The organism is Mycobacterium sp. NGS67 (assembly GCF_059812185.1).
Window position 1 is genome coordinate 1 of sequence record NZ_JCALCF010000033.1, and the last position, 55881, is coordinate 55881.

General features: G+C 67.0%; 63 protein-coding genes and 1 tRNA gene. 40 read left to right on the forward strand and 24 right to left on the reverse strand.

Annotated elements, in window-relative coordinates; all coding sequences use genetic code 11:
• The 8 genes from AC5Y4D_RS23205 to AC5Y4D_RS23240 all read left to right on the forward strand — a co-directional run.
• Positions 1-201, forward strand: a 201-nt coding sequence (locus AC5Y4D_RS23205) for a GatB/YqeY domain-containing protein (protein ID WP_500038323.1), incomplete at its 5' end; no start/stop codon positions are given.
• Positions 202-235: 34 nt separating this feature from the next.
• Positions 236-1726 carry an HNH endonuclease signature motif containing protein gene (locus tag AC5Y4D_RS23210; protein WP_499993068.1) on the forward strand — a complete coding sequence of 497 codons (1491 nt, stop codon included), beginning with the start codon at positions 236-238 and terminating at the stop codon, positions 1724-1726.
• Between the two features lie 41 nt (positions 1727-1767).
• Positions 1768-2754 carry an LLM class F420-dependent oxidoreductase gene (locus tag AC5Y4D_RS23215; protein ID WP_499943326.1) on the forward strand — a complete coding sequence of 329 codons (987 nt, stop codon included), beginning with the start codon at positions 1768-1770 and terminating at the stop codon, positions 2752-2754.
• Positions 2755-2874: 120 nt separating this feature from the next.
• Entirely contained in the window at positions 2875-3777 is a 903-nt protein-coding gene (locus AC5Y4D_RS23220) for an SRPBCC family protein (protein ID WP_499943327.1), read from the forward strand.
• 3 nt (positions 3778-3780) lie between these two features.
• Positions 3781-4950, forward strand: a complete 1170-nt coding sequence (locus AC5Y4D_RS23225; RefSeq protein WP_499943328.1) for a zinc-dependent alcohol dehydrogenase — start codon at positions 3781-3783, stop codon at positions 4948-4950.
• Positions 4951-4979: 29 nt separating this feature from the next.
• On the forward strand, positions 4980-5540 hold the full coding sequence (locus AC5Y4D_RS23230; protein ID WP_499943329.1) for a type 1 glutamine amidotransferase domain-containing protein: 561 nt from the start codon (positions 4980-4982) through the stop codon (positions 5538-5540).
• A gap of 55 nt (positions 5541-5595) precedes the next feature.
• Positions 5596-6288 (forward strand): HemK2/MTQ2 family protein methyltransferase, encoded by a 693-nt coding sequence (locus tag AC5Y4D_RS23235; protein ID WP_499943330.1) that lies wholly within the window; start codon positions 5596-5598, stop codon positions 6286-6288.
• On the forward strand, positions 6285-6500 hold the full coding sequence (locus AC5Y4D_RS23240) for a CDGSH iron-sulfur domain-containing protein (RefSeq protein WP_499943331.1): 216 nt from the start codon (positions 6285-6287) through the stop codon (positions 6498-6500). The genes AC5Y4D_RS23235 and AC5Y4D_RS23240 overlap by 4 nt, the downstream gene beginning before the upstream one ends.
• On the opposite strand, the gene AC5Y4D_RS23245 is transcribed toward AC5Y4D_RS23240, so the two are convergent.
• The 6 genes from AC5Y4D_RS23245 to AC5Y4D_RS23270 are packed head-to-tail and all read right to left on the reverse strand — an operon-like array spanning position 6480 to position 12048.
• Positions 6480-7490, reverse strand: coding sequence for an iron-containing redox enzyme family protein (locus AC5Y4D_RS23245; protein ID WP_499943332.1), 1011 nt, complete (start codon positions 7488-7490; stop codon positions 6480-6482). The two genes, AC5Y4D_RS23240 and AC5Y4D_RS23245, sit on opposite strands and share 21 nt — an antisense overlap.
• A gap of 26 nt (positions 7491-7516) precedes the next feature.
• Positions 7517-9730 (reverse strand): SpoIIE family protein phosphatase, encoded by a 2214-nt coding sequence (locus AC5Y4D_RS23250; RefSeq protein WP_499943333.1) that lies wholly within the window; start codon positions 9728-9730, stop codon positions 7517-7519.
• Positions 9727-10353: a SpoIIE family protein phosphatase gene (locus tag AC5Y4D_RS23255; protein ID WP_499943334.1), complete on the reverse strand. Its 627-nt coding sequence runs from the start codon at positions 10351-10353 to the stop codon at positions 9727-9729. The genes AC5Y4D_RS23250 and AC5Y4D_RS23255 overlap by 4 nt, the downstream gene beginning before the upstream one ends.
• Positions 10346-10756, reverse strand: a complete 411-nt coding sequence (locus tag AC5Y4D_RS23260) for an anti-sigma regulatory factor (protein ID WP_499943335.1) — start codon at positions 10754-10756, stop codon at positions 10346-10348. The genes AC5Y4D_RS23255 and AC5Y4D_RS23260 overlap by 8 nt, the downstream gene beginning before the upstream one ends.
• The gene (locus tag AC5Y4D_RS23265) at positions 10746-11135 is read right to left on the reverse strand and encodes an STAS domain-containing protein (RefSeq protein WP_499943336.1); all 390 of its coding nucleotides are present in this window, start codon (positions 11133-11135) and stop codon (positions 10746-10748) included. Before AC5Y4D_RS23265 ends, AC5Y4D_RS23260 begins: the two co-directional genes overlap by 11 nt.
• Positions 11136-11166: 31 nt before the next feature.
• Entirely contained in the window at positions 11167-12048 is an 882-nt protein-coding gene (locus AC5Y4D_RS23270) for an STAS domain-containing protein (RefSeq protein WP_499943337.1), read from the reverse strand.
• Between the two features lie 147 nt (positions 12049-12195).
• Between AC5Y4D_RS23270 and AC5Y4D_RS23275 the strand changes: the two genes are divergently transcribed.
• From AC5Y4D_RS23275 to AC5Y4D_RS23290, 4 genes are all read left to right on the forward strand, one after another.
• The gene (locus tag AC5Y4D_RS23275) at positions 12196-12564 is read left to right on the forward strand and encodes an STAS domain-containing protein (RefSeq protein WP_499943338.1); all 369 of its coding nucleotides are present in this window, start codon (positions 12196-12198) and stop codon (positions 12562-12564) included.
• A gap of 294 nt (positions 12565-12858) precedes the next feature.
• Entirely contained in the window at positions 12859-13257 is a 399-nt protein-coding gene (locus tag AC5Y4D_RS23280; RefSeq protein ID WP_499943339.1) for a heme-binding protein, read from the forward strand.
• 141 nt (positions 13258-13398) lie between these two features.
• Positions 13399-14454 (forward strand): DNA topoisomerase IB, encoded by a 1056-nt coding sequence (locus tag AC5Y4D_RS23285; RefSeq protein WP_499943340.1) that lies wholly within the window; start codon positions 13399-13401, stop codon positions 14452-14454.
• A gap of 117 nt (positions 14455-14571) precedes the next feature.
• Positions 14572-15168 carry a PAS and ANTAR domain-containing protein gene (locus AC5Y4D_RS23290; RefSeq protein WP_499943341.1) on the forward strand — a complete coding sequence of 199 codons (597 nt, stop codon included), beginning with the start codon at positions 14572-14574 and terminating at the stop codon, positions 15166-15168.
• A 6-nt stretch (positions 15169-15174) separates the two neighbouring features.
• On the opposite strand, the gene AC5Y4D_RS23295 is transcribed toward AC5Y4D_RS23290, so the two are convergent.
• The 6 genes from AC5Y4D_RS23295 to mbp1 form a co-directional block, all read right to left on the reverse strand.
• Entirely contained in the window at positions 15175-16149 is a 975-nt protein-coding gene (locus AC5Y4D_RS23295; RefSeq protein ID WP_499993084.1) for a helix-turn-helix transcriptional regulator, read from the reverse strand.
• Between the two features lie 11 nt (positions 16150-16160).
• On the reverse strand, positions 16161-17324 hold the full coding sequence (locus tag AC5Y4D_RS23300; protein ID WP_499943343.1) for a glycosyltransferase: 1164 nt from the start codon (positions 17322-17324) through the stop codon (positions 16161-16163).
• Positions 17325-17447: 123 nt separating this feature from the next.
• Positions 17448-19289, reverse strand: a complete 1842-nt coding sequence (locus tag AC5Y4D_RS23305; protein ID WP_499943422.1) for a CheR family methyltransferase — start codon at positions 19287-19289, stop codon at positions 17448-17450.
• Positions 19290-19340: 51 nt separating this feature from the next.
• Positions 19341-20099 carry a sulfate transporter gene (locus AC5Y4D_RS23310; protein ID WP_499943344.1) on the reverse strand — a complete coding sequence of 253 codons (759 nt, stop codon included), beginning with the start codon at positions 20097-20099 and terminating at the stop codon, positions 19341-19343.
• Entirely contained in the window at positions 20092-21111 is a 1020-nt protein-coding gene (locus tag AC5Y4D_RS23315; protein ID WP_500038324.1) for a chemotaxis protein CheB, read from the reverse strand. The genes AC5Y4D_RS23310 and AC5Y4D_RS23315 overlap by 8 nt, the downstream gene beginning before the upstream one ends.
• Before the next feature lie 94 nt (positions 21112-21205).
• Complete coding sequence (gene mbp1, locus AC5Y4D_RS23320; protein WP_499943346.1) at positions 21206-21442, reverse strand: microaggregate-binding protein 1; 237 nt, start codon at positions 21440-21442, stop codon at positions 21206-21208.
• A gap of 170 nt (positions 21443-21612) precedes the next feature.
• Between mbp1 and AC5Y4D_RS23325 the strand changes: the two genes are divergently transcribed.
• The gene (locus AC5Y4D_RS23325; RefSeq protein ID WP_499943423.1) at positions 21613-21870 is read left to right on the forward strand and encodes a DUF7218 family protein; all 258 of its coding nucleotides are present in this window, start codon (positions 21613-21615) and stop codon (positions 21868-21870) included.
• A gap of 4 nt (positions 21871-21874) precedes the next feature.
• On the opposite strand, the gene AC5Y4D_RS23330 is transcribed toward AC5Y4D_RS23325, so the two are convergent.
• Both AC5Y4D_RS23330 and AC5Y4D_RS23335 read right to left on the reverse strand, forming a co-directional pair.
• A complete protein-coding gene (locus AC5Y4D_RS23330) occupies positions 21875-22015 on the reverse strand; it encodes a hypothetical protein (RefSeq protein WP_500038325.1) in 141 nt (46 codons plus the stop codon).
• 44 nt (positions 22016-22059) lie between these two features.
• On the reverse strand, positions 22060-22599 hold the full coding sequence (locus AC5Y4D_RS23335) for a nucleotidyltransferase family protein (protein ID WP_500038326.1): 540 nt from the start codon (positions 22597-22599) through the stop codon (positions 22060-22062).
• Between the two features lie 107 nt (positions 22600-22706).
• On the opposite strand from AC5Y4D_RS23335, the gene AC5Y4D_RS23340 reads away from it, so the two are divergent.
• Positions 22707-23654: an acyl-CoA dehydrogenase family protein gene (locus AC5Y4D_RS23340; protein ID WP_500038327.1), complete on the forward strand. Its 948-nt coding sequence runs from the start codon at positions 22707-22709 to the stop codon at positions 23652-23654.
• 31 nt (positions 23655-23685) lie between these two features.
• Positions 23686-24447 carry an endonuclease/exonuclease/phosphatase family protein gene (locus AC5Y4D_RS23345; protein ID WP_500038328.1) on the forward strand — a complete coding sequence of 254 codons (762 nt, stop codon included), beginning with the start codon at positions 23686-23688 and terminating at the stop codon, positions 24445-24447.
• A gap of 22 nt (positions 24448-24469) precedes the next feature.
• Here the strand turns inward: AC5Y4D_RS23345 and AC5Y4D_RS23350 are convergent, their stop codons facing one another.
• Together AC5Y4D_RS23350 and AC5Y4D_RS23355 are read right to left on the reverse strand one after the other, a co-directional pair.
• Positions 24470-24640 (reverse strand): hypothetical protein, encoded by a 171-nt coding sequence (locus AC5Y4D_RS23350; protein WP_499943351.1) that lies wholly within the window; start codon positions 24638-24640, stop codon positions 24470-24472.
• 23 nt (positions 24641-24663) lie between these two features.
• Entirely contained in the window at positions 24664-25203 is a 540-nt protein-coding gene (locus AC5Y4D_RS23355) for a cysteine hydrolase family protein (RefSeq protein ID WP_500038329.1), read from the reverse strand.
• A 158-nt stretch (positions 25204-25361) separates the two neighbouring features.
• Between AC5Y4D_RS23355 and AC5Y4D_RS23360 the strand changes: the two genes are divergently transcribed.
• The 4 genes from AC5Y4D_RS23360 (at position 25362) to AC5Y4D_RS23375 (ending at position 27736) form a co-directional block, all read left to right on the forward strand.
• Positions 25362-25661, forward strand: a complete 300-nt coding sequence (locus tag AC5Y4D_RS23360; RefSeq protein WP_500038330.1) for a hypothetical protein — start codon at positions 25362-25364, stop codon at positions 25659-25661.
• 140 nt (positions 25662-25801) lie between these two features.
• On the forward strand, positions 25802-26098 hold the full coding sequence (locus tag AC5Y4D_RS23365) for a DUF4193 domain-containing protein (protein WP_499943354.1): 297 nt from the start codon (positions 25802-25804) through the stop codon (positions 26096-26098).
• 60 nt (positions 26099-26158) lie between these two features.
• A complete protein-coding gene (locus AC5Y4D_RS23370) occupies positions 26159-27487 on the forward strand; it encodes a cytochrome P450 (RefSeq protein WP_500038331.1) in 1329 nt (442 codons plus the stop codon).
• A gap of 93 nt (positions 27488-27580) precedes the next feature.
• Positions 27581-27736 (forward strand): hypothetical protein, encoded by a 156-nt coding sequence (locus AC5Y4D_RS23375; RefSeq protein WP_499993095.1) that lies wholly within the window; start codon positions 27581-27583, stop codon positions 27734-27736.
• 104 nt (positions 27737-27840) lie between these two features.
• On the opposite strand, the gene AC5Y4D_RS23380 is transcribed toward AC5Y4D_RS23375, so the two are convergent.
• The 4 genes from AC5Y4D_RS23380 to ponA2 all read right to left on the reverse strand — a co-directional run bounded on the left by AC5Y4D_RS23380 (position 27841) and on the right by ponA2 (position 32517).
• Positions 27841-27914: transfer RNA gene (locus AC5Y4D_RS23380), tRNA-Pro, on the reverse strand.
• 61 nt (positions 27915-27975) lie between these two features.
• On the reverse strand, positions 27976-29076 hold the full coding sequence (cds1, locus tag AC5Y4D_RS23385) for an L-cysteine desulfhydrase Cds1 (RefSeq protein ID WP_500038332.1): 1101 nt from the start codon (positions 29074-29076) through the stop codon (positions 27976-27978).
• The gene (locus AC5Y4D_RS23390) at positions 29073-30032 is read right to left on the reverse strand and encodes a metallophosphoesterase (protein ID WP_500038333.1); all 960 of its coding nucleotides are present in this window, start codon (positions 30030-30032) and stop codon (positions 29073-29075) included. Before AC5Y4D_RS23390 ends, cds1 begins: the two co-directional genes overlap by 4 nt.
• Before the next feature lie 55 nt (positions 30033-30087).
• Positions 30088-32517 (reverse strand): transglycosylase/D,D-transpeptidase PonA2, encoded by a 2430-nt coding sequence (gene ponA2, locus AC5Y4D_RS23395; RefSeq protein WP_499943361.1) that lies wholly within the window; start codon positions 32515-32517, stop codon positions 30088-30090.
• 361 nt (positions 32518-32878) lie between these two features.
• Between ponA2 and AC5Y4D_RS23400 the strand changes: the two genes are divergently transcribed.
• Positions 32879-33229 carry a WhiB family transcriptional regulator gene (locus AC5Y4D_RS23400; RefSeq protein WP_499943362.1) on the forward strand — a complete coding sequence of 117 codons (351 nt, stop codon included), beginning with the start codon at positions 32879-32881 and terminating at the stop codon, positions 33227-33229.
• A gap of 473 nt (positions 33230-33702) precedes the next feature.
• On the opposite strand, the gene bagB is transcribed toward AC5Y4D_RS23400, so the two are convergent.
• Together bagB and bagA are read right to left on the reverse strand one after the other, a co-directional pair.
• Positions 33703-34842: an ATPase BagB gene (gene bagB / locus AC5Y4D_RS23405; protein ID WP_500038334.1), complete on the reverse strand. Its 1140-nt coding sequence runs from the start codon at positions 34840-34842 to the stop codon at positions 33703-33705.
• Positions 34839-35864 (reverse strand): ATPase BagA, encoded by a 1026-nt coding sequence (gene bagA / locus AC5Y4D_RS23410; protein WP_499993105.1) that lies wholly within the window; start codon positions 35862-35864, stop codon positions 34839-34841. Before bagA ends, bagB begins: the two co-directional genes overlap by 4 nt.
• A gap of 52 nt (positions 35865-35916) precedes the next feature.
• Between bagA and sp36 the strand changes: the two genes are divergently transcribed.
• From sp36 to AC5Y4D_RS23465, 11 genes are all read left to right on the forward strand, one after another.
• The gene (sp36, locus tag AC5Y4D_RS23415; RefSeq protein WP_120794267.1) at positions 35917-36078 is read left to right on the forward strand and encodes a Sp36 family protein; all 162 of its coding nucleotides are present in this window, start codon (positions 35917-35919) and stop codon (positions 36076-36078) included.
• Positions 36075-36530 carry a RidA family protein gene (locus AC5Y4D_RS23420; RefSeq protein WP_499993107.1) on the forward strand — a complete coding sequence of 152 codons (456 nt, stop codon included), beginning with the start codon at positions 36075-36077 and terminating at the stop codon, positions 36528-36530. The genes sp36 and AC5Y4D_RS23420 overlap by 4 nt, the downstream gene beginning before the upstream one ends.
• A 5-nt stretch (positions 36531-36535) precedes the next feature.
• Positions 36536-37318, forward strand: a complete 783-nt coding sequence (locus tag AC5Y4D_RS23425) for an MBL fold metallo-hydrolase (protein ID WP_499993109.1) — start codon at positions 36536-36538, stop codon at positions 37316-37318.
• A 213-nt stretch (positions 37319-37531) separates the two neighbouring features.
• Positions 37532-38872, forward strand: a complete 1341-nt coding sequence (locus tag AC5Y4D_RS23430) for a DUF2254 domain-containing protein (protein WP_500038335.1) — start codon at positions 37532-37534, stop codon at positions 38870-38872.
• A 62-nt stretch (positions 38873-38934) separates the two neighbouring features.
• A complete protein-coding gene (gene mbhE, locus AC5Y4D_RS23435) occupies positions 38935-41241 on the forward strand; it encodes a hydrogen gas-evolving membrane-bound hydrogenase subunit E (RefSeq protein ID WP_500038336.1) in 2307 nt (768 codons plus the stop codon).
• On the forward strand, positions 41241-41720 hold the full coding sequence (locus AC5Y4D_RS23440; RefSeq protein WP_500038337.1) for an MnhB domain-containing protein: 480 nt from the start codon (positions 41241-41243) through the stop codon (positions 41718-41720). Before mbhE ends, AC5Y4D_RS23440 begins: the two co-directional genes overlap by 1 nt.
• Positions 41717-42103: a sodium:proton antiporter gene (locus AC5Y4D_RS23445; protein WP_499943370.1), complete on the forward strand. Its 387-nt coding sequence runs from the start codon at positions 41717-41719 to the stop codon at positions 42101-42103. Before AC5Y4D_RS23440 ends, AC5Y4D_RS23445 begins: the two co-directional genes overlap by 4 nt.
• A 10-nt stretch (positions 42104-42113) precedes the next feature.
• Positions 42114-43499: a complex I subunit 5 family protein gene (locus AC5Y4D_RS23450; RefSeq protein WP_500038338.1), complete on the forward strand. Its 1386-nt coding sequence runs from the start codon at positions 42114-42116 to the stop codon at positions 43497-43499.
• On the forward strand, positions 43500-44000 hold the full coding sequence (locus tag AC5Y4D_RS23455) for a Na+/H+ antiporter subunit E (RefSeq protein ID WP_500038339.1): 501 nt from the start codon (positions 43500-43502) through the stop codon (positions 43998-44000).
• 5 nt (positions 44001-44005) lie between these two features.
• Complete coding sequence (locus tag AC5Y4D_RS23460) at positions 44006-44275, forward strand: monovalent cation/H+ antiporter complex subunit F (protein ID WP_499943373.1); 270 nt, start codon at positions 44006-44008, stop codon at positions 44273-44275.
• On the forward strand, positions 44272-44598 hold the full coding sequence (locus tag AC5Y4D_RS23465; protein ID WP_499943374.1) for a cation:proton antiporter: 327 nt from the start codon (positions 44272-44274) through the stop codon (positions 44596-44598). Before AC5Y4D_RS23460 ends, AC5Y4D_RS23465 begins: the two co-directional genes overlap by 4 nt.
• 13 nt (positions 44599-44611) lie before the next feature.
• On the opposite strand, the gene AC5Y4D_RS23470 is transcribed toward AC5Y4D_RS23465, so the two are convergent.
• On the reverse strand, positions 44612-45247 hold the full coding sequence (locus AC5Y4D_RS23470) for a DedA family protein (protein WP_499993121.1): 636 nt from the start codon (positions 45245-45247) through the stop codon (positions 44612-44614).
• A 15-nt stretch (positions 45248-45262) separates the two neighbouring features.
• Positions 45263-46489: a TerC family protein gene (locus AC5Y4D_RS23475; RefSeq protein ID WP_500038340.1), complete on the reverse strand. Its 1227-nt coding sequence runs from the start codon at positions 46487-46489 to the stop codon at positions 45263-45265.
• Positions 46490-46656: 167 nt separating this feature from the next.
• On the opposite strand from AC5Y4D_RS23475, the gene AC5Y4D_RS23480 reads away from it, so the two are divergent.
• The 9 genes from AC5Y4D_RS23480 to ureG all read left to right on the forward strand — a co-directional run bounded on the left by AC5Y4D_RS23480 (position 46657) and on the right by ureG (position 55832).
• Positions 46657-47169 (forward strand): YflT domain-containing protein, encoded by a 513-nt coding sequence (locus tag AC5Y4D_RS23480; RefSeq protein ID WP_499943376.1) that lies wholly within the window; start codon positions 46657-46659, stop codon positions 47167-47169.
• A 29-nt stretch (positions 47170-47198) separates the two neighbouring features.
• A complete protein-coding gene (locus AC5Y4D_RS23485) occupies positions 47199-48542 on the forward strand; it encodes an amidohydrolase (RefSeq protein ID WP_500038341.1) in 1344 nt (447 codons plus the stop codon).
• A 10-nt stretch (positions 48543-48552) separates the two neighbouring features.
• A complete protein-coding gene (locus tag AC5Y4D_RS23490) occupies positions 48553-50904 on the forward strand; it encodes a glycoside hydrolase family 65 protein (protein WP_500038342.1) in 2352 nt (783 codons plus the stop codon).
• A gap of 80 nt (positions 50905-50984) precedes the next feature.
• Positions 50985-51287, forward strand: a complete 303-nt coding sequence (locus tag AC5Y4D_RS23495; protein ID WP_500038343.1) for an urease subunit gamma — start codon at positions 50985-50987, stop codon at positions 51285-51287.
• Positions 51288-51304: 17 nt separating this feature from the next.
• A complete protein-coding gene (gene ureB, locus AC5Y4D_RS23500) occupies positions 51305-51895 on the forward strand; it encodes an urease subunit beta (RefSeq protein ID WP_499943381.1) in 591 nt (196 codons plus the stop codon).
• Positions 51888-53597 (forward strand): urease subunit alpha, encoded by a 1710-nt coding sequence (locus tag AC5Y4D_RS23505; protein ID WP_499993127.1) that lies wholly within the window; start codon positions 51888-51890, stop codon positions 53595-53597. The genes ureB and AC5Y4D_RS23505 overlap by 8 nt, the downstream gene beginning before the upstream one ends.
• Position 53598: 1 nt before the next feature.
• Positions 53599-54273 (forward strand): urease accessory protein UreF, encoded by a 675-nt coding sequence (locus tag AC5Y4D_RS23510; RefSeq protein ID WP_500038344.1) that lies wholly within the window; start codon positions 53599-53601, stop codon positions 54271-54273.
• Positions 54274-54289: 16 nt separating this feature from the next.
• On the forward strand, positions 54290-55138 hold the full coding sequence (locus AC5Y4D_RS23515) for an urease accessory protein UreD (RefSeq protein WP_500038345.1): 849 nt from the start codon (positions 54290-54292) through the stop codon (positions 55136-55138).
• Positions 55131-55832 (forward strand): urease accessory protein UreG, encoded by a 702-nt coding sequence (gene ureG, locus AC5Y4D_RS23520; RefSeq protein WP_500038346.1) that lies wholly within the window; start codon positions 55131-55133, stop codon positions 55830-55832. Before AC5Y4D_RS23515 ends, ureG begins: the two co-directional genes overlap by 8 nt.
• The last annotated feature ends 49 nt before the right edge of the window (positions 55833-55881 follow it).

Consider the following 55881-nt stretch of genomic DNA (forward strand, 5'->3'; position numbering starts at 1 on the left):
ATCGACGAATATCTGCCGACACCGCTCACCGATGCCGAGGTGGCCGATGTTGTCGACACCGCGATCGCGCAGGTGGCTGAGGACATCGGGCAGCGTCCCTCCATGAAGCAGATGGGCTTGGTGATGAAGGTCGCCACCGGCATCGCCGAGGGGAAGGCCGACGGATCCCGCCTGTCAGCGGCGGTCAAAGAGCGGCTCTGACGGGTTGTCACCGCCCCGTGGCATAATCGAAAGTATGTTCGATACAGCCGCGAACGACGAGTACTGGGAGGGCAGGCACCCCTCCACCACCGCGGTGTCGACCGGATTGATCGACGGGATCCGGGCGGACGCGGTGGCCGAGAACCGGGCGGCGGCCGCGCAACTGGTCAAGATCGGGGAGTTGTTCGCGCATCGGTTGTCGCGGTGTTCGGATACCGAGCAGTGGTGTGTCGACACGATGGACGCGGTGGCGGCGGAGGTGGCGGCCGCGTTGCGGATCGGTCATGGCCTGGCGATGAGTCAGTTGCACGTCGCTCGGGCGATGCGCGAGCGGCTGCCCAGGGTTGGCGAGGTGTTCTGCGCTGGCGACATCGACGGCTCGACGTTCCGCACGATCGTGTTCCGCACCGATCTGATCGAAGACCCGGAGGTGTTGGCCCGGGTCGATGAGTTGATCGCAGTCAACGTGACGCGCTGGCCTTCGCTGAGTCGCGGGCGGCTGGCGGGTCAGGTGGATCGGATCGTGGCGCGCGCGGACGCCGACGCGGTGCGCCGACGCAAGGAGCGCCGGCAGGGCCGGGAGGTGACGATCTGGGACGACTCCGAGGGCTTGTCGCACATCGAAGGCACCCTGTCGACTCCTGATGGGCATGCCCTGGACCGGTGTTTGACGGCGCTGGCGGCCACGGTGTGCCCACACGACCCGCGTACCGCGGCTCAGCGCCGTGCCGATGCGCTGGGAGCACTGGCGGCCCGGGCAGAGCGTCTGGGCTGTCGCTGCGAACGCCCGGACTGTACGGCCGGTGCCCGTGCGCCGGTGTCGCCGGTGGTGATTCACGTGATCGCCGAACAGGCCAGCCTGCACGGCAACGGCGGTGCGCCCGGCTCCGAGGTGGCAACCAACGGGTTGATAACTCCCGATCTGATTGCCGAGCTGGCCCGCTCGGCCAAGTTGGTGCCGCTGGCAAACCCCGGCTGGGCCGCACCCGAACCCCACTACACCCCGTCCAAAGCCCTGGCTGACTTCGTCCGCTGCCGGGACCTGACGTGCCGCTGGCCGGGTTGCGATGTGCCCGCGGCGCGCTGCGATTTGGAACACACGGTTCCCTACGCGGCGGGCGGACCCACGCACGCGGCGAATATCAAGTGCTATTGCCGTACGCATCATTTGATGAAGACGTTCTGGGGCTGGACTGAAAAGCAACTGGCCGACGGCACCCTGATCCTGACCTCCCCGGCCGGAGACACCTACGTCACCACCCCTGGCAGCGCGCTGCTGTTTCCGAGTCTGTGTGCCGCGGTCGGCGGCATGCCCGCCCCCGAAACCCCACCACCGGCCGACTACTGCGCCGAGCGCAGCGCGATGATGCCCAAGCGCCGCCGCACCCGCGCTCAGGACCGTGCCCAGCGCGTCAAGGCGGAACGTCGGCACAACCGTGCAGCCCGGATGACGCGGCGAGCCGAGCCCGTCAGCTCCAGCAGCCCCGCACCGCCCAGCCCCGAGGACGAGCCCCCACCGTTCTGACGCCGTCGTTTGCGTTCAGTGGCCAGGGGTATCCGAAAGGTATGGCACGGTTCGGCTATACCTTGATGACAGAGCAATGTGGCCCCAAAGACCTTGTGCGCGACGCGGTTTCGGCCGAGCAGCGAGGCTTCGACTTCGAAGTCTGCAGTGATCACTTCTCCCCGTGGCTGGCCACGCAGGGGCACGCCCCGAATGCGTGGGCGGTGTTGGGCGCGGTCGCGCACGCCACCGAGCGAGTGGACCTCTACTCCTATGTGACGTGCCCGACGATGCGGTATCACCCGGTCATCGTGGCGCAGCAGGCCGCGACCGTGCAGATCCTGGCCGACGGACGTTTCACGCTCGGCCTCGGTAGCGGCGAGAACCTCAACGAACACGTGGTCGGCAAAGGCTGGCCGACCATCGAACGCCGGCAGGACATGCTGCGCGAAGCCATCAAGATCATCCGCGAGTTGTTCGGCGGGCAACTCGTCGACTGGCGTGGCGATTATTTCCAGGTCGACTCCGCGCGCCTGTGGGACGTGCCCGACGTCCTGCCCGGCATCGCGGTCGCGCTCACCGGGGCGCGAGGTGTCGAGAAGCTCGGCAAGCTGGCCGACCACCTGGTAGCGGTGCAACCCGACAACGAGCTGGTCGACGCCTGGCACGTGGCGCGCCAGAGCGGCGGGTGGCCCGGTGCGGGCCGGGTGATCGGCCAGATACCGATCTGCTGGGATCCCGACCGCGACACCGCCGTCGAGCGTGCGCACGATCAGTTCCGCTGGTTCGCCGGCGGCTGGTCGGTCAACGCCGACCTGCCGACACCGGCAGGTTTCGCCGGCGCGACGCAGTTCGTCCGACCCGAAGACGTGGCCGACAGCATTGCGTGTGGTCCCGACCTGGATGCCATTGTCGAAGCCGTCAAGCCCTACTGGGAAGCCGGCTTCAGTGACATCGCGCTCATCCAGATCGGGGGCGAAACTCAGCAGCAATTCCTCGAACAAGCAGCCGAACCGCTCCTCGAGGCGTTGCGCGCGGCTTCCGCCTGAGCCGCGTGCGTGCAGGTTTGGGTGCTAACTGCCGGGGTATGGCTGCGATAGCGGGTCGGATCCGCTACCGGATCTGGACGAGGGGTTGTTGCGATGAGTGAGTCCGAGGCAAACACAACTATGACTCTGGTGAAAGGCCTCGGCGTAGCCAGCCTGGGACTGGGTCTTTCGGAGATTGTGGCGCCCGGCGGGGTCGCCGCGCTGGCCGGTGTCGATGAGACGCAACGCTCCCGCACCGTCATTCGCGCCCTGGGTCTGCGCGAATGCGCCCACGGCGCAGCGCTTTTGCTCGGTTCGGAGAAATTGGTGTGGACCCGGGTGGCCGGTGACGTGCTGGACGTCGCCGCGCTCGCTGTCGGTGTCGCGAAGCGCGGGCCGGGCCGACGCCGGCGTGGGCTCATTTCGGCTGCCGCACTTACGGTTATCGGCGGACTCGACCTCTACGCCGCGCTGCGCACCACCGGCGGCGCAGGACCGCGGCACGCCAGCGCGCAGCGGAACGAAACGTTGCGTGCGGCCGTGACCATTCAGCGGCCGCCGGACGACGTCTACAACTACTGGCGGGATCTGGAGAAGCTACCCAGCTTCATGCATCACCTGCAGTCCGTTGTCGTCGACGGAAACGGCCGGTCGCGCTGGACCGCCAACGCCCCTGTGGGACAACCTATTCGCTGGGACGCGCAGATTGTCGAGGACGAGCCCGGCAGGCGGATCGCGTGGCAGTCGTTGCCGGGCTCGGGAATTGCCAACAGCGGACGCGTCGAGTTCACCCCGGACAACACCGGCAAGGGCACCGAAGTCCGGGTCACCATCGGTTATCAGATCCCGGGCGGGGCCGTGGCGAAAGCGGCGGCGACCCTGCTGGGGGAGTCTCCCGACCAGCAGGTCAACGACGACCTGCGCCGCTTCAAGCAGATCATGGAAACCGGCCAGGTGATGCGTTCGGACGGCTCGCCGGACGGTGTAGTCGCCTTCCGGCAGATGCATCAGCAATCCGCGCAACCGGCAGGCCAAGGAGGCTGAACGATGAAGGCAACTGTCTGGGCCGGCCGCAACAGCGTTGAGGTGCAATCGGTCCCGGATCCGAAGATCCTCAACGACCGTGACGCGATCGTCAAAGTCACCTCGACCGCGATCTGTGGCTCCGACCTGCACCTCTACGACGGATACATTCCCACCGTCAAGCACGGTGACGTGCTGGGCCACGAATTCATGGGCGAGGTCGTCGAAGTCGGCAAAAACGTGCACAACCTGGCCGTGGGTGACCGCGTGGTGGTGCCGTTCCCGATCGCGTGCGGATCCTGCTCGGCCTGTGACCGCGACCTGTACTCGCTGTGCGAGAACTCCAACCCCAACGCCGGCATGGTCGAAAAGCTGATGGGCCATTCTCCCGCCGGGCTGTTCGGCTACTCGCACATGATGGGCGGATTCGCCGGCGGGCAGGCCGAATACGCCCGGGTGCCGTTCGCCGACGTGGGACCGTTGAAGATCGAGGACGACCTGACCGACGACCAGGTGCTGTTCCTTTCCGACATCTTGCCCACGGGCTACATGGGCGCCGAGATGTGCGACATCAAGTCCACCGACGTGGTGGCGGTATGGGGCGCCGGGCCGGTGGGCCTGTTCGCGGTGGTCAGCGCGCTGCTGCTCGGAGCGTCGAAAGTCATTGCCATCGACCAGGTTCCGTACCGGCTCGAGCTGGCCCGGAAGCTGGGCGCCAGCACCCTCAATTTCGCCGAGACATCGGTACTCGACGAGTTGCGCGACATCACGGCCGGCCGCGGACCCGACCACTGCATCGACGCGGTCGGCCTGGAAGCGCGCAACGGCTCCACCCTGGTGGACGCCTACGACCGGGTCAAGCAGGCGGCGCGGCTGGAAACCGAACGGCCGCACGCACTTCGGGAAGCTGCCTTGAGTTGCCGTAACGGCGGAACGATCTCCATCGTCGGGGTGTACGGCGGGTTGATGGACAAGTTCCCGATCGGCGCCATCATGAACCGGTCGCTGACCATCAAGGCCGGGCAATGCCACGTGCACCGGTACATGCGACCGTTGCTGGAGCGGATCCGCAGTGGCGAGATCGACCCGACGATGATCATCAGCCACCACCTTCCGCTCGACCAGTCGTCCCATGGATACGAGATCTTCAAGCACAAGCAGGACGGCTGCACCAAGGTTGTCCTCAATCCGTAGCGGAAAATCCCCGAAGAGGAGTAGTGACGATGTCAAATGAGTTGGACGGCAAGCGGATTGCGTTTCTGGCCGCCGACGGGGTGGAGAAGGTCGAGCTCGAAGAACCCCGCAAGGCTCTGCAGGACGCCGGCGCCCAGACCGACCTGCTGTCGCTGAAGGACGGTGAGATCGAGGCCCGCAATCACGACCTCGAGCCGGCCGGGACTTTCGAAGTGGACCGAAAGGTAGCCGAGGTGTCGGTGGACGAGTATGACGGGCTGATCCTGCCCGGTGGCACGGTCAACCCCGACAAGCTGCGCCTGGACAAGGACGCCGTGGCGTTCGTCCGTGATTTCGTCGATTCCGGGAAACTGGTCGCCGCGATCTGTCACGGTCCCTGGACGCTGGTGGAAGCCGGCGTGGTCGCCGGACGCAAGCTGACGTCGTATCCCAGCATTCGTACCGATCTGCGCAACGCCGGTGCCCGGGTGGTCGACGAAGAAGTGGTGGTGGACGGCAATATCGTCACCAGCCGCTCGCCCAAGGACCTTTCGGCGTTTTGTGAGACGGTCGTCCAGAAGCTGGGTCAAGCAGCGGCGCGCACCTCTTAACCCAGCAGATAGGCCAAGAGGTTTAACATAATCGTCTGCGGGCATTAATCAGGCCATGACAAGCACGTTGCCGGCTTCGGATGCGGATCCGATCGCAGAACGCGTTTACCAGCCACAACACGATTCTCACTTGCTCGTCGACACCATGCGGTGGACAGGTCTGATCCGGCATCGCCGAGTGCTGGACCTGTGCACCGGATCCGGGTTCGTCGCCATATCGGCAGCCGAAATGGGTTGCGCAAGTGTCACAGCATTCGACATCTGCCCGCACGCCGTCAGCTGTTCCCAGGACAACGCCGCCGGCGCCGGGGTCGAGGTGGATGTGCGCCACGGCTCGTGGATCGACGCACTCGAGTGCGGCTCGTTCGACGTCGTGGTCTCCAATCCTCCTTACGTGCCAACGCCGCCCGTCGACGACACCGAACACATCCCGGCCGCGGCCGGCCCGTCCTGGGCGTGGAACGCCGGGATAGACGGTCGGCAGACTCTCGATCCGCTGTGTGAATCGGCGTCAAAGTTGTTGTGCAACGGCGGATCTCTGTTGTTGGTGCACTCGGCGCTGGCTGGAGTGCAGCGGTCGCTGGACCAGCTGCGCGCCAGCGGCATGGACGCCGACGTCGTTGCCAGTCAACTGATCCCGTTCGGGCCGGTGCTCACGGCACGGGCAGAATGGCTCGAGGAGATCGGCCTGATCCCCCCGGGTCGTCGGGAAGAGGAAATCGTCGTGATCCGAGCAGACAAGCCGTGAGTACCACCCGGGTGCAGGTGATTCCCAATGGCCCGGTGCTGGTTTCCGGGCCGGTGCGCATCGAGATGCCCGACGGCGAGGTCGTGGAGTCGGACCGGTTCATGGTGGCGGTCTGCACTTGTCGCCGCAGTCAGGACTATCCGCTGTGCGACACCAGTCACCGCCGGTGCCGGCCGGCCAAAGTCAAGCAGCTAACCGAGCGGCCGGCGTAGCGACGACTCGCCCCGCTGCCACGCCGCCATGATGGCGTCGGCCAGGCGGTCTTCCACAGCGGCGTTGGCGCGCATGCCGAAGACGACGTCGCAGTCCAGATGCGGCTCGCGGGCAACCAGGTCCCCGACGACATCCAAGCGCACCACGTGCTCGTGCACGGCGTCGGCTTCCACATGCTCGCGGTAGAACTCCACGCACGCGGCCGGGGCCTGCATGCGGCGCAGCGCATCGACCATGCGCTTGGAACCCGGCGGTGAGGTGATCTCGGTCGCCGCGAAATGCCCCACCGCCGCGCCCCGCAACCGCCGGTGCAGACCGAACATGGACATCAGGTTCACCACCGCCAGCGATTCGGCGGGTACCGCATCCAGATAGCCCAGATACGTCGAGTCCAGATCGGCGGCATCCAACAGGTCGGCAAACAGTTGCTGGTGCATCGCCGGACCCCGCCCGGCGCCGTACTCGTCGAACTCGACGGCGACGAACGCGGCCTTGGCGGTCCCCGTCAACCGGGGAATCGCGAAGGCGTGCGGGTCGCCCTCCTTGAGGTGGTAGAGCGAGCGGTGCACGAAGTACTCGCGCATCTGCTCCCACGTCCCGCCGTCACGCAGGTGATACGACAACCCGGTGCCGTCCTTGGGTTCGATTGCCAGCGCGTCCATTTCGGCGTCGGCCGTGTCACCGGGCTGGATGGGGCCCACGTCGCGGCGGACTCCGGCCAGAAAGGCCCGCTCCAACTCGGCACGAAATCCCAGCAGGCCCGGATTCCACTCCCAGCCCGGGTCCACCGAAGCGAAACCGCGGTAGTGCAGCTCGTAGCACATGTACAGCGCCAGCTGCAGGTCCAGGCCGAACGGGTCGGAATCGCGCACCGACGCGCTGATCCGCCCGGTTTGCTCGCGCGAGGGCGGCGCCGTCAGCGTACGGTGCACCGCCGTCGACAACGGTCCGTGGGCCGCCGGCAGGGCAGGCTCGACGGATATCGACATGTGAGTCACACCGATGTTTTACCCCGCTATCGATCCGGCAAACGGAAGACGATGTCGATGCTGGTCCCGGCGGGACTCTCGTCGACGTCCATCGACTCGCTCATGGCCCTCATCAGCAGCAGGCCACGCCCGCCGTTGCCCGGGTCGGCGGCCGGCGGCTTCCAGCGTCCGGAGTCGGCGATGTGCGCCCGGATCACCCCCTCGTCGGCCTGCATGTGCAGCCGCATCGTCCCCGCCTGTTGTCCGGCGTAGGCGTGCTCAACGCAGTTGGTGCATCCCTCGCTCACCACCAGCACGATGTCGGTGGCCAGGTCCGCCGGGACCTGCGCGGCCCGCAGCCAGGAAGTCAGCTGCCGCCGCAGCGGGGCCAGTTTGTCCGGGGTGGCTTCGGATTCGACGTGCAGCGGGGCCAACTGGTGGCGGTACACCACCATCGCGACGTCGTCGTCGTAACCCGCTTGCGGGGCAAGCCTTTCCAGCACGGTGTCGGCGACCACGCCGATCGGCAGATGCGCCGATTCGGTCAGCACGTCGGCGACCCGCCCCAGTCCCTCGTCGATCGACTCGTGCCGGCGTTCGACCAAGCCGTCGGTGAACAGCATCAATGTCGAGCCCGGCGGCAGCACCTCGGCGGCCTGCGGGCGAGTAGTGTTGCGGCGCACCGCCAATGGCACCGACCGGGCGTCGGTCAGCATCTTCGGCACCGAATCGGGCTGGGTGTTGACCAGGACGGCGGGCATGTGGCCGGCGTTGCTGTACTCCAGCACACCGGATTCGGTGTCCAGAATCGCCAGGAAAACCGTCGTGCAGTAGGCATCCGGGATCATCGACGCGGCCGCGTCGAGTTGTTCGAGCAGCACGGCCGGTCTGGCGCCGGTGATCAGCAGGGCCCGCGAAGAACTGCGCAGTTGGCCCATGATCGCGGCGGCCGGCAAACCGCGGCCCACGCAGTCGCCCACGACGATCCCGATGCGGCGGTCGTCGATCGGGATGACGTCGTACCAGTCGCCGCTGATCTCCAGCGGTTCGACGGCGGGTTCGTACCGCACCGCGAACCCCGGTGGCGGCTGCATCGGCGGCAACATGGCGCGCTGCAGGGTCAGCGACGTTTCGCGGGCGTTCTCGAACTGGCGGACATGCTGGATGGCCAGGCTGAGATGACCGATCAACACGGTCACCAGCAGCCGATCCTCGGCGCTGACCCAGCGTGGGGTCCGCAGCTCCAGCCACAGCGCGACGTCGCCGGTGCCGGAGAGCATCACCACCAGTCCGCGGGCCTTGCCCGGCGCGTCCGGCCACTCGACCGTCTTCGCGGTCAGCGGCAGCTGGTGACGGGCGTCGGTGAACGTGCGGCGAAGCGTCGGATCCATTGTGCGCCAGCTGTTTTCGGTGGGCTCGCCGGCCACCTGCACGGTTGGCTCGCCATCTCCGGACGGCCACATCACCGCCACCACACGCTGCACGTCGACCGCCGTACGGCACTCGTGAAGGGTGATCGCCAATACCTCGGCCACGCTCTTGGCCACCGCCACCGATGTGGCCAGCCGCAGCACCGCACCTTCCCGCGCCGCGAAGGCCCGCTCGGCGGTGACGTCGCGGACGGTGCCCACATAGACGTCACCTTCGCCGACGGGACCGCGAACGGCATTGATGCTGACCGCGATCCAAGCCAGATGACCGTCGGAATGGCGGACGGGAATCTCGTAGTCGGCGCTGCCTTCCCGGCGGACCCGCTGTTGCTCCTCGTAGGTGCCCTGCTTGTCGACCAGCCAGGGCTGCGGCCACCGATACGGCAGACCCTCGGCGCCGTAGCCGAGGATCTCGGCGAAGGCGTTGTTGACCTCGATCACCGCACCGTCCTGGTCGGCGACGAAGAAGCCCTCCTGCAGCGAGTTGACCAGCGCGGTACGAAACTTGTCGCGGTCGGCCAGGTCCTGCGCGCGGGCCCGCTCCTGCGCGTATTTCCTGGTGCCGTCCAGGAACCCGCGAGTTGCGACATCCAGCGGAGCCAGCGTCTGCAGCAGGAATTCCAGGGCAGGCGCCCGGTCGGCGGTCGCGTCCCCGGGCAGTTCGTCGAGCAGCCAGAACGTGTTCTCGATGATGTCGAGCATGCTGATCTGTTCCTGCAGTGCCCGGCGGCCGAGTTCGTGCCCCACGGCCAGGACGTCCTCGTCTCGCGCGTCGACGTAGCGGCGCAGCGCGGCCAGGTATTGGGATTGGAAGTCGTTCGGCGAGCTCATGACAGCATGCCCCGGTGGCGGGCGGCGAGCACCATCGCGTCGTCGGATTCCTTGGCGTGCTTGGTCAGGATCTGCTCGGCGATGTCCTTGGCCGAGGCGGCGAAGTCGATGTAGTCCAGGTGATCTTTGGCGATACCGTCACTGCTGATCACCAGCAGATCCCCGGTGCGGATCGAAACCACTTGCGCGGGCCGGGTTTCCGGTATCCGGTAGCCGACGATGCCGCCGGTCAGGCGTGCGCTGCAACGGATCTGGATGCCGCTGGCGCTTTTGGCGACCAGGTTGGCGACGACGTTGCCGATCCCCGTCCAGCTCAGTTTGCCGGTCTGGAAGTCGATCCGGGCCAGGGTCATCGCGACGCCGCGGCTTCCGCTCAGCACCCGGTGGCAGAGCTGGACCAGAACCTCGAGGCGTTCGCCCCGCGCGCCCTGCAGCGCGTCGACGGCGGCCAGTGCGGCACTTGCGGCGTCGGGGCCGTGACCCAGGCCGTCCAACACCCCGAACAAGGCATGGTCACCGTCGATGTCGACGGCCAGGGCCTGGTCGCCGCACAGTTGTTCGCCCGGACGTGAGCGACTCGCCGTCGCCCACTCGATCGGCCCGAGCCGGCCGTTCTCACGCACGAGCGGGAACCCATTTCCACATCTCGATGACCGTGCCGCGGCCCAGCGCGGACTCCACAATCAACCGATCCATCAACCGCCGGGCACCCGGCAGGCCCATCCCCAGGCCGCGTCCGGTGGTGTAGCCGTCCTCCATGGCTCGGTCGATGTCGGCGATACCGGGCCCGTCGTCCTCGGCGCGAACCACCAGCGCCCGGCGGCCCTCGCGGTCGTCGACACCGACCCGGACCTCGCCGCGACCGGCGTAGCTGGTGATGTTGCGGGCGATCTCGGAGATCGCGGTGGCGATCATGGTGACGTCGGTCAGCGAGAATCCGAGGTCGATGGCGAGCTGGTGACCGGCTTTGCGGGCGGCGACGATGTCGTCGGATGTGTTAATGGCGACCACGGTCTCACCCGCCACCGTCGCGCCCGATCGTTGATCTGTGCAGACCCAACTGCCTATGCAGCAGCGCAATGCCCTCTTCGAGGTCGAGCGCGGTGCTCATATCGTCGAAGGCCAGCCCAAGCTGCACCATGGCGAAGGCGACCTCGGGCTGCAGGCCCACGATCACGGTGGTGGCTCCACGCAACCGGGTCATGTGGGCGATCGTCCGCAGCGAGCGTGCCGCGAACGAGTCCATCACGTCGATGGCGGTGACGTCGACGACGATCCCCTGGGCGCGGAAGCGGCTGACCCGCTCCATCAGGTCTTCGCGCAGGCGCTCGGTATCGGAGTCGGTCAGGGCGGCCTGAACGGTCGCGATCAGGATCGCGCCCTGTTTCAGAATCGGTACTGGCATGGGTTGGTCTTGGTCCTAGTAGCGCTCGGCCTCAGTCGCCGGTGCGGGTCACTTCGTAGCCGAGCAGCCGCTCGGCTTCCTCGATACCGCCCTGCAGGTCGCCGACCGCGTTCATCTTGGACAGGTCCAAGCCGATCGTCACCAGCGTCAGGGCGATCTCCGACGACAGCCCGGTGATGATGACGCTGGCGCCCATCAGGCCGGACGCGTCGACCGTCTGCACCAGGTGGTTGGCCACGGTCGAGTCGATGGTGGGGACACCGGTGATGTCGATCACGACGACCTTGGCGCGGTTGGCGCGGATGGCCCGCAACAGCTGCTCGGTGACCTGCCGGGCGCGTTGACTGTCCAGCACACCGATGATCGGCAGAATCAGCAGCTGCTCACGCACCTGCAGCACCGGCGTGGACAGCTCCCGGATCGCTTCCTGCTGCTGGCGGATGATGCGCTCGCGCTCTTGGACGAAGCTGACGCCCACCGTGTTGGCAATGCGGTTGGCCGCCGGTTCGTAGGCGTCCAGCACCCGGTTCAGCATGTCGAACTCGGCCTGGTACTTCTCGAACAGCGAGCGCGCCAGCACGTCGCGCAGCAGCAGCACGATGCCGAGCACCTCGTCGGTCTCCACCCCTCGCGGAATGATGCGCTCGGAGAGGTCGCGCGCGTAATCCTGCAGCGCTTCGACGCTACCGGTCTCGAGCACCTCGACGTAGTTGTCGTAAACGGCGGTCGCCTCGGAGAAGATCTCCTCCGGCGTCATCGCGGTCAGCAGCTCGGCCTCGGTGATCCGGCGCGCCCATTCCTCGCGCAGCGCGGTCCGGTTTCGCCGCAGATGCTGTACCAGCTGCGGCAGCAAACCTTCACTCGAGACGCTCCCGGTGGCGTTGCCGGTGGAATCTGTCGACAAATCGGACATCTGTCCCTCCAAGGCCAGCCGAGCGCGGGTGCTATGGGGAGACTAGCTTGGGGGGTCAGGTAGAGCGTGTTGAGGTCTTCATCTTCTCGCGGTAAGCGCAGGGGGTTAGGCTGGCACCACACCGAAGGCCCGGACAAAGGATCGCCATTGTCAGCTCCTGATTCGATCACTGCCACGGTCTCCGACCACGACGGGGTAGTCGTGCTCAGCATCGGCGGCGAAATCGACTTGGTTACTGCGCCGGCCCTGGAGGAAGCAATCGGCGGCGTGGTCGCCGACGGTCCGGCAGCGCTGGTCATCGACCTTTCCTCAGTCGACTTCCTGGGTTCGGTGGGCTTGAAGATCCTGGCCTCGACCTACGAGAAACTCGGCGACGCCGCAGAGTTCGGCGTGGTGGCCCACGGCCCGGCGACCAGACGGCCGATCCACCTGACCGGCCTGGACAAGACGTTCCCGCTGTACCCCACCCTCGACGACGCCTTGACCGGCGCGCGGGACGGCAAGCTCAACCGGTAGCTATCGGATTCGGGCCACCTGAGATAACGGTTGTGTCACGAATTCAGGTCACGATCTCTTAAGAAGACGCGGCCGTTTCTGAGAGTTCTCATCGTTTCTCAGCCGAGTTGTATGTTTGCTTAGCTAAATAGTTGACTCGAGTTGCACGGATCACACCTTTACCGGCGCATCCCCCGATTGCCGCGTTCGTCGTCGGCGAACATGCCCGGGTCACCGATTTCGGTTTCGCTACTTTGGATTTCGGGGCCTCGGGCGCCCCAGCGAAGGTTCGCGAATTCGGAGGAACACAGCAACATGAAATTCAGCAGTATCGTCGCGCCTCGGCGGGTTGCCGGTATCAGCGCCGGTTGTCTGCTCGGGGGAGTTGTCGTCGGCCTCGTCGGCGCGCCGTCGGCGGCGGCCGCACCTGACTGCAGTCCGGAAGGTGTCAATGCCACCGTCTCGTCGGTCACCGGCGCGGCGCAGCAGTACCTTTCCAGCCACCCGGGTGCCAATCAGGTGGTCATGGCCGCCTATGGCCAGGACCGTGGTGTCGCAGCGTCGAACATCCGGGGCTACTTCACCGCGCACCCCAACGAGTACTACGACCTGCGCGGGATCCTGGCGCCGATCGGCGAAACCGAGCGGCAGTGCAACGTGAGCGCGTTGCCGGGGCATCTGGAGTCGGCCTACCACGAGTTCATGGCCGGCTGATCCCTGAGTCGACAAACGAACGACCCGCCACGACGCCGTGGCGGGTCGTTCGGCATTGCACGCAGGTGTAAGGGCTGGCCGCACGGGCAATTCAGGCTGCAGCCGACCGGAGATCGAAGTCGGGGACAGCGGAGGACTGACATGCGGCTGCGCCGCAGTGTGCTGAGCAAGCCCGGTATCACGCGTAAGCGTCGCGGCAAGGGTTTCGCCTATTACGGCGCGGACGGGGACTTGCTGGCCGACGAGACCACGGTGCAGCGGATCAAGGACCTGGTCATCCCGCCGGCCTGGAAGAAGGTGTGGATCGCTCCGTATCCCAACGGGCACATCCAGGCGGTGGGCACCGACGCCGCCGGACGGCGTCAGTATCTCTACCACCAGAACTGGCAGCAGGAACGCGCCGAAGAGAAGTTCGACCGGGTGCTGGAAATGTCGACGAAGCTGCCGGCCTGGCGCGAGCAGATCGCGCGCGACCTCGACACCCGCGGCCTGAACCGGGAGCGGGTACTCGCGCTGGGACTGCACCTGCTCGACCTGGGGTACTTCCGTGCCGGCGGCGAACAATACGCCGAGGAAAACGAGTCCTACGGGCTGGCCACCCTGCTCTGTGAGCACGTGACCGTGCGCCGAGACGCGGTGGCGTTCGACTACCCCGCCAAGAGCGGGGTGCAACGCCAATACGAAATCGAGGACGCCGAAGTCGTCCGGGCGGTGCGCGCCATGCTGCGCAGAACCGACTGCTCGGGGCGATTCTTGATGTGCCGCAACGCTTCCGGCTGGACAGAGGTCAAGGCCGACGACCTCAACGCACGGTTCAAGGAACTGGTCGGAGCCGACTACTCGGTCAAGGACCTGCGGACCTGGCATGGCACGGTGCTGGCCGCGGCGGCGTTCGCCGGTGCCGACCCCGCCGTGTCGGAGCGGCAGGCCAAGAAGATCGAAGCAGCGGTCATGCGGGAGGTTTCCGAAGAGTTGGGCAACACACCGGCGGTGGCGCGGAGCTCCTATGTCGATCCGCGGGTGGTCAGCGGCTACCGCCAGGGTCTGACCATCGTCTCCGCGACGGAGCGCGCGGCCCGGACGCGGCGCCGAAGCGACGCACAACAGATGGTGGAGAAGGCCACCCGCTCACTGATCCGCAAAGTGAGCAGGAGCGAAAGCCGATCCCCGACGGCGGTGCTGGCCAAGACCGCCTGAGCTCCCAGCAAGATTGCGAAGTCATGATGCCGCTTTGGTACAGGCGGACGGGCCAGCCGAAATATAGTTGGGCTGGTGTGCGCAGATTCGCGGCGAAAGAAGGGCCGCAGGTGGCCCATGGTCGGGAGATTCCGTTACCTGACCCGTGAAGATCGCTGGGAATGGTCTGAAGAGGTCGCCCGAATGCACGGCTACGAACCGGGCACCGTCACTCCGACCAACCAATTGCTGCTCAAGCACAGGCATCCCGACGACAAACCCACCGTGCCCGAACTCATCGAGCAGGTGCGCAGGCACGGTGCCGCGTTCAGCAGCCGCCACCGCATCATCGACACCCGGGGTGAGACGCACGTCGTCGTGGTGGTCGGCGACCGGTTCTCCGGACCCGACGGCCGGCTGCTCGGCATCGGCGGCTTCTACATCGACATCACCGATCAGTTCGACGCTGACCTGCAGAAACATCTGAGCGAGGCGTTGCTGGCCGTGGATTCTCGACGCGCGGTGATCAATCAGGCGATGGGAATCCTGATGCTGCGGTACGGCGTCGACTCCGAGTCCGCATTCGATTTGCTGGTGAAGCTGTCGCAGGAATCCAATGTGAAGCTGCGCAACATCGCCGAGCGGGTGGTCTCCGAAATCACCGCCCAGGACGACGAAGACGACGCGGCCTACCGGGTCGATCAGGTGCTGCGAGCCCCGCGCACCATGCTCTGAGAGCGGTCACTGGTGCAGCGTGGTGTGCGGGCTCTGTCCGTAGGTGCCGCGGTAGAGCGCGGCGAACCGACCCGTGTGACAGAAACCCCAGCGTTGTGCGACCTCGGCGACGGTGGTGCTGGCCCGGTCGCTGCTGCTGAGATCCTGATGAGCGCGCTGCAACCGAACGCGGCGCAAATACTCGGTAGGCGTCGTATCCAGGTGGTGCCGGAACAGATATTGCACCGCGCGCGGTGTCATCCGAAGCGCGTCCGCGACGTCGTTGACGCCGATCCCGTCACCGCAGTGGCGGTGGATGAAGGAAACCGCGCCCTTCAGGCTGGGCGGCAGCGACGGGTTGCTCAGCAACTCACGGTCGGCGTGCAGGTTGGACGGAAAGCACTCGAGCAGCGCCGCTCCCAGCAGGCGGGCGGCCGCGGCGACGAGCAACGGCTGATGCGCCGTTTCCGCGCATCCGAAGCTGGCGATCACATAGTCCAGCGCCTGACTCCACGTCTGGGTGACCGCGTCGGTGTGCGGGCGGCAATCCAGGAACTGAAGCCGGTGCGGTAGCGGACCGCCTTTCTCGACGGCGACGTAACTCACCAACTGCAGATCCATGCTCACCACATGGAACCGCGCGGTGTTGGCCTGCAGCACGCATGGCAATCCGTCCGCGGCCAGCACCGCCGTCGCGATGTTCGTCCCAGGGTCGCCGGCGACGGTGAGAGAACCTGCCCGCGGCTGGATCACCACGACCGATTCGGCCGGATTGATCTCGCAGCCCACCCGCCCCTCGATCAGCAACTCGTCGACGGTGATCCAGTCTGTCTCGAAGCGCCGGTGGGTGACGACCGACTCCTTGCCCAGACTGCTGAGCTGCCAGCCCGGCTTGTAGGCGTTGGCAAAGAAGCGGTGCGCCGACCCGGAATCGCCAGTGCGGAACTGTCCGTATCGGATTGCGGCGGTGTCGCTGCCGTTCCCGGTCGCGGCGGGTAACACGCTGCTTTTACCTACGCCGTGGCGTTGACGTGACCGCGGCCGGCAGTAACCCGTTGCTGGGACAGGGTCTGGTGATAGATGCTCACTGCGTCCATCGCGATCCGGTCCCAGCTGAACCGCGACATCACTCGGGACCGGCCTGCCGAACCCATACTCACCCGCTGGAAAGTGTGATGCTGCAGCGTTTTCAGCGCCGAAGCCAACTCATGCGGACTGGTCGGCGACACCAACACCCCGGTGACGCCGTTGATCACGGTGTCGACCAGGGCGCCGACCGGTACGCCCACCACGACCACTCCGCTGGCCATCGCCTGCAACGCCGCCGTGGCCCGTGGTGCGTGCCACGGCGTGCAGGTGAGCACGTCAGCGGATTGCAGCAACGACGAAATCGCCTCTTGGTCGACGGCGTCGACGAAGCGGACCCGGTCGCTGACCCCGAGTTCGGCGGCGAGCTGCTGCAGTGCCGGTTTGCCGTCGTCCGAGGACGTCGTCTGGGCGATCACCAGTTCCGTGCCGGACAGCCTGGGCAGCGCCCGGATAGTCAGCTCGAAACCATTGTGCCGCAACAGATTCGGCGCCAATTGCAGGATACGGAACGAGCCGGAGTTGGTGTCCGGGGGACCGGTGGGCACGTAGCGCGTGACGTCGATTCCGGTCGACAGGACCGACACTTGCGCGCGACGGCGGCGCAACCGGGCCAGCGCGGCGATCTCGTCGGTGCTGCCCCCGGTCACCCAGGTCGCGCCACGGACCAGCAGCGGTAGCAGCCGAGACTTCTCGACGTCGGCGGTCCCGGCTGCTATGCCGTGGAAACTCTGCACGACGGGCAGTCCACCCCGGCGCGCGGCCAATTGGGCCGCCAAGCCGCCCAGCCAGCCGTACGCGTGCACCATGTCGGGCGGGTCCGCCGCCCACTGCCGGCCCAGTTCGGCGGCCCATTCACCCACGAACGGCAATACCTCGGCCGGTGACACCGTAGTGGCAGGGCCGATGCCGGCGGACTCCTGCCGATAACCCGGCTCGACCGGCGAGTCTTCGTCGCGTCGGCGCCGGCAGGCCGTCACGGTCAATCCCTGGCGCGCCAGTGCAGCGCAGAGTTGACCGTCGTCGTCGGCGATCCCGTACCCGCCATGCTCGGAGTACGCGTCGTCGCCGCGGACGATCGCTACTTTCACAGTGACTTCATTTCGGTGCTCCTTTTGACCCCCATGCGAAGTTGGGCTACCCGGGCTTCTACAGGAGTCAAACGGCACTGGCCGAGCAGTTCGCTTTTCGGACAGCGATTCGCCGGCCTCGAGCTAGCCGACCACCCCCATCAGCAGCAGCGCGCCGCCGACGGTTCCTTCACGGGTGCGGAACGAGGTGCACGTCAGGCGCACCTGGGCTGGCCGTCCGCGTCGATTGACCGCATCCACCACGGCCTCACCGGCAGTCTCCGTGTCGGCGAAAGCGTTGCCGATCAGGGGTCGCACGCTGTCCATCGGCAGACCGATGTCCAGCGAAAGCAGTTGCGCGCCGGTGGTCTCGTCGGCGCGCAACCCCCACAGTTCCTCGCAACCGTGGTTCCACACCACCACCCGCATTTCACGGTCCACCACGACCATGCCCAGCTGGACGGAGTTGATCAGTGAATCGAGGAAGTTCTTCGCGTCGTCCAGTTCGACGCCGCGTTCTCGCAGCGTGTCGTTGATGGTGTGCAGTTCGTCGTTGGTCGACTGCAGTTCCTCGTTCATCGTCTCGAGTTCTTCGTTGGTGGACTGCAGTTCTTCGTTGGTGGTTTCCAGTTCCTCGACGGTGGACTGCAGTTCCTCGTTGGTGGTCTCGAGTTCTTCGTTGGTCGACTGCAACTCCTCGTAGGCCGCCTCGAGTTGCCGGTTCGTCTGTACCACCTTGTCGAGCAGCGCTCGCGTGGCGGTGACGTCGAAGAACACGATCGACACGCCCAACAGGCCGTTCTCGGCGTCGATCAACGGATTGACGTGGATCTCGAACCACACCGTGTCCGCGCCGGGCCGTTGCCATTTGACGTCCTGGATGCGCGCCGAGCGCCGCTCCACCTTGGCCTGCTCGAGGTACGCCCGCAACTCGACCGGTCGGTAGGACACTTCGAGGTCACGCAACAACCGGCCGATGTCGCGGGCGGAGAGTCCGAAGATGGTCTCCGCCTGCTGGTTGATCATCGCGACGGTGTCTTCGCCGGTGACGACGATCTGCGCCACCGGACTGACACGAAATGCCAAGTCGCGCACCGTCATCAGGCCCACCGATTCGCCGTGCCGATCGTAGAAAGCTGTCGCCGGGTCGTAACGCTCGACACCGTCGCGGGACCCGCGCAACTTTCGGAAAATCCGGTTCTTCAAGTTCAGCGGGACGAACTTGTCACCGTGGCTCAACAACATCTCGGCATGCCCGAGGAACAGTGTCCCCTGCGGGGCCAACGCGAAATTCAAGCGGCCTAACACGTTTCGCTGGGTTTCGGCGTTCAGATACATCAGGGTGTTACGGCACACCAGCAGGTCCACCCGGGAGATCGGCGCATCCTTGACCAGGTCGTTGCGACCGAAGATGACCGCGCGGCGCAGGTCCTTGTGAAACAGGTAGCGCCCGTTGACTTGTTCGAAGTAGCGCCCCAGCAGCTGTTGCGGCACCGACTCGACCGCCCGGGCGTCGTAGGACGCGGCACGCGCTTCGGCGAGTGCCTCCTCGTCGATGTCGGTGGCGTAGATCTTCACACGTTGCCGGAAGGCGTCTGCTCCCATCGCCTCCGACAACAGCATTGCCAGCGTGTAGGCCTCCTGCCCGGACGCGCTTCCCGCGCTCCACACCCGGATGGGATCGTCGGGACCGCGCTCGGCCAGCAGCCGGGGAATGACGTCGCTGCTGACGAACTCCCATGCTTCGGGGTCACGGAAGAAGGCGGTGACGTTGATCAGGATGGTGTTGAACAACGCCGCGAATTCGTCCGAGCTGGCCTGCAGGACGTCGAGGTATTCCTCATAGGTGGCGTATCCGGCGTGATCCATCCTGTGACGCACCCGGCGCATCAGCGACGTGCGTTTGTAACCGGTGAAATCGAACCCGCGGGAATCCCGCATGTAACGCAACAAGGCTTCGAAAGCCTCGTCGGAGGTGCCGTTCATCGAGTTGCCGTTCGCCGAGATTGCCGGAGTACCTGACATTACTCGCGAACGTCAGAGCTCATTTTCGGAGCCGATCACGGCCCATACCGTCTTGCCCGAGGACGTCGGGGTGCTGCCCCATACCCGTGACAGAGCGGAGACGATCGCCAGCCCGGAAACGATTTCGGTACCCCAGCGGCCGTCTTCGTGTCGGACCGCGGGCTGGTCGCTGCAATCCTGCACGGCGACGGTGACGATGTCCTTGAGTTTCTCCACGATCAACACGGGAGCCGATTCGGTATGCCGGAGGACGTTGTCGACGAACACCGTGGCGACCGTGCTGGCGACGGGAACGAGGGGGCTCTCTGACCAGGTGGTCAACCATTCGCGGACCCTGACCCGGCACAGTCGCAGACTGACCAGGTCAGCGGGAAGTTGCGTGCGCGCACGACGGCGGCCGGTGACGGCCGATTCGTCGGCTGCTGCCAGGGCCGTCTTACGGGTACGGAACAGCGGAACGTACCGCGTTACACCACTGGCAATTATCTCTCGCCTGTTGTGTATATCGCTGCACACCAGGAGAACTGGGACATCCGGCCAGACACTCACGTGCCAACGGGCGCTGGTGAACACCGACCAGGCCGACGGCGACGGGACACTCAGCCGGTTCACGTCCACGATCACCGCGCGAGGCTCCTCGAGCGCGGTCTTGATCACGGTGTCGCGAAGGTCGCGATAAGTGGAGCTGTCCAGCACCCCCGCGGCGACCAATATCGACGCGTCGTGATGGCCTGCGACATCGACGCGGATCGCTGTGCTCGAGTCAGGCACCTTGCTCTCCGGGACGGGGAACCCCTTCGGCCAGTCGCTCGCTGAGCACCGCGAGGGCCCGCTCGGCTTCCTGCGCGACGGCGCTGTACCGACCGAACAGCGGACCTTGCCCGGCCCTGCTGGCCAATTGGCTGGACAGCTTCGCCTTCTCCTGCAGGCTGCGCAACGCGATCCAAAGCGCATTTTCCACTTCGTCGTCGTGGGAGGCGAGCAGCGAGTCGGGCGTCCACGCATGACCGACGTGGCAGCGAAAGTTGCCTTCGCCCACCGCTATCAGCGATCCGTTGCAGTCCGGGCAGGTGAATCCCGAGGGCGGGCCGAGTTCCTGGGTGTCGAAGTCGGTGGCGAAACGGGATGCCATGGCTATGCGGTTTTCCATCTCCATCGCGACGTCGCGCTCCATGTCGCACTCCTCGATCTCGCGCTGAGCCAATTCTTTCAACACGGCTCCGATATTCCCGGCAGCCGCTTGGCGGTCCAGAACGCCGGCGTTGTAAGCATTGAGCGGCATTGCGGGAAACAACGCGTCCTCGGGGTCCTGACCGATCGTGTAGCCGCCCCGGGATCGGATCGCTCCCAGCCCGAGCACGCCGTCCTCCAACACGCCCGAGAGTAGGATCCCGATGGCGCGCGGCCCGAAATCCAGTGCGACGGAACGGAACAGCGCGTTGATAGCCGGCCGGTGCCCGTTCTCGGTCGGCCCCTGCGAAAGCACTACCCGATGGTCTGCGACCAACAGATGGTGATCCGGGACGGCGACGTAGATGAGTCCCGGTTGCAACTCTGCGCCGTGCTGCGCGTTGACGGCGCGCACCGGACCGTGCCGGTCGACGATGCGCGCCAACATGCTGGGTGCGAATGCGGGCAGGTGCAAGGTGACCAGGTAGGCGTAGGGGAGGTCGGGTGAGAGTCCCGCGGCCAGCTGCGAGAGCGCCTCAACACCCCCCGCGGACGCGCCGATCGCCACCACGCCGCGGAGGTCGCCTCGCCCCTTGCCTGCCTGCATCACCACTTCCAATGTCCTGTTCCAGCGTGGGAAACCGTATCGCCGGCGGAAAGCTCAGCAGGTGGCGAGCACACCGGAATTCGGGTGGACTGCTGGTGGACTACTGGTTGGACTTCTGCCGTTCCTCGGCTGCCTCCGCGCCGCCCCGGGCGGATTCGGCTTCGGCCTCTTTCTTGGCGGCATCGCGTTGCGCGTCGGCCTTGTCCTGTTGGGCTTCGCCCTCGTTCTTCAGATCGTCGCTGCCGGTCACCGCACCGACGGCCTCCTTGGCCTTGCCCTTGGCGCCTTCAACGACACCCTTGATGCCTTCTTGGGGACCGCTGTTCTCGTCACTCATCTTTAGTCCTTCGGGTAATGTGCCGAACCCTTGTTGGTCCGTCGCGCCCTGTGTTCCCGGTCAGCACTGCCCCAAACAAGTCGGGGCAGTCTTCGGGCAGGCCGTTTTGAGGTTGCCCAATGCGGGCACTCTGCCAGCGGTTTCGCAGCAACGCACAGGAGGTGGCGACGGTGCCGAACTCGTCGATCAAAAACGAGAAGCTGTACAAGGACCTACGCAAGAAGGGCGATTCCAAGGAGAAGGCGGCCCGGATCTCCAATGCGGCTGCCGGCCAAGGCAAATCCAAGGTCGGACGCAAGGGCGGCAAGTCCGGGTCCTACGACGACTGGACCGTCACGGACCTGAAGAAGCGCGCCAAAGAGCTTGGCCTGTCAGGCTATTCGAGCCTGACCAAAGACAAACTGATCGCCAAGCTGCGTAACCACTGACCTCTCAATCGGGCGGCTCCTGTTCGGTGCCCGCACTGGAAGTCTGTTCCTCCTCGGGTACGCCGTCGGCTTCGTCGGTGACATTCTCCTCGAGGTCGTCGACCACCTTCGCCAGGTCTTCGTCCCGGTCAGGATGAGATTCCATAGTTCGAGAAGATACCCAGCGCGACGAGTTTTACGCGCTTCGCCTCAGTTTCGGAGGCCGAGTCGATCGGCCAGCACCAGGAACGCGACCGCGAAATCGTTGTCGGAAGTCTCGGCCTCGATGCGGTCCCAGTCCAGCTTTTCCCGGATCGCCCGCGCGGCCGGGATCAGCCTGGCGAAATCGCAGTAGTGCTCGGTCAGGGCGCGTAAGCGCTGGATGAACACCACGGTCGGAGGCAGAACCGGCATCGAAACCGCCAACACCACGCGGTCTTCCGCAAGCTCCATGTCCTCGGGCTCCACCCGGACACCGTTGACGCGGTGCAGCACGTCGACCAGCGCGTCGCCCAGGCGCACCTTGAACAACCAGTCCTCGGGCGGACGTTCGATGACGAAGCCGGCCTTTTCGAGCGTGGCGACCGCCCCGGGCACGTCGGTTTCGGCGACCACGAAATCGACGTCGTGGACGGGTTCGGGTGCACCGTAAGCCCACAACGCGTAGCCGCCCGCCAAGGCAAACGGCGGGCCGTATTCTTTCAGCGCCGAAGCGGCGGCGCGCAGAGCTTCACGCAACTGGTTGGTCATAGCGCGGAAAGACATACCCGATGTGCCGCGGTAACAACCTGACCAGGGCCGTTTAAGGGGAATGCAAACGGGAACTAGCAAGCCATGTCAGTCGCCGGGGACCGCTCATGACGGCGGGTCTGGTTGCGCACTGGTTGGAATCGGGGCGACTCGAATTGCCGTTGCCCGCTTCGGGATACACCAGCGAGCGCTGGCAGCGGCTGGCGCAACTGGCCGAGGACGACATCGCCGCGGCACGCATCGCCGAAGCGCACGTCGACGCCGTCGCAATCCTGCACGAATTGGGCGGCAAACCGCCGGAACCGCGCCAGTTGTGGGGGGTTTGGGCCTCCGAATCCGCCGACGCCGTCCTGACCGCGACCAACATCGCGGGGGACGAGTACGTGCTCAACGGCATCAAGGTGTGGTGCTCGGGCGCGGGCTTCTGCACGAAAGCACTCGTGACCGCGGTGCTGGAAGAGGGCGGACGGGGTCTGTTCGCGGTGACCCTCACCGACGCCGGGGTGAAACCGCTGCCCAGCACCTGGTGGAATCCCGGCATGGCCGGCAGCGACACGCGCTCCGTGCAGTTCAGCAATGTGCACGCGATCCTGGTGGGCGGGCCGGACGAGTACTCGACGCGCCCGGGCTTCTGGCACGGCGCAATCGGGGTCGCCGCCTGTTGGCTCGGCGGCGCCCGCCGGGTCGCCGAGCCGCTGTACCGGTGTGCCCGCAGCGAGTCGGCCGACGCCTACGCGCTGGCGCATCTGGGTGCCGTCGACGCCGCGCTCGCCGCGGGGGATGCGATGCTGGCGACGGCGGCCGCTCAGATCGATGCCGACCCGTTCGACCGGGATGGTGCGGCGCAGCTGCTGGCCCGCCGCGTCCGCGCGGTCGCCGAACACGCGGTGGACGAGGCGATCACCCGCACCGGGCGTGCCCTGGGGCCGGGTCCGCTGTGTGAGGACGGACGGCACGCCCAGCGGGTCGCGGACCTGAGCATCTACATCCGGCAGAGCCACGCCGAGCGCGATCTCGCCGAGTTGGGCCGGGTGGCCGGGCGGCCCGCCCGTTGATCGCAGACGTGCCCGGAACGCAGGCTTAGCCGTGCGGGTGGTGACCTTCAACATCCTGCACGGCCGCACTGTGGGCGACGGTGTCGACCCGCAGCGGTTGCGCGACTGCGTGCGGCGGCTGAATCCCGACGTGCTCGCCCTGCAGGAAGTCGACGTCGACCAGCCCCGGTCCGGACGGGCCGACCTGACCGCCGCCGCGGCCGAAGCGATGGGTGCCGTGGAGCAGCGGTTCGTCGCGGCCATCTCGGGCACCCCCGGCGCGACCTGGATCGCCGCCACCGGGCAGGAACAACCCGGGACCGCCGCCTACGGCATCGCGCTGCTGTCCCGGTTTCCGGCGTCGAGTTGGCAGGTGGTGCGAATGTCGCGGATCCCGATGCGCTTCCCGATGTATCTGCCGGGCCCCAACAAGGTGGTGGTGGTCGACGAGGAGCCGCGGGCGGCGGTGATCGCACGACTGGAGACTCCACTGGGACCGCTGACCGTGGCCAATACCCATTTGTCCTTCGTGCCGGGCTGGAACCGGCGGCAGTTGCGCCGGCTGGTTCGTGACCTGCGCGGCCTACCCGGTCCCCGGCTGCTGCTCGGCGATCTCAACCTCGCGCCCGGCGCGGCGCAGCGCTGGACGGGCATGCGGCCCCTGGCGGCGGCGGCGACGTTTCCCGCGCCCGAACCCACCCGCCAGATCGATCACATCCTGACCGACGACCCCAGTCTGCGGGGGCGTGCCGCGGCCGCGGAGCAAATGCCCATCTCCGACCACCGGCCGCTGGTCGTCGAGTTGTACCGCTAAGTCATCGAGTTGTACCGCTAGGTCACCCGTCGTTGCTGCGGGCCTCCGCGCCCGTCTCGCCGGCGTCAAAGTCGTCGTCGGTGCCGGTACGTCCCACGTAGTCGCCGTCGTCGTCGCGACCGGCGCGTGATTCGGCGACGTGGTCGTCGGGTTCGGCCTCAGAGTCGGAGTTCTGCGGCTTGTGTTCGGTCACTCAAGAGCCTTCCCTCAAAGGTGTTACGGCAGGCAACGGGCGGCGGGCAGCAGTTCGGCACTCATGTTGCGTTCCATCATCTTCAGCGCCGCGGAGCCGAGTTCGGAGTCTATGTGGGCGACCGCATCGGAGGGCACCACCACGTCGTAGTGGCGCAAATAGCCGTCCAGCGCGCTGTACAGGATGCACTGCTCGGTCACTTGGCCGGTCAGCACGATGCGTTTGACTTCGAGGCGGTGCAGCAGATAGTCGAGCGCGGTGGAGTAGAAGACGCTGTGGCGGACCTTCGTCACGACCGGCGTTTCGCGGGCCGGAATCAGCGGCTTGACCAGGTCGGGCCGCTTGCCGTCGAGTGCGCTGGCGACGATCGAGCGGCGGTCGGCGGTGAAGTCGCCGTGATTGTCGTTGACATAGATCAGGTCGACGTCGTCGCGCCCGTCGGCGACCGAGATCAGGCCCACCAACGGATCGATGATGTCGGAGACATTCTCGGCCAGTTGCTCGGCGTCGGGATGGCTGTAGTCGTTGAACATGTCGATGACCAGGACGGCGGTATCACTCACGCCCCCTTAGTACCCGCGGATCAGGCGCCGTACCAGGTTTAGCCGCGCCGTTTTCCGGGGTAGCCCTGACCCAGCCGCGCAGCAAATTTAAGTAATTCGGAAACAGTATCCGTGGGTTATAGTAGCCAAGATATTGTTTCGCGTTCTTGGGAGTACGGATGGTCTACATCGGCACCGACACATACGGGCCTGGCTCCGCCACGTCCGGCACCGCCGAGCAGACCGTCAGCGTGCCCGGCTTGGTGGCGGCCGGCAGTTGGGCGCTCGGCCTGGTGGTCGGATTGGTGGCGCTCGCCACCGGGCACCAACTGCTGGCCGTCGTGGCGCTGGCGCTCGCCGTCGCGTCGCCGTGGGTCGGACTGGCCTGGGTATCCCACAGTCAGCGTCGAGAAGCCCACGCGCGCCTGATGAATCGGCACGAGATCGCGCCGTACGCCGGCGGCTGGCCCGCGCTCTGAGACCGGATCCGAACGGTTATTAGCACACGCGCAATTTGTTGGTCACCTTGGGTGTGAGCCGTATCTGAACGGGGTACTGCCTGAGCCAACGGGCGACCACGTAAGGTGCCGAGCCCGGTCACTCAGCAGGAAGGACCGCCATGCCTACCGTCAGCGATTACGACGCACGCCGCGTGACTGATGCCGACACCGCCGACAAAAATGCGTTGCGCGAACTCGGAACCATGCCCAAGCTCGCCACGGCAGTCGTCGACGACGACCCCAACGACTCCTTCTTCGAACTACCGGGCGCGGATCTGTCCGGCGAGGAACTGTCGGTGGTGGTGATTCCGCAGCAATCCGACGAATTCACTTGCTCCTGCTGCTTTTTGGTGCAGCACCGCAACCGCCTCCGGGTCTCCGGCGGTGGGCGCCAGATCTGCGCCGACTGCGCTTGATCTGCTCGCCGGTGCGTTGCGTGCAGTCCGCTAGACGGTAACTGCAGTAGCGTCATCGACGTGGGGCCTCCTCCCCCCGGCCTGCCCGCTCCGCGCCGATTCCGCAGTGCGTTCGCTGCCGCGTATGCAGTGGCCTACCTGGTGGGTGGCGAGCGGCGGATGCTGCGGCTGATCCGCCGCTACGGACCGATCATGACCATGCCCATTCTCAGCTTGGGCGACGTCGCCATCGTGTCCGATCCCGCGCTGGTCAAGGAGGTTTTCACGGCACCCACCGACGAACTGCTCGGAGGTGAGGGGGTTGGGCCCGCGGCCGCCATCTACGGGTCCGGGTCGATGTTCGTGCAGGAGGAACCCGAGCACCTGCGACGACGCAAGCTGCTGACGCCGCCCCTGCACGGTGCCGCGCTCGCCGGTTACGTGCCGGTCATCGAAGCATCCACGCGCGCGGCGATGCGGGACTGGCCGGTCGACCGGCCCTTCGAGATGCTGCACGCCGCGCGGGCGCTGATGCTGGACGTGATCGTCCGGGTGATCTTCGGGGTCGACGACCCCGATCAAGTGCGCCGGCTGGGCCGGCCCTTCGAACGGTTGCTGAACCTCGGTGTCTCCGAACAATTGACGGTCCGCTACGCGCTGCGCCGGCTCGGGACGTTGCGGGTGTGGTCGTCGTGGGCCCGGGCCAACCGCGAGATCGACGACGTCGTCATGCCGCTGATCGCCGCCCGCCGCGCCGACCCCGGACTGGCGCAGCAGCACGACATCCTGGCCTTGCTGATCCGGGCGCGCGGAGACGACGGGGAAGCGCTGTCGGACAGCGAGATTCGCGACGACCTGATCACGCTGATGTTGGCCGGTCACGAGACCACCGCGACAACCCTGGCGTGGGTCTTCGATCTGCTGCTGCATCATCCCGAGGCGCTGCGGCGGGTGCGCAAGGAGGCGGTCAACGGCGGCGAAGCCTTCACGACGGCGGTGATCGACGAAACACTGCGGGTCCGTCCGCCCGCCCCGCTGACCGCGCGGGTGGCCGCCAAACCCGTTGTCATCGGCGGCTATACGGTTCCGGCGGGGACCCGGATCGTGGTGCACATCATCGCGATCAACCGCAACCCGGCCGTCTACGACCAGCCGCACGAGTTCCGGCCCGAGCGCTTCCTCGGAACCCGGCCGCAGACGTATGCCTGGGTCCCGTTCGGCGGCGGCGTCAAACGGTGTCTGGGCGCGGCGTTCTCGATGCGAGAGCTGATCACCGTGCTGCAGCTGCTGCTGCGCGAAGGCGAATTCACCGCGGTGGACAGCCGTCCCGAACGGATTGTGCGGCGCTCCATCATGCTGGCGCCGCGCTACGGCACCAGGGTGCGGTTCCGTCCCCGGGATTCAGGCTAAAACTCTTGCCCGGCATCGCGATTGAACTTCGTCCAGAAGGGTATTCCACAACTTGTCAGTTAATTAGACAGCGTTCAACAGAAGGGGCGCGACGTGATTATTCTGGGGATCGTTCTACTGGTGGTCGGGTACTTCACCGGCCTCAGCATTCTGTACACGATCGGCGGGATCTTGCTGCTCGTCGGCGTGGTCTTGTGGATTCTAGGCGCGGTCGGTCGCCCGGTTGGTGGCCGCAGGGTCTGGTACTAGCGCTCATCGGTGCTTGACCCGATGCGGCCGTGGGCAATAGCCGTCGAAGCCTGCGGTCGCATCGGGTTTCCGCATTTCCGCTGGTCACAGACATGTGACATGGGTCGGGGTGGCGGGATTCGAACCCACGGCCTCTTCGTCCCGAACGAAGCGCGCTACCAAGCTGCGCCACACCCCGCTTCAAGCTTCGACAGCCTATCGCACCCAACCAGCCACTTCCCAAACGGCAGGTAGGCGCCTCAGTTCCACGTGCACGACCGTTCGAACTCGCCCAGCGCCCGCCCGGCGGCGGCGAGATCCAGCCCTTGGGCGACCACCCATCCGTCGTCGAAGTAGGTGTCCGCGTACCGGTCACCGCTGTCGGCGAGCAGGGTGACCACCGAACCGGCACAGCCGGCGGCGACCATCTCGGCGAGCAGCCCGAACGCCCCCCACACATTGGTGCCCGTCGAGGGCCCCACCCGCCGTCCCAGGACCGCGCTGACGTGACGCGAGGCCGCGATCGAGGCGGCGTCGGGCACCGAGACCATCCGGTCGACCACCGACGGCAGAAACGACGGCTCGACCCGCGGTCGGCCGATCCCCTCGATGCGCGACGAGGCGCCCGTCGTGATGTCGTAGCGCTGCTCGGCGAAGGCCGGAAAGAACGCGGAGTTCTCCGGATCGACGACGCACAACCGCGTCGCGTGCCGTCGGTACCGGATGTAGCGCCCAATCGTCGCGCTGGTACCGCCGGTGCCGGCTCCGACCACGATCCACGCCGGAATGGGATGGGTTTCCTCGCGCATCTGCAGGTAGATCGACTCGGCGATGTTGTTGTTGCCCCGCCAGTCGGTGGCCCGCTCGGCGTTGGTGAACTGGTCGAGGTAGTGGCCGCCGGTCTCAGCGGCGACGCGCGCCGCCTCGGCATAGACCTCGCTCGATTTCTGCACGAAATGGCAACGGCCGCCTTGGGATTCGATCAGGGCAATCTTGGCCGCACTGGTCGCCGCCGGCATCACCGCGACGAAGGGCAGACCCAGCAGGGCGGCGAAGTAGGCCTCGGAGACCGCCGTGGAACCCGAGGAGGCCTCGACCACGGTGGTGCCCTCGTCGATCCAGCCGTTGCACAACGCGTAGAGGAACAACGACCGGGCCAGCCGGTGCTTGAGGCTGCCGGTGATGTGGGTCGTCTCGTCTTTGAGGTACAGGGCCACCCCGGTGTCGGCACCCCACGCCGACGGCAGTGGATAACGCAGTAGGTGGGTGTCGGCGCTGCGCCGGGCGTCGGCTTCGATCAACCGGATCGCGTTGTCGGTCCAGGCGCGGGAGTGGTCGCGGAGCGCGACGCGATCCGTCAACGCACGGACGACACAGTTGGCTGTCGGCCCAGATTGCTGGTCGCGTCGCGGCCGCCCATCGGGGTGGCGATCAACGTGAGCAGCGTCGCCTCGGGCCGGCAGCAGAACCGCACCGGCGCGAACGGTGAGGTGCCGATTCCCGCCGAGACGTGCAGGCGCATGTTCGCGCCCCACTGCGACGGTCCCTTGGCCCGGGACCGATCCAACCCGCAGTTGGTCACGATGGCCCCGTAGAACGGCAGGCAGAGCTGTCCGCCGTGGGTGTGGCCGGCCATCACGAGTTGGTAGCCGTCGGCGGCGAAGCGGTCCAGCACCCGCGGTTCGGGCGAGTGCACCAGCCCGAGCTTGAGGTTGGCGGCCGGGCTGGCGGGTCCGGCGATGGTGTCGTAGCGATCGCGGTCGATGTGCGGGTCGTCGACGCCCGCGGCCGCGACGTGCAGGCCGGTCACCTCGAACTCGCGCCGGGTGTGGGTGAGGTCGAGCCAGCCGCGCTCGGTGAACGCCGCCCGCAGATCCTGCCAGGGCAGCGGCTCGCCTTTGACGCGGTGGTCGGGGTTGGTCAGGTAGTTCGCCGGGTTCTTCGGCCGAGGCCCGAAGTAGTCGTTGCTGCCGAAGACGAACACGCCCGGCCGCGACAGCAGGTCACCCAGCGCCTGCACGACCGCCGGCACCGCCTTGGGGTGCGCGAGGTTGTCGCCGGTGTTGACCACCAGGTCGGGTTCCCAGCTGGCCAGCTCGCGCAGCCAGGCCTGCTTACGGCGCTGGTTGGGCGTCATGTGCAGATCGCTGATGTGCAGCACCCGCAGCGGTGTCGAGCCCGGGCTCAGCACCGGGATCGTCACCTCACGCAGCACGAACGCGTTGCGCTCGACGAGCGAGGCGTAACCGACTCCGGCGATCGCCGACGCGAGCGCCGCAGCTCCGGTCCGTAACACGACGGGGAGTACGTCAGCCATGCCAGGCAGTTTACTGCCGGCCGACCGGCGCACGGGTGTCTCTTAGCGCACAGCTTTACGGCGGCGGCGGCGCCGCGGGCGGCGGCGGTGCCATCAGCGGAATGGTGATGGGCGGCAGGCCGGGGATCTCCACGACCTGGGATCCGACCACCTCCGGCGGCAGTCCCTCGGGCGGCGGCGGCGGTGGCGGCGGGATGCCGTTACTGATTTGGATCGTGATTATCGAACCCGGGATCGTCTGCCCGCTCGGCGACGTCCCGACCACCTCGCCGTACTTGGCGCCGCTGTTGACCGAGTTGGGTTGGTCGGCGACCTGGAAACCGGCGTCCTTCAGGCGCTGGCGGGCCTGGTCGACGTCGAGACCGGCCACGCTGGGCACCCGCCCGGCGGGGGATCCGTCCATGTACCGCGGGTCGGTGGGCGGCAGGTGCACCTCACCGAAGTTGTTGGCGATCGGCTGCATCGCGGTGAACCAGGTGCGGGCGGGTTCGTTGCCCCCGTACAGATCGCCGCTGCCGCAATGCCGCAGCGGACCCGAACACAGGTCGGTCGGGGAGGGGGAGTCGTCGTAGATGTAGTTCGCCGCCGCGTAACGGTTGGTGAATCCGACGAATCCCGAGGACCGGTGCGCCTCGGTGGTGCCCGTCTTGCCCGACATCGGCAGATTCCACCCGGCCGCACCGGCCGAGCCCGCCGCCGTGCCGCTACCGGTGGAGTCCTTGCTCATCGCGTTGGCCAGCGTGTTGGCCAGCCCTTCGGGCACCACCTGTTCGCAGGTCTCGGTGGTGACGGAGACCTCGTTGCCGTTGCGGTCGATCAGCTTGTCGATCGGGTTGGGCGGGCACCACATGCCACCGGAAGCCAGCGTCGCCGCCACGTTGGACAACTCCAGCGCATTGACCTCGATGGGGCCCAGCGTGAACGAGCCGATGTTCTGGCGCTTGACGAAGTCGGCCAGGCTCTCGTTGCTGTCGGGGTTGTAGTCGCGGGCCGTCCCCGGATTGGCGTAGGAACGCAGGCCGAGCTTGATCGCCATGTCGACGGCGCGGGACACCCCGATCTGCGAGATCAACTTGGCGAACGCGGTGTTGGGTGAGGTGGCCAGCGCGTCGGTCACGTTCATCGAGCCGCGGTAATTGCCGGCGTTGACCACACACCAGGTGTCCTTGGGACAGCCCTTGGCGCCGCCGCTACCGAGGCCCTTGGCCTGGAACCGGGGCGGGACGTCGAGGTTGGCGTTGATGCCCATGCCCATGTCCAGCGCGGCCGCGGTGGTGAAGAGCTTGAAGATCGACCCGGCGCCGTCACCGACCAGCGAAAACGGCTGCGGACGCATGGTCTCACCCGCCTCGGTGTCCAGCCCGTACTTGTGGTTGCTGGCCATCGCCACCACTTTGTGCGACGTCTTTCCCGGCAGGATCACGCTCATCACGCTGGAGATGCCGCTCAGCGTCGGGGGAGCGAATTTGTCGATGGACGCCTTCACCGGGATCTGCACGTCGGGATCCAGCGTGGTGCGGATCAGGTAGCCACCCCGGGCCACCTGTTCCTTGCTGATGCCGGCGCGCGACAGGTACTCCTGCACGTAGTCGCAGAAGAACCCCCGGTCGCCCGCGGCGATGCAGCCGCGCGGCAACTCGTTGGGTTGCGGCAGGATCCCCAGCGGCTGCGCCTTGGCCGCGCGCAGAGCGTCGGCCTCGTTGGGGATGTTCTCGATCATGGTGTCCAGCACCAGGTTTCGCCGGGCCAGCGCGCCCTCGGGGTTGGTGTAGGGGTTGAGTGCGCTGGTCGACTGCACCATGCCTGCCAGCAGTGCGGCCTGCTGCCAGTTCAGGTCGATGGCGTTGATGCCGAAGTAGGTCTGCGCGGCGTCCTGGATGCCGAACGAGTTGTTGCCGAACGACACCAGGTTCAGGTAGCGGGTCAGGATCTCGGGTTTGGTGAAGGTCTTGTCGAGCGTCAGCGCCATCCGGATCTCGCGCAGCTTGCGCGCCGGGGTGGTTTCCACGGCGGCGCGCTTCTCCGCATCGGTCTGCGCCGTGACCAGCAGTTGGTAGTTCTTGATGTATTGCTGCTCGATGGTCGAACCGCCGCGGGTCTCCACATCACCGGAGGCGTAGCCGGCCAGGCCGGTGAGCGTGCCTTTCCAGTCCACGCCGTTGTGGTCGGCGAACCGCTTGTCCTCGATGGACACGATCGCCAGCTTCATCGGGTTGGAGATCTTGTCCGAGGGCACTTCGAAGCGGCGCTGCGAATACAGCCAGGCGATGACGTTGCCTTTGGCGTCGACCATCGTCGAGACAGCCGGGACCTGACCCTCGAGCAGCTGCGCGGAGCCGTTGGCGACGACCTCGGAAGCCCGGTTGGACATCAACCCAACACCGCCGGCGAACGGGAACATCAGTGCGGTGGCCACCACGCTGGCGAGCACACAGAACCCAGCGAGCTTCAACAGCGTCAGTGGGACCGGGGGACGCTCGGACATGCGTACTACAGTAGCGACCTTCTGTCACGGCTCCGCGCCGCGCGGGCGGAAAAAGATTCTTTAGCAGGTGTTGAACAAGATTGCCACCCCTGGCGGCATCGAATTTGCGGCGACGTCACTGGTCAGAGGGCCATTACGGGACGGAGCCCAATCGTTCGGCCCGGCCCCTGGAAGGAAGACGGCACGGCCGTCCCAGAAAAAGCGTTATCGGACTGTTGCGTAATTGGCACCCGACCACCTAACTTATATACGCATTGAGATTCAGGTAACAGCTGTAGGCGCAGTGTGGTTCAGACCGCATCATCGGCTGGTACCCGAGGAGGGCGGTCGGCAGCGACGGCCGGGAGGAAGGGATCAGCTCGTGTCAGGAACACGTCCGGGCGCTCGGAAGACGGGCCTCACGTCGACAGGGAACCTGCTGCGCAGCGTGGAAGCCGAGGACCGGATCGCCTGGGTCTCGCAGGCGTTGTGCCGGGCGACCGACCCCGACGAACTGTTCGTGCGCGGAGCCGCCCAACGCAAGGCCGCGGTGATCTGCCGGCACTGCCCGGTGATGCAGGAATGCGGCGCGGATGCGCTGGACAACAAGGTCGAGTTCGGCGTGTGGGGCGGAATGACCGAGCGCCAGCGTCGGGCTCTGCTCAAGCAGCACCCCGAGGTGGTGTCCTGGTCGGACTACTTCGACAAGCGCAAGCGCCGCGGGGCCATCTGAGCCGCCCGTCGGCTGGCGCTGTGCGCCTTCCTCATTGCATTACTGTTACAGCTTAGCTGCCCCAACTACCGGGTCGTCGGTGTTTGTCCTGGTCAGGGGCGTTTTGGCGGTTCGGGCCCGGAGTGTGGGGCCCGTCATTCGTTGAACCGGCGTCGAATAAGCCCCGCAGCCCCCGTATCGCCGCAGGTGGCACCGATATCCGATCGCCCTGGCGCCAAGATCTGCCGGGCGGCGGAGTCGGGCGGTTGAGCGCGCTCCCGGTGGGGTGCGAACGCCCGTCAAAGCCGACGTGAAGCACCGGTCGGGCCTCTGATACGTCATTACTTTTTTGTTACAGCTTAGCTGAGCGTACAATGGCGCCGGTTTCGTTTACGCAGGTCAAGCGCGTATTGAGGGTTACGCGTGGGACAGATGATCACTGCCGCCATTGAATCAGCGTCAAATAACGGGCAACGCGGGGGTGAACCAGGTGGTTACGCGACCGACGTGATCTGGTCGGCGAGGGCGCGCAGCGCCTCGAGGTCGGAGACGTCGAAGGGCAGCGACGGCACCCCGATGACCGGCACGTGCGGGTTGGCGCCGGTGAACCGGGACAGCAGCCGGACCTCCCGTTTGGCCGTCTGCGCCCGATCGGCGTGAATCTGCAGCACGGCCGCCGCCAACGACGCTTCCTCGGATTCGTCGCCGTCCAGTTTCTCCACGGCGTCGATCGCCCGTTCCGCCGGCAACGAGCACAGCGTGGGGTGGGTGCGGTTCAGCACCAGACCCGCCAACGGCATCCCCTCCTGGGACAGCCGGTCGACGAAGAAGGACGCTTCGCGCAGCGCGTCGGGTTCGGCGGCCGAGACCACCACGAACTGGGTGCCGCGCCGCTTCAACAATGCGTAGGTACGGTCGGCCTTCTCGCGGAAGCCGCCGAACGTCGCGTCCAGGGACTGCACGAACGCGGCCGCGTCCCCCAACATCTGCGAGCCCAGAATGGTGGACATCGCCTTCATCGCCAGGCCCATAGCCCCGGTCACCAGCCGGCCCAGACCCCGGCCGGGCGCGAGCAGCAACCGCCACAGGCGACTGTCCATGAAACTGCCCAGACGTTTGGGCGCGTCCAGGAAGTCCAGTGCGTTGCGCGACGGTGGGGTGTCCACCACCACCAGATCCCAACGGTCCTGGGCCAACAGCTGCCCCAGTTTCTCCATGGCCATGTACTCTTGCGTGCCGGCCAGCGAGGTGGCGACCGTCTGGTAGAACTGGTTGTCCAAAATCGACTGTGCCCGAGCCGATCCCGAGTACTGGATCACCATTTCGTCGAACGTGCGACGCATGTCGAGCATCATCGCGTGCAACTCGCCGGGCACCTCCGGTGCCAGCGGCACGCGCTGCGGCGTATTGCCAAGATCGTTGACTCCCAACGCCTGCGCGAGCCGCTTCGCCGGGTCGATCGTCAAAACGACTACGGTGCGGCCATATTCGGCCGCACGCAGTGCGATGGCCGCCGCCGTGGTGGTCTTGCCGACGCCGCCGGCGCCGCAACACACCACCACCCGATTGGACGTATCGGCCAGAATCGCCGACATGTCAAGGGTTTCCGGCTTATGCGGGTGTGGCGTGGTCATCGAACCCCTTGCTGTGCAAGCGCTTCCGAGAGCTCGTACAAACTGCCCAGGTCGACGCCGTCGGAAATGGTCGGCAATTCCAGTCTCGGCACCTGCAACGCGTCGAGTTGCTGCGCGGTTTCGCTGCGCGCGGCGATGCGGGTGGCGTGTTCGATCGTCTCGGTCAGTAGCCCCGCGAAGTCGGCGTCCTCGAGCTCGATGCCGGCGGCCGTCAGACCGGAGCGCACCGAGTCCGCGTCCACGACGCCCTCGGCGGCCTTGGCCAGGTCACCCGGATCGAGGTAAGCCGGGATGTTTCGGTTCACGATCACGCTGCCGATCGGCAATTGCATCTCGGCGAGTTCCTCGATGGCTTCCAGGGTTTCCTGCACCGGCAACGCCTCTAGCAGCGTGACCAGGTGGATCGCGGTCTGGTCGGAGTGCAGGATCTTCACCACGCCTTCGGCCTGCGAGTGCACCGGCCCACCCTTGGCCAGATCCGACACCGCCTTGGTGACGTCGAGAAAGCGCGCGATGCGCCCGGTGGGGGGCGCGTCGACGACGATGGCGTCATAGACGAAGTTCTTGGCCCCTTTGTCCGTGCGGATCACCGTCTCCTTGATCTTGCCGGTGAGCAGCACGTCGCGCAGGCCCGGCGCGATCGTCGTCGCGAACTCGATGGCTCCGATCCGGCGCATCGCCCGCCCGGCGATGCCGAGGTTGTAGAACATGTCCAGGTATTCCAGGAATGCGGCCTCGAGCTCGATCGCCAAGGCATTGACCTGCCCGCCGCGCTCGGCGGTGGCGATCTTGACTTCCTGGTAGGGCAGCGGGGGAACGTCGAACAGTTGCGCAATCCCTTGGCGCCCTTCGACTTCCACCAGCAAAACCTTGCGACCGCCCGCGGCCAGCGTCAGCGCCAGCGCCGCCGCGATCGTCGATTTTCCGGTGCCGCCCTTGCCGGTGACGAAATGCAGGCGGGCCTTCGACAGCCGCGACGGCCACCCGACGGAGCTACCGCCGCTCGATGTGTTTGCCACCATCGCATGCTAGCCCGACCGGTTCCACCCCAGTCCGACGGATAAGCTCGCGATCATGACCCAACCCACCACATGGGAATACGCGACGATTCCGCTGCTCACCCACGCCACCAAGCAGATCCTCGACCAGTGGGGCGCCGACGGTTGGGAGTTGGTAGCGGTGCTGCCCGGACCCACCGGCGAGCAGCACGTCGCCTACCTCAAACGCCCGAAGTGAGCGTCCGGGCCCGGTTGGAGGAACTGGGCATAACGCTGCCGCAGGTGGTCGCGCCGCTGGCGGCCTACGTTCCCGCGGTGCGCACCGGCAACCTCGTCTACACCGCGGGCCAGCTGCCGTTGGTGGACGGCAAATTGGCCGTCACCGGCCAGGTCGGCGCCGGCGTCGCCCCGGACGTGGCCAAGTCGCTGGCACGGATCTGCGCGCTCAACGCGCTGGCCGCGGTGGATTCGCTGGTCGGGCTGGATTCGGTGACCCAGGTGGTCAAGGTGGTGGGGTTCGTTGCCTCCGCCCCGGAATTCCGCGGACAGCCGGGAGTGGTCAACGGGGCCTCCGAACTACTCGGAGAAGTGTTCGGCGACAACGGAAAACACGCACGCTCGGCCGTCGGCGTGGCCGAGTTGCCGCTGGGCGCTCCGGTGGAGGTGGAGCTGATCGTGGAGGTCGGTTAGCGGCCGTGCCCGAGGGTCTGACGCATCCCGCCTACGGTGAACTACGACCGGTCACCGAGACCGTGTCGGTCCTGCTGGCCGACAACCCCGGCCTGATGACGCTGGAAGGCACCAACACCTGGGTGTTGCGCGGCCCGCGCAGTGACGAACTGGTGATCGTCGACCCCGGACCCGACGACGACGAACACATCGCGCGGGTGGCCGCACTGGGGCGGATCTGTCTGGTGTTGATCAGTCACCGGCACCCGGACCACACCGACGGCATCGACAAGCTGGTCGAGCTGACCGGGGCGACGGTGCGCTCGGCGGGCAGCGGATTCTTGCGCGGCCTCGGTGGCCACCTGATCGACGGCGAGGTGATCGACGCCGCCGGCCTGAAGATCAAGGTGATGGCCACGCCCGGGCACACCGCCGACTCGCTGTCGTTCGTCCTGGACGATGCGGTGTTGACCGCCGACACGGTGCTGGGTCGCGGCACCACGGTGATGGACCACGAAGACGGCAACCTGACCGACTATCTGGAGTCGCTGCACCGGCTGCGCGGACTCGGGCACCGGGCGGTGCTGCCCGGGCACGGACCGGAACTGCCGGATCTGGACGCGGTCACCGACGAATACCTGGCGCACCGCCACGAGCGGTTGGAACAGGTGCGTTCGGCGCTGCGTGAGCTCGGCGACGACGCTGGCGCCCGTCAGATCGTCGAACACGTCTATACCGACGTCGACGAGAAGCTGTGGGACGCCGCCGAATGGTCGGTGCAGGTGCAGCTCGACTATCTGCGCGGCTAGAGCGAGACCGCTCAGGTTTCGCCGCACCACGGCTTCGGTGTGAATGGTGGGCGTTGGTTGTGAAGCGACGGCTTTCGGCGTGAGCCCACGGTGGGAAAATCGGCGAAATCCCGCCCAGGCGTCACGCGCAAAGCCCAGGATTCACGCGCAAAGCCCAGGATTCACGCAAGAGTCCAGCGGCCGGACTCGCCGACGAGGCCATAGGGTTCTGCCATGAGGCGACGTGTCGAACCCACACCGGCGCTGCGAATCGCCACCGGGCGGTATCACTTCCGGGAGAGTTTGTTCGCGTTGCCCACGCTGGTGGTGCTGGCCGGCGGCGTCGCAGCCGAGACGGTCGCATACGTCGACGGGGCGCTGGGCGTCGGCACGCGACTGCCGTTGACGGTCGAGATGAACACCAACGCCGCGACCTGGCTGCTCAGTACGGTCGCCGGCGCGATGATCACCACCGCCGGGGTGGTGTTCTCGTTGACGGTGGTGAGCCTGCAACTGGCCAGCAGCCAGTTCTCCCCGCGCGTGATGCGGTCGTTCATCCGAAACCGCCTCAGCCAGACGGTGATCGGCATGCTGGTCGCGACGTTCGTGTTCTGCGTGCTGGTGCTGCGTCACGTCAACGGGGACGCCAACGCCAGCGCCCCGCGGATCTCCATGACGATCGCGATCGTGTTGACCGTGACGACGGTGCTGCTGATCATCGCCTATCTGAACCGGCTGGCCCACGGGTTGCAGGTCGGCGAGGTGGTCCGGTCGATCGCCGCCGAAGCCGACGACATCATCGAAGCGATCAAGCGCCAGACCCGCGGCGAGACGATCCTGCAGACGCCGCATCCGCCCGCGCCCGAAGAACGGCTGTACGTGCGGGCGCTGTCGGACGGTTGGGTCACGCAGGCGCCGAGCAAACACATCCTGAGCGCAATCCCGCCGTCGACCGTGGTGCGGCTGGAGACCCGCACCGGCGCCTACATCCACCGCGGCGAGATCCTCATGACGGTGTGGCCGATGCCGGACGTTCCGGAGCGGGTGACGAGCAAGCTGTTGGCGACCGTGGAGATCGCAGACGTGCGGACGATGCAGCAGGACATCGACTTCGGGATCCGGCAGCTGGTCGACATAGCACTGCGGGCGCTCAGTTCGGCGATCAACGACCCGACGACGGCAACCGAGGTGGTCCTGCGGCTGGGCAGCATGATGCGCACGTTGTTGGGTTCGGACCTGCCGTCGGCGGCGGTGTGCGGGTCCGACGAGCGCGTCCTGCTACGCCCCTGGGACCTGTCCCCGGACGAGTACATTGCGCACGCTTTCACCCAGATCCGCCAGACCGGGACGACTCAACCCCATGTCGTGGCCACCTTGTTGCGGGTCTTGCGCATGCTGATCGACCACGCCCAGACGATCGGGCGCGAGCAGCACCTTCCCGCGCTGCGCCGACAGATCGAACTGCTGATGGAGTCGATGGCGGGCGCGCCGGGCCTGCTCCCGGCCGACCTGGACCGCCTGCGCGCCATCGCCGACGAGTCGCGCGCCGACCCTGCCGAACACGGCACCAACTGAAGGTGCGCCGGTGCCGGGGCATACGTTGGTGTGCGGACACAGCACGCCGATGAGGAGTCTTAGTGGCCGAATCCCCCAACGTCGAAGCGCTCGGCGTCGAGTCGTGCCGACCGTTGCGGACGGATTGGCAGGGCTGGGCGTCGGCCGCGTTTGCGCTGGTCGGCTTCGGCGTGTGTCTGGCGGCATGGCTCGCCGGCGGGGGGTCGGTCACCCTGCCCTGGGTGCCCAGCCTGCACATGCAGCTGAGCTTCTCCTACGACGGCCTGGCCGCGCTGTACTCGCTGCTGGCCTGCGGGGTCGGCGCCCTGGTGTTCTGCTACGGCACCGGCTACCTGTCCCTGCACCTGGAACATCATCACCGTCCGGCGCGGGAGCGGTGGCGGTTCTGGCCCTGGATGGTGCTCTTCGCGGTGTCGATGGTGGGGGTCGCGACGGCGCAGGACCTGGTGCTGCTGTTCGTGTTCTTCGACATCACCGCCGTCTGCTCCTACTTCCTGATCGGTTTCGACAAAGACGAGCAGACCGCCCGCCGGGCGGCGCTGATGGCGCTGCTGGTGACCGTGGCCAGCGCGGTGGCCCTGCTGATCGCCGCCGTGCTGCTGTACGCGCGCTACCAGACGTTCTCGCTGCCTGAGTTGCTCGAACGGATCGACTCGGGACCGACGACGACGGCTGCCGCGGCGCTGCTCGCGGTGGCGGCGCTGGCCAAGAGCGCGCAGGTGCCGCTGCATTTCTGGCTGCCCAAGGCGATGGCCGCGCCGACGCCGGTCTCGGCGTACCTGCATTCGGCGGCCATGGTCGCTGCCGGTGTGCTGGTGCTGGGCCGGGTGCACCCGCTGCTGGCCCACAGCCGGCCCGTGCTCGATGCCGTGCTCGTCGTCGGAATCGCGTCCATCGTCATCGGCGGGATCGGCGCACTGGGCCAGGACGTGCTCAAACAGGTGCTGGCCTACTCGACGATCTCCCAGTACGGCTACGTGGTGATGCTGTACGGCATCGGTGGCGGGGCAGCGGCGGGCGCCGCGGCGTTCTACGTGCTGGCGCACGGTGTGGCCAAGAGCGCGCTGTTCATGACCGCGGGCGCGGCGACGATGGTGACCGGGGAGGACAGGTTGTCCCGCCTCGGTGGGCTGGGCCGACGCAGGCCGGTGCTGGCAGTGGCTGCCGCGCTGGCCGCGGCCAACCTGGCCGGACTGCCGCTGACCGCCGGATTCTTCAAAGACGAGCTGTACTTCGAGGCGGCCGCGGGTGCCGGACGGGTGCTGACCGGGTGCGCGGTGCTGGCCGCCGCCCTGACGCTGGCCTATATCGGACGTTTCTGGGTGCTGCTGTTCCTGGGGACGACGCGTGCGCAGACCCGTCCGACTCCACACACCCTGACCTGGCCGATCGTGGTGCTGGCCGGAGTCGGCATCGCCGCGGGCCTGATCCCGGGGCTGTTCAGTGGTCTCGCGGCCGACGCGGCAAGCGTGACCAGCGCGACGAAAGTGAGTCTGGCGCCGGGCTACCACTTCGACGCCCGTCCGGGAAACCTGATGGCGCTGAGCGCCTGGACGCTGGCTGCGGGCCTGCTGGCGCTGCCGCGCCTCCGGGAGGCGCTGGCCCGCACGTGGACGCGGGTGGGCGGGCGCCTCGGGCCGCTGCGGATCTACACCCGCAGCCTGCGCGCCTTGTCCCGGCTTTCCTCGGCGATACACAGCCTGGAAGTTCGTGACCTGCGTACCAGCGTCGCGGCGGTGCTCGTGCCGGCGGGGGTCTTGACTGGGATCGCCTTCGCCGTCACCCCGATCAAGGGTGCCTACGACATCGGCCGGGTCGGCGACGTGGACTGGCTGATCCTGCCGCTGCTGGCTCTGGTCATCATCGCGACGCTGGCTGTCGCACGGGCCTCGGCCCGGGTCGGCATGGTGTTGGCGCTGTCGGTGGTCGGTTTCGGGCTGGCCGCGGTGTACGCGCTGTTCGGCGCGCCCGATATCGCCTTGGTGGCCGTGGTGGTCGAGACGATGATCACCCTCGTCTTCATCGGCGCCCTGGCACGGTTGCCGCGCTCGGGGACTGCCGAGGAACTCGAAGTGCGCGCAGGTGGTCAGCACGCGGGCGAGACCCGGCGACGCCAGCGCAACGTGGCCGCCGGTGGCCTGGCCGGCCTGGCGGCGTTCGTCACCATCTGGGGTTTCCTGTCCGCGCCCAGCGCGGCACCGAGCGTGTCCGAGGAATACCTGCGTCGAACGCCCAGTGCCCACGGCCAGGACGCTGTGACGGTGATCATCACCGACTTCCGCGGCCTGGACACGCTGGCCGAAATCACCGTGCTGCTGGTCGCCGTCGTCGGCGTGGCCGCGCTGCTACGCAGGGGCAAGCTGTGGTGATGCGACGGGACCTGGTGTTGCGGGTCGTGTCGGGCGTGCTGCTGGGGCCGAGCCTGATGGTGGCCGGCGCGTTGATCGTCAAGGGATATCGGGACACCGGCGACGGATTCGGCGCCGGCGTCGTCGTCGCGCTCGAGCTCGCGCTGCGCTACATCAGTCTGGGCGCGCGGGCCGCCGAGCGGACCTTGCCGATTCTGCGGTACTCGCCGTGGCTGGCCGTCGGTGGTCTGTTGTTGTCGCTGGCCGTCGGTTTCTTTCCGTTGCTGTATGGCAAACCGCTGTTCAGCCACCTACCTCCGCCGGGTGAGCCCGTGGTGCACTTCGGCTCGCTCGAATTGTTCACCCCGCTGCTGTTCGACGTGGGGATATTTCTGCTGGTCATCGGCGTGCTGACGATGTTGCTGCATCAACTCGCCGACCCGGAGAACCAGATCGACGACGCCCCCGAGGGGCGCACCGAGAACGGGGAAACCGCGTGAACCTGGCGTTTGCGGTCACCGCCGCAGTGTTGTTCGGCGCGGGCGCCTATCTGCTGCTGCAGCACGACCTGATCCGCATCGCGGTGGGCGTCGCCCTGATCTCGCAGTGCGCCGTCGTCGCGCTGATCGGATCCAGCATGTCGCGGGGACGGGCACCGATCGGGCCGGGATCCGGCGGGCCGGTCAGTGACCCGGTGCCCCAGGCGCTGGTGCTGACCGCACTGGTCATCGGCCTGGCCACGCTGGCGCTGCTGCTGGCGTTGGTGCACCGCGTCGTGGAGGTCTTCGGCACCGCGCAGCGCAGCGAGCTCGCGGCCCAGGAGACCGAACACGAGCAAAGCCTGCGGCGTGACGAGCAGCTGGATCGAAACGAGATGACGTGATGGCCTCGTGATGGCCTTGTCTCTGGCGCTGCTGATCCCGTGGGCGGCCGGCGCGCTGCTGATCGCGCTCGACGGTCGACGTCCCCTCGTTGCCTGGTCGAGCGTGGCGGTGCTGGGCGCGTCGTTGGCGGCGGTCGCCGTCCTCACCGCGCAAGTGGTGTCCCGGGGTCCCCAGCAAGTGGTCACCGGAGGGTGGCCGGCCGGCATCGGCATCGTGCTGCGCGCCGATGCGCTGGGCGTCGTCTTCGCGCTGGCGTCGATCGTGGTGCTGCTCGCGGCGATGACCAACGAAGCCGTCAAGGGAGTGCGGACGCGCATGTTCCCCGGCCTGGTGGTGCTGCTCACCGCCGGGTTGAACGGGCTGTTTCTCACCGCGGACGTGTTCAACTTCTACGTTTTCTTCGAGATCGCGATGACGGCGTCCTACGCGCTGACCACCTACGGTCAACGTCCGCGACAGCTGCGGGCGGCGCTGATCTTCGCCTCCGTCAACCTGCTGGGCTCATTCGTGTTCTTGGTGTCGGTGGCCGGCACCTACCGGATCACCGGCGCGCTGGCCATGGCCGATGTCGCCGCGCGGATCCACGCGGTCGGGGCCAACGCCGCGATGCTGGTCGCAGTCGGGTTCTTCGTCGCGTTCAGCGTCAAACTCGGCCTGTTCCCGTTCCATTTCTGGCTGCCGACGGTCTATGCCGGCACCCGTCCCGTCGTCGCCGCCATCCTCAGTGGCGCGGTGGCCAACATCGGCAGCTATGGCCTGCTGCGATTCGGCGCCGGATTGTTCGCCGACGAGCTACGGTTCGCCGCGACCGCGCTGGTGCTGCTCGGCGTCGCCTCGATCCTGTACGGCGGTGTGCTCGCGGTATCCCGCGGCGACGACGCCGAGACGCTGGCGTACTCGGCCATCGGGCAGGTGGGGTACGTGCTCGTCGCGCTGAGTGTCGGGGGTCCGATCGGACTGTCCGCGGCCGTGGTGTACAGCGTTGTCAACGCGCTGAACAAAGGTCTGCTGTTCCTGGCGGCGGAGCTACGCGGACCCCTGGTGGCAGCCGCCTTCGCGATCGGTGCGTTCAGCGTCGCCGGCGTGCCCCCGGCGGCCGGCTTCATCGGCAAGCTGGAGCTGTTCCGGGCCGCGATCGCGGTGCACAACCCCGCGCTGGTGGTGGTGTTGGTGGTCGGCAGCGTGTTGTCGCTGATCTACATGTTCCAGATCTATCAGCGCAAGTTCTGGTGCGCTCCGGAAACCGTCGACGTCGAGAGCCCCGAAGTCAGCCCGCTGGCGCCGCGGGTAATCGTGACCGTGTTCGCGGCGCTGGTCCTGTCCATCGGGTTGTGGGCTGAGCCTTTACTGGTGCTCAGCCAGGACGCCGCCAACGTGCTCACCGGGAGGTTGTAGATGATTGCGGTCTTGGGCCGGGTGGCGACGTTGACCACCGTCTACCTGCTGGCACTGACCAGCCTCAAACCGGCCGACGTCATCGTCGCGCTGGTGTTCTCGGCACTGATCGTCGGACTCAGTGCCGCCTTCCGGCGCGGCGAAACTCACCCCGAACCGCCACCGGGCACCTCAGCCCTGGGCCGCCTCGCCGGACTGCCCGCACTCATCTTCTTCACACTGATCGACATGTGCCGCGGCAGTTGGCAGGTGGCCGGATGTTGCCTGGGACTGCGGTCGATGGCGCCCGGCGTGGTGTCCATACCGATCGAACCGACCACCGCGAGCTCGGCTGCGGTCTGGGCGATCCGGGTCGGGTTGGCGCCGGACAGCGTCGTCGTCGACGTCGACGCGCGGAAAGGTGAATTGCTGCTGCATGTCCTGGACGCAAGCGACCCGGACGCCGTCCGAGGCACCCAACTCGACTCCTACCGGCGCGCTCAGCGCCGCGTGTTCCCGTAACCGCCATGATGAAATTGCTGTTGATCGTCGCGCTGGCATGGAACACCCTGCTGCTCGTGGCCGGTGGACTGGTGCTGCTGCGGGCCCGCGACGTGGTCCAGCGGGTCCTGGCGCTGGATCTGCTGGCCGCGCTGGTGGTGTCGCTGCTCGCGTTGCTGTGCTACTACCACCACCAGCCCTTTTACCTGGACGCGGCGGTGGCGCTGGCGCTGCTGTCCTTCGTCGCGACCGTCGCGGCGGCCCGCTACCTGGGTTCGGGAGGGCCGTTCGAGTGATCTCTGTGGTGTTGGACGTCCTGGGCGTGGTGTTGCTGATCACCGGGCTGGTGCTGCTCACCATCAGCGTCATCGGCGTGCTGCGCCTGCCCGACACGAACAGTCAGCTGCACGCACAGGGACTGGCCACCGGTCCCGGGGTGATCGCCGTACTGGCGTCTTCCATCGGCACCGAGAACGCCACCATCATCACCTTCGCGGTGCTGGGCATCGCCTTCATGGTGTTGAGCTCGCCGTCATCCGGCCACGCCATCGCCAAGACGGTGCGCCGCAGAAATGACGACGCCCGCGGCGCGCACGACGACCCGGCAGCAGACGAGTGATCGGGACGCGAGGCTAGGAGCCGACACGGCCGTCGGCGCCGGGCACCTGCTGCTCGCGGCGCGAATGGCGTTGGTGCAACCATCTGAGCAGCTCGGCCAGCCCCGCCACGGCCAGCGCCACGGCGAACGACATCGCGAACGCCAACAGCGGTCGGTCGTCGAATGCGTGCCCGCCGGCGAAACCGATCATCGTGTTCACCGTCGCCCACAGCACCGAGCCGATCGCGTCGAACACCAGGAACTGTCGATAAGGGAAACCCAGCACCCCGCAGGCGACGGTGGTCGCGGTGCGGCCGCCGGGGATGAACCGCGCGGCGATCACCAGCGGTCCGCCGTGCCGCTCCAGTTCGCGGTGCGCCCAGTCCAGGCGGCGCCGTCCCCGCTCGCCGCCGGCGAGCCAGCGGCGGGCCCGATCCTCGGCGGAGTGACCGATCCAGTAGGCGATGTTGTCGCCGGCAAAGCCGCCCAGGGCCGCCATCACGATCACCCAGCCCAGCATCATCGACCCGTCCGCGGCCAGGATCCCGCCGGTGAGCAGCACGGTCTCGCTCGGCAGGATCGGCAGTACCGCGTCGAACGTGCAGAAGCCGAAAATCAGGGGATAGGCCCACCAGGAGTGACCGAGCGCCTCGAGCAACGAATCAAGCAAGGTCGGCTGCCTTCATCAGGTCAAGCCTTTGCGGGTGAACTGCTGGGCTTCGCCGCGTTCGACGGCCTCGTCGTGTCGAGCCGCGGCCCGGTCCAGCAGCTCGATCAGCGCCGGCTCGCCGCGGACCTGTTCGCGGTACTTCGGTCCGAGTGCCAGGATCTGATCGCGCTCGCCGAGCAACTTGCCGAAGATCCGTTCGCGTTCGGCGGGATCGTGGGTGTATTCGGAATCGAGATAGGCCGTGGCGTGCCGCCGGGCGTTGGCGATCGCGGTCGTCGCCTTACCGTCGCGGCTGAGCAACGAGGCCACCACGGTGACGATTAGAACACCGATGATCACCGTCAGCGAGGTGGAGGTGCTGAATTCCACGACCGGCACCGGCTCGCCGTCGTTGACGAACGGGACATTGTTTTCGTGCAGGGCGTGCAGGATCAGTTTGACCCCGATGAAGCCGAGGATCGCCGCCAGCCCGTAGGAGAGGTAGACCAGCCGGTCCAGCAGACCGTCGAGCAGGAAGTACAACTGACGCAGGCCGAGCAGCGAAAACGCCGTGGCGGTGAATACGATGTACACGTCCTGGGTGAGGCCGAAGATGGCGGGGATCGAGTCGAGCGCGAAGAGGATGTCGGTGCCGCCGATGGCCACCATGACCAGCAACATCGGGGTCATCGCGCGCTTGCCGTCAACCACGGTGAACAATCTGTCGCCGTCGTAGTGCTCGGTGGTGTGCATCACCTTCTTGGCCAACCGCACCACGAAGTTGTCGGCCCGGCGGGAATCGTCGTCGTCGTCCGACCTCAGCACCCCGCCGGCGGTGAGCAACAGGATCAACCCGAACAGGTAGAAGACCCACGCGAACGCGTTGATCAGCGCGGCACCGACGAAGATGAAGCCGGTACGAGCGATGAGCGCGAAGACGATCCCGAAGAGCAGCACTTTCTGCTGGTCTTCCCGGGGGACGCGGAAGCTGGCGATGATCACCAGGAAGACGAAGAGGTTGTCCACGGACAACGCCTTCTCGGTCAGATAACCTGCGAAGTACTCCGAGCCGGGCCGGCTACCGCCGAACATCAGCACCCCGACCCCGAACAGCAAGGCGATGCCGACGTAGGCGGCCGACCAGATCGCGGCCTCCCGCAGCATCGGGACATGCGCTTTGCGGACGTGGAAGACGAAGTCGAAAGCCAGCAGACCCGCGATAGCGACGACGGTCAGGGCCCACACCCAGTCCGGGACATTCATTTGATATCCATTGCCCTTTTCCGATCGAACTTCCTCGCCTCCTGTACCCGCTCTCGGCCACCAGTGACCCCCGCCGGGCATGCGGGGCAGGAGTTTGGCAGACCCGATTCGGTCAATACGTCCCTGCGACCACATGAATGAATCCAGATTCGACGCGGGAGACAAAGATGGCCAATCCCACCCATGTGAGCGATGAGCAAACGTCGGGCGACCCGTCCGGCGGGCGTCAGGTGATCGCGACATTCGAGAACTACATCGATGCCCAGCTACTGGTGGACCGGATGTCCGACGGCGGATTCCCGGTGCAGTACGTGCGCATCATCGGCGACGGCGTCCGCACCGTCGAACACGTGACCGGGCGGATGACCAAGGGCAAAGCCGCACTCTATGGCGCGGGCAGCGGGGCCTGGTTCGGGGTGCTGATCGGTCTGCTTTTCGCGATCTTCACGGTCGGGCCGCTGTGGCTCTGGGTGTTGCTGACCGCGATGATCATCGGCGCATTCTGGGGTGCGGTGTTCGGATTCGTGGCGCACTGGTCGACGCGGGGCCGACGCGACTTCTCCAGCATTCAGACGTTGGAAGCGCAGCGCTACGACGTGTGCGTGACCGGGAACCACGCCGCCGAGGCGGCGCGCTACGTCCAGAGCGTGCCTGCGGTGCCGGGCAACGCCGGCCGCTGAGACCCAGAGCACGCGACGGGGGAGCCGGCATGTCCGGGTGGTCGCGGCGCCGGGTGCTCGGCGGTGCGGGCCTGCTCACCGCGGCCACGGTGCTGCCCGGCTGCGGAACGCGGCCCGGCGACCCGGGCAGCAGTCCGGGACGGGGCGGTGCGCCGACCGGGCAGCCGTCGCTGTCCCCGGCCAAGCTCGGCGCCGCGACGAACGGGATCACCGAGGTCCAGGGCTGGCAGGAGGAGTTCTACCAGGACCTGCACCGCCATCCCGATCTCTGGGGTCAAGAGGCCAGGACCGCGGCAAAGGTCACCGGCAAACTGCACGAGATCGGCGTCGACGACGTCCTGCAGATCGGCGGGGGTGTCGTCGGCGTCATCCGCAACGGCACAGGCCGACGCGTGTTGTTCCGCGCCGACATGGATGCGCTGCCCGTCACGGAAGCGACGGGGCTGGACTACGCATCGCTGGAGCCGGGAAAAATGCACGCCTGCGGCCACGACGCGCACGTGGCGTCGGCGCTCGGCGCGGCGGCCCTGCTGGTCAGAAACAATCGCGAATGGTCCGGCACCTACCTGGCGCTGTTCCAGCCCGGAGAAGAGGCCGGCAAAGGCGCCCAGGCGATGGTCGACGACGGCCTGGTGGACAAGCTCGACGCGGTCCGGCCCGACGTCTGCCTGGCCCAGCACGTGCTGACCGCGCCCGAAGCGGGACACGTCGCCACCCGCTCCGGCATCGCCCTGTCGGCCGGGGAGAGCCTCAAGGTGACCGTCTTCGGTGAGGGATCGCACGGGTCGATGCCGGAACTGGGGGTCGATCCGGCGGTGCTGGCCTCGGCGATCGTGTTGAGGTTGCAAGGCATCGTGTCGCGGGAGATCGCACCGAGCGAGTTCGGTGTCGTCACCGTCGGCTCGGTCAAGGTCGGCGACTCGCCCAACGTCATCAGCGACCGTGCCGAACTGTTGCTCAATGTCCGCGCCTACGACAACGCGGTGCGAACCAAGATCATGGCGGCCATCGAGCGCATCGTCCGCGGCGAGTGCCAGGCCTCCGGCTCGCCGACCGAACCGGTATTCGAAACGCTGGCCACCTTCCCGCCGACGGTGAACGACCCGAAGGTCACCGAGACGGTGACCAACGCCTTCACCCAGGCGTTCGGGTCCGACCGGGTGCACGAGCTCCAACCCGTCCCCGCCTCAGAGGATTTCAGTCGCATCCCGGATGCGTTCGGCGTGCCCTATACGTTCTGGGGCAACGGTGGATTCCTGCCCGGAATGACGATCGTGGGCAATCACAATCCGCGCTTCGCGCCGGCGCTGCAACCGACGCTGCGCACCGGCACCGAAGCGGCCATCGCGGCCACGCTGGCCTACGTCGCATAAGATCGTTGTGGTGAGCCAGAATTCGGAAGAACACGGATTTCACGTCGCTCCGTGGGAATTGCGTTGGTGCGGACTGGATTTGGAGCGTCTGGCCGACACCGAGTCCATCTTTGCGCTGTCCAACGGCAACATAGGCCTGCGTGCCACCCTGGATGAGGGAGAGCCGGTCGGTACACCGGGAACCTATCTGAACGGGTTCTACGAGAAGCGTGAATTGCCTTATCCCGAAGGCGGATACGGGTATCCCGAGGACGGGCAGACCGTGGTCAACGTGACCGACGGGAAGATCATCAGGTTGTTCGTCCAGGACTCACCGATGGACATGCGGTACAGCCGGGCAGTCGAGCACGAGCATGTCCTGGACTTCCGCACCGGAACCCTGCGGCGCAATACGGTCTGGACGTCTCCGACGGGACGCTCGGTGCGGATCCGCTCCGAGCGTCTGGTGTCGTTCACCCAGCGCGCCGTCGCCGCCATCCGGTACGAGGTGGAGCCGCTGGACGCCGACCTGGACCTGGTCGTGCAGTCCGACCTGCTGGCCAACGAGACGGTGCCCACCGGCGGCCGGGACCCGCGCCTGGCCGCGGCGCTGGACAATCCGCTGGTCGCCGATTTCGCGACGGCACAAGACCTTTCGGCGGTCCTGGTGCACCACACCAGGCGCTCTGGGCTCGGGGTGGCCGCGGGGATGGACCACGAACTCGCCACGAGGTCCGGCGCCGACTGCAGCATCCGCGCGGAGCAAGATCTGGCCCGGCTGACCATCGCCGTCGACGTGGCCAAAGGCGACGTGCTGCGGTTGACGAAATTCGTCGCCTACGGATGGTCGAGCCGTCGTTCCGTGCCCGCGCTCCGGGCGCAGGTGGACGCCGCGCTGGCCCAAGCCCGAGAGACGGGCTGGGACAACCTGGTCGCCCGCCAGCGCGACTACCTCGATGCGTTCTGGTCGCACGCCGACATCGAAATCGACGGGAATCCCGAACTGCAGCAAGCGATCCGGTTCGCACTCTTCCAGGTACTGCAAGCCGGCGCGCGTGGTGAGAGCCGGCCGATTCCGGCGAAGGGTCTGACCGGGCCGGGGTACGACGGGCACTCTTTCTGGGACACGGAGATGTTCGTGCTGCCCATGCTGACCCACACGATGCCCGACGCGGCGGCCGACGCGCTGCGCTGGCGGCACTCCACCCTGGCCAAGGCCAAGCGGCGCGCCCGGGAACTGAGTCAGGACGGGGCGATGTTCCCGTGGCGGACCATCGACGGAGAGGAGTGCTCGGCGTATTGGCCCGCCGGCACGGCGGGTGTGCACGTCAACGCCGACATCGCCTATGCCACAGCGCAATACCTCGCGGCTACGGCCGACACCGAATTCGAGGAAGACTGCGGTGTGGAGCTTCTGGTGGAAACCGCCCGGCTGTGGGCGAGCCTGGGCCACCGCAACGCAGACGGCCAGTTCCGCATCGACGGTGTCACCGGACCGTGCGAATACTCCGCGCTGGCCGACAACAATCTGTTCACCAATCTGATGGCGCAGCAGAATCTTCGCGATGCCGCCGCGGCTTGTCGGCGCCGTCCCGATGTGGCCGCACGGTTCGAGGTTGCCGACGCCGAGACCGCCGACTGGCGGGACTACGCCGACCACATGACACTGCCGTACAACCCTGAGCTGGGCGTGCACGAGCAAGCCGAAAACTTCACCCACCAAGCGGTTTGGGACTTTGCGGGGACACCGCCCGCCGACTATCCGCTGTTACTGCGCTATCCGTACTTCGAGTTGTACCGCAAGCAGGTGGTCAAGCAGGCCGACGTCACGCTGGCCATGTACGTGCGCGGCGACGCGTTCACCGCAGCGGAGAAGTCAAGCAACTTCCACTACTACGAGGCGTTGACCGTCCGGGATTCGTCGCTGTCGGCCTGCGCCCAGGCGATACTGGCCGCCGAAGTCGGTCACTTGGAGCTTGCCTTCGACTATCTGGCCGAGACGGCGTTCATCGACCTGCACAATCTGCATGACAACGTGTCGAGCGGCTTGCACATCGCCGCGCTCGGCGGGGCGTGGCTGGCCTGTGTGGCCGGTTTCGGCGGGATGCGCCGGCACGGGGAAGAATTGGCGTTCGCGCCGCGGCTTCCACCGGCCCTGAGCCGGTTGGCGTTCCGCATCTTGTGGCGTGGCCGCTGCATCGCGGTGGAGGCGACCGCTGGGCACGCCACCTACCGGCTGCGCTCGGGTGAGCCGGCCTCACTCACCCACCACGGGGAGCCGTTCACCCTCGGTGACCACGACGTGACCCTGCCCGTCCCGCCGCCACCGGATGTTGCGCAGGTGCAGTTCCCCGAGGGGCGCGCACCGCACCGACACGGCTAACTCGAGCCGCATTTCTGGGGGTTTGGGCGACGGATCGGCGGGTAAGCCTCGGACACCGCTGCCGACCAAGGGTGGATCCGATGTTCTTGACGGTCAAAGAGAAGGAACGCCTCCTCATTCACACCGCTGCCGAAGTGGCGCACAAGCGTCGCGAGCGCGGCCTGAAATTGAATTTCCCGGAAGCCACCGCGGTGCTCACCCAGTTCGTGCTCGAGGGCGCTCGGGACGGCCGCACCAAAGCGGACCTGCAGGATGCCGCGCGCAGCGTGTTGAAACGCGAAGACGTGATGGACGGAGTCGCCGAGATGCTGCAGGAACTCGACATCGAGGCGACCTTTCCCGACGGCACCAAGTTGATCACGGTCCCCCAACCGATTCACTGACCTCGGAAGGTCGCATCATGAGCCGGCTCACCGACAAGATCAAAGACACCGTCACCAACCGGATGCAGCGGGCCGGTGACTCCACCGGGCTGTTGGGTGCGGCCAGCAAAGCCTTCGCCGTCGGGCAGCGGGTGCTGGCGCGTAACCCCAAGCTGGAGACGGCGGTCGGTTCGGTGCAACGGCACGCGCCACCGTTGAGTCGCAAGCGCGCCGGATCGGGCGAGACGTTCCCGATGGGGACGGGCAAGGGGCCGCTCGGCAGGGTGCAGCTGGGGCCGGATGCGAGCATGACGCCGTCGGCTCCCGGCGCCATCCTGTTCGCCGACGACCCGGTGGCGATCAACGTCGGCTGCGAGGTGACGACGGTGAAGGTGGTCAACACCGGCGACCGGCCGATATCGGTGGGATCGCACTTCCACTTCGCCGAGGCCAACCCCGCGCTGGAGTTCGACCGTCAGGCGGCCTGGGGCAAGCGGCAGAACATCATCTCCGGCGGGTTGACCCGGTTCGACCCGGGCATCACCCAGAAGATCGAGTTGATTCCGTTCGGGGGCCAGCGCATCGCGGCCGGTTTCCGCGGCGAGTGCAAGGGGCCCCTCGATGGCTGACATCCAGCGCCAGCTGTATGTGTCGATGCTCGGTCCCACCACGGGTGACCGGTTACGGCTGGCCGATACTGACCTGTTCATCGAGATCGAAGAGGACCGCTGCGTCGGGGGCGACGAGGTGGTGTTCGGCGGCGGTAAATCCGGGCGCGAGTCCCAGGGCCAATCGCACACCCCGCGGGCACAGGGCACGCCTGACCTGGTGATCACCAACGTGGTCGTGCTGGACCACTGGGGCATCGTCAAGGCCGACGTCGGGATCCGCGACGGGCGGTTCGCCGCCATCGGCAAGTCCGGAAACCCCGACATCATGGACGGCGTCCACCCCGACCTGGTGATCGGCCCGTCCACCGAGATCATGAACGGCACCGGGCTGATCATGACGGCCGGTGCGATCGACACTCACGTGCACTTCGTGTCCCCGGACATGTGCGAGGTGGCGCTGCAGGCCGGTATCACCACACTGGTGGGCGGCGGGACCGGACCGACCGACGGCGGCAAGGCGACCCTGGCCACCCCCGGCGCCTGGTGGCTGGCGCGAATGCTGGAGGGGTTCGACCCGTGGCCGGTCAACGTGTTGTTCCTGGGCCGTGGCACCACGATCTCCGAGGAAGCGCTGTGGGAGCAGCTGCGCGGCGGCGCGGCGGGGTTCAAGGTGCACGAGGACTGGGGCGCCACCCCGGCGGTGATCGACACCGCGCTGCGCGTCGCCGATGCGGCGGGGGTGCAGGTCGCGATTCACAGTGACACGCTCAACGAGGCGGGGTTCGTCGAGGACCTGATGCGCACCGTGGCGGGACGAAGCTTCCACAGCTACCACACCGAGGGCGCCGGCGGGGGTCACGCGCCCGACATCATCCGGATCGCCGGTGAGCCCAATGTGTTGCCGGCATCGACCACCCCGACCCGCCCGTTCACCGTCAACACCGTCGACGAGCAACTCGACATGGTGCTGGTGGCCCACCAACTGAACCCGAAGGTCCCCGCGGAGTTGCAGTTCGCCGAGAGCCGGGTGCGTGCCGGCACCATCGCCGCCGAGGACATCCTGCAAGACCTGGGCGCCATCTCGGCGATGTCCTCGGACGCACAGGCCATGGGCCGCCTCGGCGAGACCGTGATACGCACCTGGCAGACCGCCCACGCCATGAAGAATCTTCGTGGCCCGCTCAGTTCCGGCGAACGCGCGGACAACGACCGGGTCCGGCGCTACGTCGCCAAGTACACCATCTGTCCGGCGCTGATTCACGGCCTCGACGACGAGATCGGGTCCATAGCGCCGGGGAAACTGGCCGATTTCGTGTTGTGGGTACCGGCCATGTTCGGGGTCAAACCCACCGCGGTCTTCAAGGGCGGTATGGCGGCGCTGGCGATGCTGGGCGATCCCAGCGCGTCGGTGCCTACGCCGCAGCCGGAGTTGCCGCGGCTCGGCTACAACGCGTTCACCAAGGCGGCGGCAGCCACCAGCGTCGCGTTCGTCTCAGCCGCGGCCGTGGAGGACGGACTGGCCGACCGGCTCAACGTGGACCGCCCGCTGGTGGCGGTGAAGAACATGCGGGATTTGAGTAAAGCGGACCTACCGCTCAACGACGCGTTGCCGCGCATCGAGGTCAACCCCGACACGTTCGAAGTGCGGATCGACGGTGAACCGGCGGATCATCCGCCGCTGACCGAATTGCCCATGACCCAGCGCTACTTCCTGTACTGACATGCCCGGGATGCCGGTTGCGCTGTTGCTGCTCTCCGACGGGCGGTTGCCGGCCGGCGGTTACGCGCACTCCGGCGGGATCGAAGCCACCGTGCGGGCCGGACGCGTCTTCGACCCGAGTAGCCTGCGGGACTTCCTGCGGGGCCGCGCTGCGACGTCCGGAGCCGTCGCCGCCGCGTTCGCGGCCGCGGCATGCCGGGCCGCCGCGTCGGACGACGAAGAGCTCTTGGCTGCCCTGGATGTCGAACTCGACGCCCGGACACCGTCTCCGGCCTTGCGGACGGTCTCTCGCACCCTCGGGCGTCAATTGCAGCGCGCGATGGGCACGATCCGCCCGCACCCTCGCCTGGACGGTCTGGGTCGACGGCCGCATCAACCGATCGTGTTGGGCGTTGCCGCAACGGTATTCGAGCTCGACGCGCGGCAGGCCGCCATGGCCGCGCTCTACGAGAGCGTCGCCGGGCCTGCCACGGCCGCCGTCCGGCTGGTCAGCCTCGACCCACTCGAAGTCCATGCCGTGCTGGCGAGCCTGATGCCCGAACTCGACGTCCTGGCCGTCGCCGCGGCCGAGCACGCCGAAACCCCCGTCGAGGAGTTACCGGCCTATGCGGCGCCGTTGCTCGACGTGGCCGCCGAACAGCACACTCGGCAGGAGGCACGGTTGTTTGCCTCCTGAAACCACACCCGGTGAGATGCGTGCGCACGCACGGCTGGCCACCGCGGCCACGGCCGGAAGCGACGGCCGGCCCGTCAGCCACGTGACGGTGTTGCGCTCGCAGGCTCCGCTGCTGCTGCGGCTCACCAACCCAAAAGAGCCGGATCCGTGGGCCGATGCCCTGCGGGCGCCGGCTCGGGTCAGCATGGCGGCCGGTGCCGCGGGACCCGTTGGCGGCGACCAACTCACGCTCGACGTCGAGGTCGGCGCCGACAGTGCCCTGGTGCTGTGCGACATATCTCCCACCCTGCTGCTGCCCGGACCGCGTGGCCACCCGTCGCGCACCACCGCCCGGGTCCGGGTGGGCGAGGGCGCCACGCTGGTCTGGCTGCCCGAACCGTTGATCGCCGCCGCGAACTGCAGGCACCACAACGACATTCGGGTCGAACTCGCGCCCACCGCTCGACTGCTGATGCGCGAGGAACTCATCCTCGGCCGCCACGGTGAACAACCCGGCACCATCGGTCAACGGCTGAGCATCCGGCGCGATGGCCGGCCGCTGTATCGGCAGGACCTGCACATCGGCCCGGACGCGCCGGGCTGGAACAGCGCGGCCGTCGCCGCCACGCATCGAGCGGTCGGGTCCGTCGTTCTGGTTGAGCCGCAACGGATCTGGCCAGACAGAGGCTCTGTGCTGACCGATGCTGCCGCCGCGCTGCCGCTGGCCGGTCCGGGGATGCTCATCACCGCACTCGCCGACGACAACCTCGAGCTGAGGGAGGCGATGACCGCAGGGCTCTCCGAACTCGGAACTTGGTGGTGCGGCACCGCACCCGAAGCCGAAAGCCGTATCCCCACCACCGAACAGGAGCCCAGAAGTGCATGAACACCAACATCTTTCGCAGCACGGACGACGAGCGCTGCGGTTGGGGGTGGCCGGACCCGTCGGAACCGGCAAGAGTTCGCTGATCGCCACCCTGTGCCGAAACCTGTCCAGCGAATACCGTTTCGGGGTCGTCACCAACGACATCTACACCGACGAGGACGCGCGTTTCCTACGCGCGCAAGGCATCCTGCCGGCCGAACGCATCCGCGCGGTGGAGACCGGGGCCTGCCCGCACACCGCCATCCGGGACGACATCACCATGAACCTGCTCGCCGTCGAAGATCTCGAGCACGACTTCGGCCCGCTCGACATGGTGCTGATCGAGAGCGGCGGCGACAACCTCACCGCCACCTTCTCACCCGGCCTCGTCGACGCTCAGATCTTCGTTCTCGACGTGGCCGGCGGAGGTGACGTGGCGCGCAAAGGTGGACCCGGCATCGCGCGGGCGGACTTGCTGGTGATCAACAAGATCGATCTGGCTTCGCATGTCGATGTCGACGTCGTGGAGATGCTGAACGACGCGCGCAACGCCCGCAGCGGTGCGCCGGTGCTGCCGGTGTCCCGCAAACAACAGGCCACCGTGGACGCCCTGTGCGACTGGGTTCGTCGGCTACACGCCAGATACAACGCCGGCGCGCACCAGCCCGTCGACCCCGGACCGATGGCACCGCACAGCCACAGTCACCACCACTAGCGCGAACAGACGCAAAAGCACCCATTTTCGCCCGAAAAAGGGTGCTTTT

Excerpts from the sequence above, each read along its gene's own strand:
- AC5Y4D_RS23210 (WP_499993068.1), top strand. The coding sequence starts at position 236 with ATGTTCGATACAGCCGCGAACGACGAGTACTGGGAGGGCAGGCACCCC.
- AC5Y4D_RS23215 (WP_499943326.1), top strand. The coding sequence starts at position 1,768 with ATGGCACGGTTCGGCTATACCTTGATGACAGAGCAATGTGGCCCCAAA.
- AC5Y4D_RS23220 (WP_499943327.1), top strand. The coding sequence starts at position 2,875 with ATGACTCTGGTGAAAGGCCTCGGCGTAGCCAGCCTGGGACTGGGTCTT.
- AC5Y4D_RS23225 (WP_499943328.1), top strand. The coding sequence starts at position 3,781 with ATGAAGGCAACTGTCTGGGCCGGCCGCAACAGCGTTGAGGTGCAATCG.
- AC5Y4D_RS23230 (WP_499943329.1), top strand. The coding sequence starts at position 4,980 with ATGTCAAATGAGTTGGACGGCAAGCGGATTGCGTTTCTGGCCGCCGAC.
- AC5Y4D_RS23235 (WP_499943330.1), top strand. The coding sequence starts at position 5,596 with ATGACAAGCACGTTGCCGGCTTCGGATGCGGATCCGATCGCAGAACGC.
- AC5Y4D_RS23245 (WP_499943332.1), bottom strand. The coding sequence starts at position 7,490 with ATGTCGATATCCGTCGAGCCTGCCCTGCCGGCGGCCCACGGACCGTTG.
- AC5Y4D_RS23250 (WP_499943333.1), bottom strand. The coding sequence starts at position 9,730 with ATGAGCTCGCCGAACGACTTCCAATCCCAATACCTGGCCGCGCTGCGC.
- AC5Y4D_RS23265 (WP_499943336.1), bottom strand. The coding sequence starts at position 11,135 with ATGCCAGTACCGATTCTGAAACAGGGCGCGATCCTGATCGCGACCGTT.
- AC5Y4D_RS23270 (WP_499943337.1), bottom strand. The coding sequence starts at position 12,048 with ATGTCCGATTTGTCGACAGATTCCACCGGCAACGCCACCGGGAGCGTC.
- AC5Y4D_RS23280 (WP_499943339.1), top strand. The coding sequence starts at position 12,859 with ATGAAATTCAGCAGTATCGTCGCGCCTCGGCGGGTTGCCGGTATCAGC.
- AC5Y4D_RS23285 (WP_499943340.1), top strand. The coding sequence starts at position 13,399 with ATGCGGCTGCGCCGCAGTGTGCTGAGCAAGCCCGGTATCACGCGTAAG.
- AC5Y4D_RS23290 (WP_499943341.1), top strand. The coding sequence starts at position 14,572 with ATGGTCGGGAGATTCCGTTACCTGACCCGTGAAGATCGCTGGGAATGG.
- AC5Y4D_RS23305 (WP_499943422.1), bottom strand. The coding sequence starts at position 19,289 with ATGAACGGCACCTCCGACGAGGCTTTCGAAGCCTTGTTGCGTTACATG.
- mbp1 (WP_499943346.1), bottom strand. The coding sequence starts at position 21,442 with ATGAGTGACGAGAACAGCGGTCCCCAAGAAGGCATCAAGGGTGTCGTT.
- AC5Y4D_RS23330 (WP_500038325.1), bottom strand. The coding sequence starts at position 22,015 with ATGGAATCTCATCCTGACCGGGACGAAGACCTGGCGAAGGTGGTCGAC.
- AC5Y4D_RS23335 (WP_500038326.1), bottom strand. The coding sequence starts at position 22,599 with ATGACCAACCAGTTGCGTGAAGCTCTGCGCGCCGCCGCTTCGGCGCTG.
- AC5Y4D_RS23340 (WP_500038327.1), top strand. The coding sequence starts at position 22,707 with ATGACGGCGGGTCTGGTTGCGCACTGGTTGGAATCGGGGCGACTCGAA.
- AC5Y4D_RS23360 (WP_500038330.1), top strand. The coding sequence starts at position 25,362 with ATGGTCTACATCGGCACCGACACATACGGGCCTGGCTCCGCCACGTCC.
- AC5Y4D_RS23365 (WP_499943354.1), top strand. The coding sequence starts at position 25,802 with ATGCCTACCGTCAGCGATTACGACGCACGCCGCGTGACTGATGCCGAC.
- AC5Y4D_RS23390 (WP_500038333.1), bottom strand. The coding sequence starts at position 30,032 with ATGGCTGACGTACTCCCCGTCGTGTTACGGACCGGAGCTGCGGCGCTC.
- ponA2 (WP_499943361.1), bottom strand. The coding sequence starts at position 32,517 with ATGTCCGAGCGTCCCCCGGTCCCACTGACGCTGTTGAAGCTCGCTGGG.
- bagB (WP_500038334.1), bottom strand. The coding sequence starts at position 34,842 with ATGACCACGCCACACCCGCATAAGCCGGAAACCCTTGACATGTCGGCG.
- bagA (WP_499993105.1), bottom strand. The coding sequence starts at position 35,864 with ATGGTGGCAAACACATCGAGCGGCGGTAGCTCCGTCGGGTGGCCGTCG.
- sp36 (WP_120794267.1), top strand. The coding sequence starts at position 35,917 with ATGACCCAACCCACCACATGGGAATACGCGACGATTCCGCTGCTCACC.
- AC5Y4D_RS23430 (WP_500038335.1), top strand. The coding sequence starts at position 37,532 with ATGAGGCGACGTGTCGAACCCACACCGGCGCTGCGAATCGCCACCGGG.
- AC5Y4D_RS23440 (WP_500038337.1), top strand. The coding sequence starts at position 41,241 with ATGCGACGGGACCTGGTGTTGCGGGTCGTGTCGGGCGTGCTGCTGGGG.
- AC5Y4D_RS23450 (WP_500038338.1), top strand. The coding sequence starts at position 42,114 with ATGGCCTTGTCTCTGGCGCTGCTGATCCCGTGGGCGGCCGGCGCGCTG.
- AC5Y4D_RS23455 (WP_500038339.1), top strand. The coding sequence starts at position 43,500 with ATGATTGCGGTCTTGGGCCGGGTGGCGACGTTGACCACCGTCTACCTG.
- AC5Y4D_RS23460 (WP_499943373.1), top strand. The coding sequence starts at position 44,006 with ATGATGAAATTGCTGTTGATCGTCGCGCTGGCATGGAACACCCTGCTG.
- AC5Y4D_RS23475 (WP_500038340.1), bottom strand. The coding sequence starts at position 46,489 with ATGAATGTCCCGGACTGGGTGTGGGCCCTGACCGTCGTCGCTATCGCG.
- AC5Y4D_RS23480 (WP_499943376.1), top strand. The coding sequence starts at position 46,657 with ATGGCCAATCCCACCCATGTGAGCGATGAGCAAACGTCGGGCGACCCG.
- AC5Y4D_RS23485 (WP_500038341.1), top strand. The coding sequence starts at position 47,199 with ATGTCCGGGTGGTCGCGGCGCCGGGTGCTCGGCGGTGCGGGCCTGCTC.
- AC5Y4D_RS23495 (WP_500038343.1), top strand. The coding sequence starts at position 50,985 with ATGTTCTTGACGGTCAAAGAGAAGGAACGCCTCCTCATTCACACCGCT.
- ureB (WP_499943381.1), top strand. The coding sequence starts at position 51,305 with ATGAGCCGGCTCACCGACAAGATCAAAGACACCGTCACCAACCGGATG.
- AC5Y4D_RS23505 (WP_499993127.1), top strand. The coding sequence starts at position 51,888 with ATGGCTGACATCCAGCGCCAGCTGTATGTGTCGATGCTCGGTCCCACC.
- AC5Y4D_RS23510 (WP_500038344.1), top strand. The coding sequence starts at position 53,599 with ATGCCCGGGATGCCGGTTGCGCTGTTGCTGCTCTCCGACGGGCGGTTG.
- AC5Y4D_RS23515 (WP_500038345.1), top strand. The coding sequence starts at position 54,290 with ATGCGTGCGCACGCACGGCTGGCCACCGCGGCCACGGCCGGAAGCGAC.